The sequence below is a fragment of the Rhizobium sp. P2_G9 genome (assembly GCF_056403475.1).
The window spans coordinates 1-57,671 of sequence record NZ_JBFUFK010000046.1 but is presented as its reverse complement, the minus strand read 5'-3'; the positions used below and the strand labels follow the sequence as shown (position 1 = coordinate 57,671).

Here is a 57,671-nt window from a genome sequence, read left to right as displayed (position 1 = left end):
GCCCGCCATCACGGAGGCGACCAGCCTGTCGCCGGCATCGATTTCCACCGATTTCCAGTCATCCGGCCGAACGGACAGGATGACGATGTCCGACCGATCGACGAGTTCCTGATTGTCGGCGGTCCAGACACAATCGAAATCCGGCTTGCGGCTGCGATAGGAGCATGTCAGGTCCGGGCGAGCAACGCTGCCGGAACTGACAAGCGCCTTGGCGATCGCCGAACCCAGCCAGCCCGCACCTCCGACAATTCCAACCCTTCCCAGCTTTGCCATGCCATCGCCCTCATTTGATCTGGAATCCATGCGCCAGCGGATCGCGGTCGTCGACGAAGATCGTGTTGTGGCCGATGATCCGCGCCCAACCGCCCACGCTCGGCTTGATGCCCGCGAACGGACCGATCGCAGTCTCGGCCTCGATCCGTCCTTCGAACACCGTTCCGATCAGGCTTTCCTGCCGGAAGGTGTCGCCGACCTTCAGCCGCCCCTTGCCATGCAGCTGCGCCATGCGCGCCGAAGTTCCCGTGCCGCCTGGCGAACGGTCGATCGCCTTGTTGCCGTAAAACACTGCGCCACGGCCATCGGCATTGCCGCTCGTGGGCTTGTCACACCAGAGCGCGTGATGAACGCCCGAGATTCTGCCATCTTCCGGCTGGACAGGATCGCAGATCGAAGCCAACGCGTCACGCAGCCTGCGGCTGAGATCGACCACGTTGCTCGCCGACATGCCGTCCAGACCTGACCAATTCTTCTGCGGCTCGACGACCGCATAGTAATTGCCGCCATAGGAGATGTCGACCACAAGCTCTCCCAGCCCGGGCACATGCACAGCGACATCGGCTGCATGCAGGTAGCTCGAAACGTTGAACATACGGACGGATTCGACGAACTCGCCCGGCCTGTCATATTGGATGTCGACGCGCCCCGCAGGCGTCTCGATCGAAAGCCTGCCCGGCACGCGCGGTGTCACCAGTCCCTCTTCGATCGCGGCTGTGACGAGGCCGATCGTTCCGGCCCCGCACATCGGCAGGCAACCGCTCACCTCGATGAAGATCACCGCGAAGTCGCAATCCTCCCGATAAGCGGGATAGAGGATCGCACCGGACATGACGTCGTGGCCGCGCGGCTCGAACATCAGCGCCTGCCGGATCCAATCGTGGTCGCGAACGAAGATCTCGCGGCGCTCGGCGATCGGCAGATGGGGCAGCAAGGGCCCGCCGCCTGCGACAAGCCGTACCGGATTGCCGCAGGTATGGGAGTCGATGCAGAAGAAGCTACGACGCATGGGATAGTCCTTCCGCTACGTGGTCTTCACCGGCAAGGACCGACGGCCCTGCAGCGCACCCTTGGACAGTCTATCCAGCAGGATGGCGACGGCGACGATCGCCAGCCCGGCTCGCAGCCCGAGGCCCATTTCCATGCGGGTCAGACCGCGCGTCACTTCGGCACCAAGCCCGCCGGCGCCGACGAGCCCAGCAAGCACCACCATGGCAAGCGAGAGCAGAATGCACTGATTGAGGCCGACCAGAAGCGTCGGTGTCGCAGAAGGGATTTCGATCTTGAACAGGATCGCGCGCGGCGAGGCTCCGGTCGCCTGGCCAAGTTCGAGCAGGTCCTTCGGCACTTGGTTGAAGGCAAGCGTCGTCAGTCGCAGCATCGGCGGCACGCCATAGACGATGGTGGCGATGATGGCCGGGACGCGGCCGAGGCTGAAGATCATCACCGCCGGAATGAGATAGACCCATGGCGGCACGGTCTGCATGATGTCGAGGATCGGGCGAATGATGTTTTCGACCCGCTTGCGCCGGGCGGCAAGGATGCCGAGCGGAAACGCGGTCGACACGGAAATGGTCACGGCCACCGTGACGAGCGCAAGCGTCTGCATCGAGGCTTGCCAGAAGCCGGCGAGGAAGCAGAATGCCAGCGCGACCGCTGTGACGACCGCAACACGGATGTTGATGAAGAAGCCGGCGAGAAGCACGGCGATGACGATCACTGCATAGGGCGGCAGATAGAGTAATACCGCCTCGATCGCACCGAGAACGGCTTCGACAACCTTCGTCACCCCTTCGAAGAAAGGATGGAAGTTGGTGTTGAGCCAGTCGACTGCAGGAGCCAGGAATGCGCCCGGCGAGAAGCTGAGGGATCCGAGGGTCATTTTGCACGTCCTTCCGTGCGCCGCGCCGCACTTTGGGTCAGGCGGTCGAGCACCATTGTGAGGATGACGATGGCGATCGCCGCATTGATGGAGGTGGCGATGTCGAGCGTGCGGATAGCGCCATAGATGGTTTCGCCGAGGCCACCTGAACCGACGATGCCGGCGATCACGACCATGCCGAAAGCCATCATCAGGCTCTGGTTGATGCCGGCCATGACGCTCGGGATCGCAAAGGGCAGCCTGATCTTGGTGAACATCTGCCAGGATGTCAGGCCACTCGCCTGCCCCAGTTCGATGAACGGATGCGGCGTCATGCGAATGCCGAGCGCCGTCAGCCGGATCGCCGGGGGCATGGCGACGATGAAGGTGGCGACGAGCGCGGTCGCCGGGCCGGTACCAAGCAGCGCGATCGCCGGAAGAAGATAGATATAGGGCGGCAGGGTCTGGATGAGATCGAGGATCGGCTGCAGGAACCTGTCGAACCATGTTACGAAACCGGCAACGATGCCGATCGGAATGCCGACGACGAGCGCCAGGATCGTCGCGGTGACCACCAAGGCGAGCGTGCTCATGGTCTGGTCCCAGAGCCCCATGATCGAGCAGAACACCAGAGCCAGCGCCGCAAGCAAACCTGCCCAGACATTGATCAATCGCCAACCGAGCAGCGCGAAGATGACGGCGACGACATAGAAAGGCGGCTGCTGGAGCAGCCAGAGAACGCCGTTATAGGTTCCATCGAGCGCCGCCCTCAGGGGATCGAAGATCCAGTCGTAGTTGTCGGTGATCCAGCCGAGCGCATCGTCCGTCCAGCCGTCGAATGTATTCGCAATGACCGAGATATCCATATCCGCCTCCCGCTATGCCGCGACGAGCTCTGCGGCCGGCGCGCCAGCGACGCCGCGGAGCAAGCCCCGGGTTGTAACAACGCCGACGATCACGCCGTCTTCCACGACTGCGACAGCATCACGGTCCGACTTCATCGTCAGATCGATCAATGCGCCGATGTCGGCTTCGGGCGACGTCTTGAGCAATGTGTCGACATCGCATGTCGGTTGGGAGGATTTGAACTCGGCGACCGGCCGCATCACCGAATGCGCCTTGACCAAGTGGATACGGGAGATACCCGCCACGAAATCGGAGACATATTCATCCGCCGGCTTGGTGACGATCTCCTCAGCCGTGCCGACCTGGACGATCACACCGTCCTTCATGATGGCGATGCGGTCGCCGATGCGGATAGCTTCCTCCAGGTCATGGGTAATGAACACGGCGGACTTGCCGAGCGATTTCGTCAGCTGCCGGAACTCGTCCTGGAGCTGGCGGCGGATCAGTGGATCGAGCGCGCTGAACGGCTCGTCCATGAGAATGATTTCCGGATCGGCGGCGAGTGCGCGGGCGAGGCCGACACGCTGCTGCATGCCACCCGAGAGTTCGGAAGGATAGCGCGCCGTCCAGTCGGCGAGGCCGACCTTTTCGAGTGCCGCCCGCGCGGTCTTGTTGCGTTCCTCTTTCGCGACGCCGCGGACTTCGAGCCCGAAGCCGGCATTTTCCAACACGGTCCGGTGCGGCAGGAGGGCGACGCTCTGGAACACCATGCCGATATTGCGGGCGCGCATGTCGCGCAGTTGCGCCGCATTGAGCTTGGCGATCTCCCTGCCCTTCACCGTGATCTTGCCGAGGCTCGGCTCGATCAGGCGGTTGAGCAGCCGGATCAGCGTCGACTTGCCGCTGCCGGAAAGGCCCATGATGCAGAAGATTTCGCCGCGGTGCACCTGAATGCTCGCGTCGGAGACACCCACGACGCAGTTGAATTCCTGGAGCACCTGCTTCTTGGAAAGGCCCCGCTCGGCGACCGCCTTGATGGCTGCCGGCGCGCGCGAGCCGAAAATCTTCCAGACATTCTGACAATCGACCAACACTTCGTTGGCATTATTCATTGCGGTGTTCATGGCGTTCCCCACTGGCCTGTCTTAAGCAGGCCTGTTGCCGTCAAGATAGATGCGGGCCGCCATGGGTGGCGGCCCGCGGCTAGAGAATTCCAGCAAAAGTGCATAAAAACAAAGAGGTAGAGCATCTCAGGCGATTCCGTTCGGCCGGAGATGCTTTCGCTTCATTCGCCCTTGATGTTTTCCCAGCGCTTGATCAGATCGGCGTGGGCACCGATCCAATCTGCGACGGCCTGATCCATGGACTTGCCATCGCTGACGGCACCGTTGATGGCCGTGATGTCGGCGAGCGGCACATAGACGCTGGCGATGACTTCGCGGGCATGCGGATGTTTCTCCGAGAAACCCTTCTTGCCGATCCAGTAATAGCTCTGCGGCGGCGGGAAGATGCCCTTCGGATCTTTGAGGAACTTGACAGGATATTTCTGCATCATCCACGACGGTTCCCAGATCGTGACGGCAATCCATTCCTTGCGGTCGATGGCCGACTTGAGTGCAGCGGTCATCGCCGCGGTGCTGCCTTCCAGAAGCTGGAGCTTCAGACCATATGCCTTGACGGCATTGGCAGCGTCGCGCATCAGGCCCGAACCCGGCTCGATGCCGACGATCTTGCCGCCGAACTTGTCGGCATTGTCGTTGAGCTGGTCTGTCGAGTCGATGGTGACGTAGTTCGGCACGGCAATCGCCTGGTACAGACCATGCGAAACGGGCGAGATCTTTTCAAGCCGCTTCTTGCTCTTGTCCCAATAGTCCTGGGCGACATAGTCGGTCTGCGACGCCAGGATCTGGATGTCGCCCTTGCCGAGGGCGGCATATGCGATGCCCCATTCGGAGAACGGCACAACCTTAACCGTGTAGCCGGCATCTTCGAGCACCTTCTTGGTGATGCCGGTGATCGGGGTCAGATCTTCCCAGGACATCGTGCCTACGGTGATCGTCTTGTCTTCCGCACGGGCGGGAGAGACCATGGTCATCCCCACCATTGCGGCCGCGCAGAGCGCTTTCCACAAAGTCTTCATTGAATTCACTCCTAGTTTTTTTCCCATTATTATTGAAGACCTTGCGATCGCTTGATCTCCACATTGCGTGGCCAGGGTCTATCCCTCTCGGCCTGCACGCAATTCCTGCAAACGGATCACCGAATTGATGCCGAGCCAGGCGAAAGGCTCCGGCGGCAGCCTGGACGGTTCCGAGTGATCCATGAATTCTTCGAGTTGCCGGGATGTGGTCCCGGTCGAGAGTTCGGCGGCCATGACGCCCGCATAAGTGCTCTTGACTGTTCCAAGCCCGTTCTCGCAGCAGGCCGAGTACAGGCCATCCTCGATCTCGCCAAWGGCCGGCACATGGTTGCGGCTGAGGCAAAGTCGGCCCGTCCAGCTATATTCGAGCGGCACGTCCTTCAGGCCCGGAAACCGCACGTCGAGGGATCGGCGATGCTCGTCAGCCATCTTCTTGACGCGCTGCTCGCTGACGGTCACGGAGGTTTCGTAGGTGTACCGCGTGCGGATCGCGATGCGCGATTGGCCGCCGGAGGTGATCTTCCTCACCGTCGCGCCCATGGCGTCGGCGGGAAGCAGCGCCCATCTGTCTTTGCCGGAAACCTTGCGGCCGAAGTCCTCCGCGGGAAAGGCTGCGGTCATCGAGGCATAGGCCATGATGTGCATCAGCCGGCCTGTGTAGTAACCGAAATCCTCGATGTGGCCGTTGACACCGACGATCACCTTGGGCGCAACGACGGTGCCCTGCGGCGTGACCGCGGTCCAGGTTCCGCCCTCACGTTTTAGCGACGTGACGGGCGAGCGCTCGAACAGGGCCACCTTCCCCGACAGTCCGCCCGCGAAGTCGCGGATATAGTCAGCCGGCTGGATCAGGACCGCGCCAGGCGTATAGAGCCCGCCGAGGTAATAATCCGACCCGCTCAACTCCCGCATCTGCGCCTGGTCGAGGAAGGTGTGGGCTTCGCCATTGGCCGCCAGCGATGCACCGAAGCTTTGGTTCAGCTTCAGCCCGCGCGCCGAGGCCGCGGCATTGATCTTGCCGGAGCGGTCGAACGTCTCTTTCGACATTCCATACTCGGCCGCCGCTTCCGCCGCGAAACCGATAGCGAAGCGGTTCTGCGCCATTTCCAGTTTCGTGGCGTCCGCACCCCCGCTCGCATATTCGCTTGACGAGAGGTTGTGCGGCACGTCGATCATGAAGCCGGAATTCCGCCCGGCCGTGCTCACGGCCACGTCCCGTGCCTCCAGGATGACGATCTTGTCGTCCGGGCGGAGCTGCAGGAGGCGGCGGGCCGCCGAAAGGCCGGCAAAGCCCGCACCGATGATCAGCCAATCCGCGGTCACGTTGCCTTCCAGGCTGCGGACAGGGAACGACCGGTTGCTGATCGCCTCCCAGCCCGATCGCCCATTTTCAGCCGGCAGACGCTTGACCGACACCGCTTTCATCTGACAGTCTCGTCCACGGAGCGCTCGGAGACGTCGATCCAGATCGTCTTCAGTTCGCAATAATTGTCATGGGCGAAGACCGACTTGTCGCGACCGCCGAAACCAGACTCCTTGTAGCCGCCGAACGGCGTCGATGCGTCGCCCTCGCCGAAGCAGTTGACGGTGACCAGGCCCGCACGGATATCGCGCGAGATGCGGACCGCATTCCTCAAGCTGCCTGTATAGACGGAAGCCGTCAGGCCGTAATTCGTGTCATTGGCAAGTGTGACCGCCTCGGCGAGGCTCTCGAACGTCGTCACCGACAGGATCGGCCCGAAAATCTCTTCCTTGAACAGGCGGCTCGACGGCGTGACGCCCTCGACGACCGTCGGCTCGATGAAGATGCCGTCACGCGTTTCGCCGCCATGGGCGATCGTCAGGTTCTCGGTTTTGACATCGTCGAGGAAGGACCTGACCTTCTCGTAGTGGCTCTTGCTGACCAGCGCGCCGATGCGGTTTTCCGGATCAAGCGGATCGCCCGTCTTCCATTCGCGCATATAGGCGCCGATACGCTTGAGCAGTTCATCCTTGATGCTGGCGTGGACAATCAGGCGCGACGACGCGCTGCAATTCTCGCCCATGTTCCAGAACGCGCCATTGACCACCTGCTCGGCAACCAGATCGAGGTCTTCGGCATCCTGGAGAACCACGGCCGGGTTCTTGCCGCCGCATTCCAGCACGACCTTCTTGAGGTTGGAATCGGCAGAGTAATGCAGGAAGCGGCGGCCTGTCGGCGTCGATCCGGTGAAGGCCACCATGTCGACATCCATATGCAGGCCCAGCGGTTCGCCGACGTCGCGTCCGCTGCCGGTGACGACATTGAACACGCCTGCGGGAATGCCGGCCTCGACTGCCAGTTCGGCAACACGCAGTGTCGTCAACGTGGTTTCCTGGGCAGGCTTGACGATGACCGAGCATCCTGCGGCAAGCGCCGGCGCGATCTTCCACGCCAGCATCAGCAGCGGGAAGTTCCACGGCAGGACGCAAGCGACCACGCCGATCGGCTCGCGGACAACCATCGCCAGCGCATTGGGGCCGACTGAATTGGTGTTGTCATAGAGCTTGTCGATCAGTTCGGCATGCCAGCGGATTGTGTGGATCGTGTCGGGAACGTCGACCGTCTGGCATTCGCGGACCGGCTTGCCGCTGTCGAGGCTTTCCATGACCGCGAGTTCGTGGCGGTTTTCTTCAAGCAGCTTGGCGAACTTGAGCAGCGCTGTTTTGCGCTCGCCCGGTGTCAGCTGCCGCCAGCGGCCATCTTCGAAGGCGTCGCGAGCCTTTTCGACGGCATAATCGACATCCTGTGCGTCGCAAGCCGCGATCTCGGCGAGAAGTTCACCGGTCGCCGGATTGGTCGTCTTAAAGGTCTTGCCAGACTTGGCCGGACGGAAAGCGCCATCGATAAAGGCATTGGCGGGCAGTTGGAGGTCTTTGGCGATTGCCTTGTATTCGGCTGATGTCAAAGGTTCATGCATGGTTGGCTCCCGACGTGATCTGGGCGACCGTGCGCTTCAAAGTGGCGACGACAGTCTCGAGGGTTCTTTTTTCTTCGGAGGTCATTCCGCGCAGCGGCGCGCGCACCGGGCCAGCCTTGAGGCCGATGATCTCGCAGCCGTGCTTGATCGACTGCACGAACTTCCCGCATTCGAGGAAATCCATCAGCGGCAGCATCGCCATCATGATGGCGCGGCCCTTGTCGAAATTCTTTTCCAGCACACAGGCTTCGTAGAGAGCGACATGCTCGCGCGGCAGGAAGTTGGAGCCGGCGCAAACCCAGCTCTTGGCGCCCCAGGCGAAGAATTCCAGCGCCTGGTCATCCCAGCCGCAGGACAGCGCGATATGCGGGAATTTCCGCGCCAGCAGATGGACATTGGCCATCTCGCCGGAGCTTTCCTTGATCGCACGGACATTCCTGGATTTGCCGACGCGGGAGAAATATTCGTCGCCCATCATCACGCCCATGCGGGCCGGATAGTTGTAGAGCATGATCGGCAAGTTGGCCGCGCGGTCGATCGTGAGCGCGTGGATGGCGTTTTCCTTCTCCGTCGGCAGCGCATAGGGCGGCGAGGTGACGAGGATCGCGTCCGCGCCGATCTCCTTTGCCGACTGGGCATAGGCCACAGAATCTTCGGTCCGGATTGCACCGGTGCCGATGATCAGCGGCATGCGGTTGCCGATCACCTGCTTGGCATAGGCAGAAAGATCCATCCGCTCCTGCATCGACTGGGCGTAATATTCGCCCGTCGAGCCGCCGACGATGATGCCATGCACCTTGGCTTCAATGAGGGATTCAAGCACGGCGGCATAGGCCGTCTTGTCTATTTGACCGTCCGGTCCGTGCGGCGTGATCGCCGGCGTGTAGATGCCTTCGAAGTTCAAGACGATTTCTCCATTGATGCGGCGGGGATGTCCACAAGGGCGTCCGCCTTCATTCCCTCTGGCGCGATGAACACTTCCATGTTCTCGCGCGACAATTCCCAATGCTCGAAAACCAGATCGACGACCGTGTTTTCGTCATGCGCGGCAATCGCTGCGATGAAGCTGTCGTGATGTTCGACAGCAAGCTGGAGGCGGCGCCGCATATCGTCGTTCCTCGGGCGGAAGAACGTGTGGCCGATGCGAGCATGATCGATCAGCAGGCGGCCGAGGCTCGGCTGCAGATAGGCGTTCGCCGACATCTCGCCGATGATCTCGTGGAAACGGTTGTTTTCGAGCACCATCGCTTCGGCATCACCCGACACGCTCGCGGAACGGAACCGCTCCTGGGTATTCTTGAGATCGACGAGCTGCTTGGACTTGAAGTTCTGGGCGGCGAGACGACCGATCGCGGAATAGACCAATGGCGCCACCAGAAAGAAATGCCGCATGGTCTGGTGGTTCATAGGCACGACCCGTGCGCCGCGGTTCGCCCGGATCTCGACATAGCCTTCACCTTCGAGACGGCGAAAGATCTCCCGTACCGGCGTGCGTGAAAGGCCGTACCGCTCGCTGAGGCCAGCCTCGTCCAAGTCCTCGTCCGGATCGAGTTCCATCGTCAGAATCTGACGCTTGAGATCGTCGTAGAGAGCGTTCTTGCCACCCTTCATCGCCTCCTCCCGCGCTCGCTTCTGATGTGATGACCGGAACTTTGCACGACGCCGAGCGGGAGTCAAGAAGATTGTATAATATATGTACACATTTATTATACTGACATTGTACAGAAAATTGAAGGCGTGCGAAATCCTGGTCAAATCGACTGGAATCATCGAGGCATGGCTGGACAGCTTCGTTGAGCGTTTGGAGGGTGGATCTGGCGAATTGCACGGCTGCAGGCGCCGGCAGTGCAGGCGGCGGCGAATTCGCTGTCCGCACCAAATGTTGATTTCGCTGGTTTTACGAAATCCGAGGCCTCAAGGCCCGCTTACTTTATGAAGATCGGCAATGCCGCCTCGGACGGATTTGTCAATCGCAACGCTGGGCAAGCAGTGCTCTTGTTCAGGTCGCGAGCAAAGGCCGTCCCTCCACAAGGGCGTCTGCCTTCATGCCCTGTGGTGCAATGAACATTTCCATGTTCTCGCGCGACAAATCCCAATGCTCGAAGACGAGATGCACGACGGCCTCTTCATCATGTCGGGCAATCGCTGCGATGAACGCGTCGTGATGCTCGACGGCGAGTTGAAGCCGTTGACGCATGTCGTCATTCGTCGGGTGGAAAAAGGTATGGCCGATCCGCGCATGGTCGATCAACAGGCGGCCAAGGCTTGGCTGAAGATAGGCGTTGCCCGACATCTCGCCGAAAATCTCGTGAAAGCGATTGTTTTCAAGTACCATGGAGAGGGTATCGCCGGACACCGTCGCTTTGCGAAATCGGTCCTGCGTACTCTTGAGATCGTCGAATTGCTTGGGCTTGAAGCTCTGCACGGCGAGCCGCCCGACGGCCGCATAGATCATCGGCGCGACCAGGAAGAAGTGGCGAAGCGTCTGATGGTTCATCGGAACCACCCGCGCGCCGCGGTTCGCACGGATGTCGATATACCCCTCTCCTTCGAGCCGCCGGAAGATTTCGCGCACCGGCGTGCGTGACAGCGCGTATTGTTCGCTCAGGCTGACCTCATCCAGGTCCTGATCGGGCTCGAACTCCATCGTCAGGATCTGCCGCTTGAGGTCCTCGTACAAATCGGTTTTGCCACCCTTCAAGGGAAATCTCCTGGTCGCGGTCGTCACACTCCTATGCGTCGTTGCACGCGGTTCCGGCTCAAGTCAATCTTGCCTGCCTGGCAAATGATTGGCTTTGCGCGCAAAACCTCTCCCGACAGATGCCTGTCGGGAGCGCTTCAGGACCAACAATTGGATCTTCGATCAGCCGGCTCGGCAAATCGCTCGAGCGGTAAAACCCACCCGCTCGGCAGCGGTTACTTTGCCGCAGGTGCCGTCAGACCTGCTGCCTTGAGCAATTCCTGCTGCCGCAGAGTGCTTTCCGCCAGCAAGGCTCTGTAGCGCTCGATGATGCGGGCGCGATGCGCGTGGTCGGAAACCGCATCCAAGGCGCCGACGATCGAGCAGATCGTTTCGCCGACTTTCCTCAACTCATCCAGAAGCGAACGGTCATCGGCAAGCCGCACAAGTTCCGCCTTGGTGACCTGACCCACGCCGAGCGGCGTCCTGGCGCCCTTGGAGCGATAGCCTTCCGGGAGATTTCCCTTGCCGTTGGTCACCATGCGGTTGCGGATCGCGTCGACGATTTGATCGACAGCCTGCTTGGCGCCCGCCACGCGGGTCGGGTGGTCCGTGTCCGCCGCAGCGTGAGGTAGGAGCTCCAGCTTTTCCGCATGCTTGGGAAGCAGCGAGAGATAGGGTTTCATCGGTCCGGTGACACCGTCAGCAGTCTTGAAGACGTCGGCATCGATCGCCGCGTGACGGACCTTTCCGGATGCCAGGGCCTCGTCAAGAGCCGCCACGTCGACCAATTCCCCACGGTCATAGTTCAGCAGCACCGACCGGTCGTTCAACGCCGAAAACACCTCGCGGTTTACAAGCCCGGCATTCGAGAATGCGCCGGTTTCCGGATTTTGCTTTCCGAGGCCCAGATGGACGGAGAGGACGTCGGCGCCCTTGGCGGCACTCGCCGGGCTATCCGCATAGTCATAGCCTTCGGCGAGGATATTGCCCCGATGGTTGGGCCTGGCGTAGATCACCACATCCATATGGAAGGCCTTTGCGATCCGTGCCAGGGCACGGCCGATATTGCCGTAACCGAGAATAGCGATTTTCTTGCCTTCGAGCTTCTCCGTTGGATATTCCGCCAGGTTCTTGCCGGTATCGAAGTCGTTGTTGACGACGCGATCGTGCAGTTCTCCGACCGGGAGATCGGGCATGACCTTGAGCAGCGCCTTGAACGCCATCTGCGCCGTGGCGCGGCTGTTGATGCCCGGCGTATTCATAAGCGGCGCTTCGCCGCCTTCGCCGTTGGGGCCGCCCCAGGAGGCGGAACCCATATTGCCGGTTCCCGTGCCGATGCGAACACCGCCGAGGCGGAACTTTGCTTCTTTGGGAATGAAGGTCGCTGCAGCGATCACCGCGTCATATTGGCCTTGGTCGGTCTCCGCGAGGATTTCCGCGGCAGTGCTCAGATGCGGCTGATAGAAAAAATGAATCTTGCCGTCTTCCGCTGCATTCGCGGTCTTGGCGCAGCCCTCGTGGAAGGCGCCGCCCTTCTCACCGATATAGGCGGCGAGTTCGCTGTGATCGAGACGCCCCGATTTGTCGAAGTTGAGACCGATGGCGTCTGCGATCAGCACCTTGAACGTGCCCTCGCGCACCGCATCGGAAGCACCGCTTTTGCCTGCGTCTTCGATCGCCACGCCGCGCCTGGCGAGTTCCTCTTCGATGACGACGATCTTGGCGCGGAGATAGGCGTAATTCAGGTTTTCGAGCAGCGTCGGGATGTCCTGAGGATCGCGGATTCCGCCGATCCAGGCGCGATAGTCTCCGGGTGTTCCCGGAAACGCATTCACATAGCGCGCGGCGTCCAGTCCGGTCTCGTGCTCGCCGTTGGGATGCGTGATCCCCTCATAGCCCAGGATTTGCTTCGAGCGGGCAATGATCCGCGGATGCAGTTCCGAAGACGAGATCGCGCCGTCATTGACCCTGAGAAGCGTGACGGCCGCGCCGCGGCGCTCCGGCTCTTCGACGACGAGGCCGAAGAGGGGATGACTTGCCACCCATTCATCGACGATCTTGCGGTTGGCCGCCGAGCGTTTGTTGAGCTCGATCACCGAGCCGACGCGGCGCCCGGTCTGCAGCAGCCCGAACGTCGTCTCGGCGAAGGCGAGCGCACTATAGGTGTTGATCACGCCGCCCAGCATCTTGTCCTGCTCGGCATCGTAGAACGGGCCGGCATCGACGGAGCGCTTGCTGCTCAGCGGCTGCTTGGGATCCAGCGGCGGTGCGATCTTCAGCTGACGCGGAATAGCCCAGGATGGATTGCTCTGGTTCCGTTCGATCAGCGCCAGTGCCGCGGGCGTGAAGGAGGCGACGAAATAGCCGGACACACCGCCGATCGCCTTCTGGAACGGCATAAAGAGGCAGCATTTGGCCATCACGGCGCGCACGACCTCGGGTTCCCAAGGCATCGCACCGAGCATCGAGGTGGCGTCGAACACAGCGTGTCGGTTTTCGGGATCGCCATCCAGCCATTTCAGGAGCTCATTGATCTCCTCGTTGGTATAGGAGTTGGCGCCTGTCGTTTCATGGCCGACGCCGACGAAGATGGAAATGCCAAGCTCGGCCAGCGTCTTCGCCGAAGGGATCGCGCCCTCCTTTTCGGCGAAGTGGATGCGGTTCTCGTCGCCCTTTTCCGCGAAGCGGTGCATTTCGATGAGCTGTGTCGCCCAGGACTGGCGGAAGAAGCCGGAGGCCCCGGCACCGCTGCTTTCGGGGCGCGGCGTATCGACATAGACCTTCTGATCGGCTTCGTTGGCGTTCAACAGGTGCTGGACGCAGACGGTATAGCCGCTGTGGCCGCCGCCCAGGCCGACGGCGATGCGGTTGGATTTGGGAAATTCGAAGTAACGGTGGATCGCCCGCATCATGTCGAGCAGGATCTTGTCGGCGGGATAGCCGCGATGCATGCTGCGCGACAGTTCCGCCGTCGTGAACGCGCCGATGTCCTTGCCGGCATCATCCAGCTTCCGGTAGGTCGCTTCGATCCAGCGATCGAATTCATAGCGGCGAAGGCGACTGTGGACTTCGTCGGTCGTCGCATCGGTGATCGGACCAACCCCGAAGAACGGATTGGAAGGGATGGACGGCGCGCCATCCTTCGTCTGCTCGATCGCCTCGGCCCTCGCTGCCTGTAATTCAGCGTCCGCTATCATGCATGCCCTCCCCAGGATTCAAATTGCGGCAGTCGCCACGCTTCCTGGTCATCGACCTTAATAGCACTGTCTCGCGATCATCGCGATTTTCCCGCCGATGCTGGGTATAATTGCGACATGGCGGCGTCGGAGAACAATAAATACCGAGCCGTTTTCCGCCTGCGATGCGACGCGGTGATTTGTCCCCGCTGGGTGGATCAAACGTCGGGATTCACCAGTGCGCTGCCGTTTCAAAACCACCGAAGCTCGGAAGCGTAAGTTCCAGCTATCTCTCCTTCGTAGTAGCCAACTTCAAGCCGGCCACAACCACGGCATTTCAAGCGTCAGGCGCCTCGCCAAACTGAGCGCGTAACTCGCCTTCAGGAAAGCTGCAGGCCTCTGCTCCCTATCTGCAGACGAGAATATGTCCAATACCTGGCCGAGTGTTTGGAAGCCGGCATTGCTCATTCTTGATGCATTATGGCCGGCAACTGTTACCCCGCCTCCATGATGGTCAACGCCGATCTCGGCGGCATCGATCAGGCTCTGCCATGCGTCGTTGATCAGTTCGACAGTCGCAGAAGGCGGCGACGTTGAAAACGACAGCGGCCTTCGCCCAAGGAAGGCGGCGACGTCACGCACCAGATGCGTCGCGGTCCGGGCAAGGCTGGGCTTGGTGAACGCTGCGATATCGTCGAGACCGAGATTGCAGATCGCTTCGCCGTCGCCGAACGCGATCGGGCGCAGCCGGAAGACTTGTCCATCGATCGACGCCAATGCCACCACCGTACCGGACCACCCGGCAACAGCCATTTTCTCGACCGCTTCGAAGAGCGCATTGCGATCGCGTCCATGCGCCAGCGACAGGGATATCCATCGCCCCTGACCATCCTCCACCGGCCAGGAGAGAACCTGCGCGAGATCGTCGAAAAGGGGGCGCGCCAACCTGCGTGGCCTGATGAACACCGGTTCGAACGCCCGGCCTTCCGGCGCCACTGTCAAGCGGTCCAACAAGCGTTGCCGCAGCAGCGCCCAGTCATCGAATGTGCATGGCCAACCGAGCACATCAGGAAAGATGGTTCTTCCAACGATCGACACGCGGCTCACCTGGCCGCCCGACAGGCGCCCATCACCGGACACGGAAGCACCCGCAAGCAGGATTTTCGATCCGCACAGGCTGGAAAGCGTGCCGCCACCCCAAAGGCTTTCGGCCTGATACGCATGCGCGGGATCAAACGTGCTGTCTTGGCCGGCTGCACGCGCAAACGTCATGGTTAGCCAGCGATCGGAATCCTTCTGGTAGAAAAAGCCCGTAACCCCACGCGCGCCCGACACTGTTGTCCACACATCCGCACCACAGCCCGCAAGACTGAGATCGCCCGCCGAAGCATAATCCTGACGCACGACGCCATAGAGGTGCGCCGCCTCGCCCGGCGCGCTCTTGCGCAGGCCGTTGACGAGAGCGAATGCCGAGGCACAGAGATCGAGACATTCATCGGCATCGAAGGCGAGGTTGCGATTGCGGCGATTCCTGATCTGGCGAGAGAGTGCCCGGAGCATCGCCGACAGCCGCGGCAACGCCTCGACCTTCGACGAGACGGCCAATCTGAATAGATGCTCCTCAAGGGAAAGCGGCGCCAGATTGAAGGCGACCCGTGTGCATTCCACCAAAGCCGCCGAGACCTCCGCCAGGAAGGACGGATCGACCGGATCGGCCGACGCGACGGGGCCGGAAGGCACGCTTGCCTCCTCCGTCTCGACCAAACCCGCCGACCTGCGCGCGGCAAGCATGGCAGCCACATGATAAGTCTTGCGCAAAGACACGCCAACTTTGGAGACGATACCGTCCAGCCCCTGGCCCGCCAAGATGCGCACTTCGACGCCATTGTCTGGAAAAAAGACCTCCACCACCCCCGGCTGCCGGACCGCATTGCCGGTTTCAACAAGTTCGAGCGCGGCCTGCCAGGCGGCTTTTCCGGCCCATTTTCGCAACATCTCGGTGGAGAAGCCGGCGATTTCGTCATCGAAGGAGCCGGTGTCCGCAGCCGTCTCCGCATCGCCAGATGACGCCTGGGCGAACAGCACCGCGGCCAGCCGATGCCGGCAGATCCCTGGCGCAGAACAGGTGCAGGCGGCGAATTTGGGACCTCGGGCATCGATGCGAACCACGTCTCCATCGGCATTTACAAGCAGGCCGTCCGGCTCGACTGCGGTGATCGCGATCTTGCCCACTTCCACGTCGCGCTGCGCGCGCCGGTAAAGACCCTTATTGGCCAAAAGGACCAAGGCAGCCTCGTCATAGACCGAAAGTGCGGTCGCCAGCCGGAGCGGGATCATGCGATCACCTCGCCGAGCCAATCGGCAAAACGATCTGGCGTCAATGCCGCGACGTGCATGCCGGCCGAAGCCAGCCGCTCGGCGGCAGAGCGATCGTAGACCGGTGCCGCGTCATCGGAGAGCGCGGCGAGGCCGATCATCGTCACACGGGCGGCATGCAGCCGGCGAATGGCCGCCACCAACGGCGACAGCGGGCCACCCTCGCAGAAGTCGCTGAGCAGAACCAGGACCGTGCGGCTCGGCTGCTCGACCAGTTGTTCACAATAGGTCACGGCGCGGCAGATATCCGTTCCGCCACCCAGCTGCACGGACATCAGCACCGAAACCGGGTCCGACGCCTCCGCCGACAGGTCCACAACACTCGTGTCGAAAACGACCAGTTTGACGTCGAGCGACGGGAGACCGGCAAGGATGGATGCCATGACAGCGGCGTAGAGCGTCGAGTCGAGCATCGACCCCGACTGGTCGACGCAAAGGATGATCCGCCAGGACAGGAGCCTGCGGCTTCGCCCGAAAAAGCGCAGCCGGTCCGCGATGATGCGCTTGCGCCCTGGATCATAGTTCTTCAGATTATCGCGAAGCGTGGCGCGCCAATCGAAATTCTGCATCGACTTGTGCTGGCTGCGGCGAAACCGGTTCGGTCTGCCGGACAGCGCCCGGTCGATCTTGGGCTTCAGCCGCGCCATGATCTCGTCGACGACGCGGCGGGCGATCTCGCGAATCTTTTCCTGCATTGCAGGACTGGCACGGCCTTTGAACGACAACAGCGCTTTGAGAAGGTCGCGATTGGGCTCGAGACTGCCCAGCAGCGCGGGGTCGGCCAACAGTTCGGTCAGGCCCAATCGATCGATGGCGTGTGACTGGATTGTCTCAAGCACGGATTGGGGGAACAGCGCGCGAACCTCTCCAAGCCACCGCAGAGCCGTCAATTGGCTCGGATCCAGGCTGCCCGGACCCACAGCCTTGTCGCGCCGCATCCCCCGCTGCTCCAGTTCCCGCTGATAGAGATAGTCGAGCGCGCGATCGGCCCGCCGGTCTACGGCGTCGAGAGTGACATCGGTCATCGCCGACTGAGCATAACGCCCCAACACCATACGCCACCGGCGAAGGATTTCCGGCGCATCCGTCATGCCAATCCAACCTCGGCCAGAAGTCCGGCGATGCGACGGTCGACCCCCATATTGACGGCAAACACAGCCTCGGGCACGCTGAAGCCCTGGGTCAATTGCGCCGGCTCGCCGTTTCGTTGGGCCGCCACGAAATGCGCCAGCCTGTCGATATCGCGCGGATCGAGCCGATAGAATGCAAGCCGCAAATGCGGCAGCAGCGTGATGAAGCCTTCGCCGTCGAGTGATGCAAGCGCCCTGTCGACCGCAGCAATGAGTGCCGGCGCCGCCCAAAGCAGTTCGCGCGACACGGCAATGACACCCTGCAGATATGCCACGCAGGATTTCGGCTCGGCATAGGCGCCGCCCAATTCTCCGGAGACGCGCGCACCCAGTTCCTCGGCCGTCATTTGCCGGCTCAGGCATGACAGAGCCGCGATCGCACCGGCAATGGCAGGACTGAGTTCGGCGCGCCGCAGCCTCGCCACCGCCTCGTCAAACAGCGCAATGTCCATGCCCTCCACAGCATCTTTCGCCAGGGCTGTGACCTCGCGCAGGATCACCAGTGCGTCGAGCGCTCGCGCTATATGCTCCTCGCCGCAGGTCTCCAGGTCCGGCAGCAAGAACAGAGCACGCCGCCAGGCGGCGAGCACCAGCATTCCGACTGGGCTCCGGTCATCCAGCCCGATGGCCTCATTGTTGCGCCACAAGGCGAGCAGATCGCGCAGGGCCTCGGAGACCGAAGCAATATCCGGATCGACGGCGATCTCGTCGGCGATGAAAGGTAGGATAGAAGCCACCCTATCGGCTATACCCGCCTGACAGGCGGTCACCAGCAGCCCGATCGCCTCGACAGCATCCCTGCCGCGCCCCTCGGCTCTCAGCGCCGCCAGCCGCCGCATGGCTTGCGCCGCGACGGCGGCCTCAAGCGTGTCGCCGTCAACCGAGCACTCGATCAACCGTGCTTCCACCATCGGCGACCACATCACCGACCATTGCTCGAACAGGCGGTCGAGATCGACTCCAAGCCGAAAATCAGGGCCGGCCAGCCGCTCGGCAAAGCGCGTCTCGATAAAAGCCATACCGTGCAGGAAACGGCTGGCGGCGCGATGACGATCCTTGCGGTAGATATCGAGGTCGCGCGTACGCCGCTCGCCATCGTCAAGATTGAAACCCAGCGACCGGGCGCGCGCTCGAATCGCTTCTATGAGCGGTGGCGAGCCGGCAGATGGCGGTATGTCGCCGAGCGCGCTACCGGTCATCCAGGCAAGAAGTTCGGCCATGACCGGCGCAGCATCGCCGCTTTCCTCGCCTTTGAGCATGGTCGACCGGCATGCGTCGACAATGTCGTCACGCATCGGCCCTGGCCGACCGCGAAGTTCCGCCAGTCGATGGGCATTCTCAAGCGACGCGGCCAGAACCGGAAAGGGTGGCGCAAAGTCCGGCAGATGCGCTCGAATATGCCCCGCAAAGCCAGTGATGATATCGGTGGCATAGGCCGAATAAGGCTGGGCTTCGTTCCGCCGCTGCCACAGGCCTTCATAATAAGCGGGCAGAGGCAGGCCGGCGCCATAGCCGCTAAGCGCATTGAGTTGCCGATGGCCATAGCGCACCAGATAAGATTTGCTTTTGGCCGACGCGATTTCGGCCGTTTCTCGGGTCTCCGATGGCGCCAGGAGTGCACTGGCATGAAAACCGCCGACGACGGCGACAACCGGTCCTTTGGCGCCCCGGCAAACCTCTGCGATCAGTGCGCGCATCTGTTTTTCGCGCGCCAACGTACCGTCCCGCTCCATTGAGCCAGGATCGGTGGATGCGCGGATATGCTCGCAATAGATCGAAACATCGCCGAAGAACCTACGCCAATCATGCTGATGAAGCCGCGTTTCGAACAGATGGTCCCAGACTTCGTTGCCGTCCCGGCAGCCCAGCGTCACACATAACGCGCGAACGTAATCACCGCTGTCGAAGCGCAGCTCGTCATTCAGCAGCACCCGTGCCTCGCTGTCGTCCTGGAGGGCAAGCATCTCCATCGGCAGATCGATGAAAGCCGCTTGGGCGCCGGAGATACGGGCTGCAAGCAACGCGACATATTCGGGACTATGCGCACAAAGCGGGAAGTAGCTGACCGAGCGCCGGGATGGCTCTTTCTGTTCCTGCATCGAAACCACCGCGACAGGCGGCCGCGTTGCGGGATCGGTTATCAACGGGATCATCGGGTCGAAGTCGCACGGCCCCTCGATCAGGATATGGGCCGGGCGGACCTGCTGCAGAAGTGCTTCAAGATGCGTGGCGCAGGCAGGGCTGTGGTGGCGGACCGGCACCACATAGAGATCGCGCTTGCTGTCGTGGAGGCTATCGGAAAATCCGGCCATCATCTGTCAGACCAGCTTGAGGGCGCGCGCTGCCTGATAGAAATCGCGCCAGGCAGTCGATTTTCCGGCACGGTCTTTGACGATATGGTCGATATAGGCTTTGAACCGTTTGCCGTCCTCGGGCGAGTCCTTCAGGATGACACCCTGGATCTGGCGTGCCACATGGCTGCCCTTGACCAGTCCGTCATCGAGATAGGCGGCATCAAGCGTCGCCGCGTGCAGCACATTGACCGCCTCGGCCGTCGACATCACCGCATCGGGCCGATTGAGGCTGGTTCCCTCGCGCGTACGGCCGGTGCGCAGGTCCTGGAACGTCTGGACCAGCAGGTCTGCGACCTCCGTTTCGCCCCTGACGCTGACCCCCGACGGACCGAGACGCTCGGCAAGCTGTTTGAGGATCAATTCGCGTTCGAATGCAGGATCGTCGATCGGATGCACGGTTTCGAAATTGAATCGCCGCTTCAAGGCGCTCGACATTTCGTGGACGCCGCGGTCGCGCAGGTTGGCCGTACCGATAACGTTGAAACCCGGCTGCGCCGCCACGGTCCAGTCGGCGCCAAGTTCAGGAATAGCGACGCTTTTCTCCGATAGGATCGAGATCAGCGCATCCTGGACTTCAGGCGGGCAGCGGGTGATTTCCTCGAACCGGATGATCCGGCCTTCGCGCATTGCGGTCAGCACGGGTGAGGCCACCAGCGCCTTTTCGCTTGGCCCCTCCGACAGCAGCAGCGCATAGTTCCAGGAATAGCGGATATGGTCCTCGGTGGTCCCGGCCGAGCCTTGAACGACCAGCAGCGACTGGCCACTGATCGCGGCTGCAAGAAGTTCCGACAGCATCGATTTGGCCGTGCCGGGTTCGCCAACCAGCATCAGCCCCTGATTGCTCATCAGGCTGACGATGGCACGATCCACCAGAGGGTCGTCGCCGTAAAATTTGCGCGAGATGCCCAGCGCGGCATCGCCGAGAATGAACCGGCGTACGGCGCGGGCGCTGAGATGCCAGCCCGGCGGACGCGGCGCGCTGTCGCCGTTTGCCAGCTTCGTCAGTTCTTCGGCATAGCGCTGCTCGGCCGGCAGCCTCAATGCGGTGGCGACAGCGTTCACCATGGCGACTTCTTTTCCCACTCCGGATCGAACCCCGTTCCCTTGCCCGCGATGTCGTGCAAATCCTGCCAGGTCTCGGCGAGAAGCACTGGCGGGACCTCGCCAAGAGCCACCGGATTGCCATAGGCATGGCCGTTGCGCCGCACTTTCGCGAAGGTGAGGTCATGCAAGGCCGTCGGCCGATTTTCCTCCGGCAACGGACTACCGCCGAAATTGACCAGGGCGACAAGGCCAGCTGCCTGGTATCGCCGTTCATAGGTCATGAACCAGCCGCCATCTTCCGTGGCACCGCGGACATAGCCGAGTTTCGTCGCCGCGCCCCTCAGCTTGAACGTCTCGATCATCCACCCCTTTCGGTCGCCAATCTCCTTGTCGCCCTTGCGTAAGGGATCGAGTAGCGGAAGTTTGCGGCCGAACTGGTCGAAAAGCGGCGCGACCTCATAGTCGGCAAGGTGCGTCTTCCAGGCCTCGGAGACTTCGTCGGGCAGGAGGCGGCTGTGGGCGAGTTGAATACCGGAAAAGCGCCCGATATCGACTGGGCTGTCATCCGTGTCGGTGAGACTGTTGTCATCGAGCGGTCGGAATGTCGCCAATACGGCACCGCCCTCGTCGAGGCCCATCCAGACGAGTCGCCGTGCCAGGCGGGCGATCAGGGGATGGCCGAGAAGATAGAGGCTCCAGTCCTCGACCGCCCATGTGCGCTCGAGACACATGGCCTCGCGCAGCCGGGCTGTCTGATCGGGCATAATCTGCTTTATTTCCTTGCGGGCCGTCGCCAGCGTTTTCTTCGCCTCGTCGAGCAGCGGTTTTTCTTCTTCGTTTCTCGGCTTTGGCAGGTCCTTGACGGGATCGCCCGAAGCGTTGAGAAGCACCAGCGCGTCCGTCGCATCGAGCATGAGGCGATAGGTGCGGTCCGTTCCGCAATCGAGTTCGGCCGCCCCGGTCTCATCGAGACCGGCGGTCGGAATGGTCCGGTCCGCCAGTTCCTCCGTCGTCCAGCCGCGCCGGTTGGCAATGTCCTCGATCAGGGCCGCGGCGTGGGCCTGCACGGTACGGGCCTTGAAGCGATTGGCGGTGGCGAGCACGATCTGGATGGCGGCACCGGACGGATTGGCCGCGAGCGCTTCCAGAATAGCCTTGCTTTGCGAGACGCGCGATCCGTGGTTCTTGAGATAGCCGCGCGCCATCTTGGCCATGTCGATGCCGTTCATGCGCGTCGTCAAAGCCAACAACCCCTTATTGTCGGTCGCGCTGCCGAGGAAAGTGCCAAGTTTCTCGTTACGGATCTGCGCAAACACGAGGTCGCGGTCCGTGATCCATGCCGAGGCATTCTGTGGGTAGCGCTTTGCCCAGTTCAGATGGGTCTGCAACCGGGCATCGACTTCTGCTTCCGCCTGGGCATTGGCATCGTCGAGCGAGGTCATGCGGGTATCCTGAACGATCCACGCGGCAAGAACGCTCTGGCCGAGGCGATGGGCGTCGCGCGGCACCAGTCGGTCGAGGCAGAGGTCCATCATCGCATTGCCGCCCGGCTGCTTGAGCTTGTTGGCAAGCACCACCCACCAGGCGACCAGCGCCTTGTCGACGCCTGTTCCATCACGCCAGTTCAGCGCAGGCAGGGCGTCCATAGGAAACCATTCCAATCCTTTCGATTGGGTCTTTGCCAGGCCGCGCTCGGCCTCCTGCTTCAGTCTGACGGGATCGAAGAAGTCGGAGACGTCCTCACCGAGTTTCTCGAGCGCTGAAATCATAGCAGCGCGACAGACATCAGTCTTTTCCCCCTTGAGCGCGGTTCGAATCGCGGCGATCGAACCCTTGGCATCGCGCTGGCCCAGCCATTCCGCCGCCCCGGCCCGCACCTCCTGCTTGCCGTCACCCATCAGTCCGGCAATCGCCGGCTCGATATCGGGAGCACCGGCCAGCAACTTACGCGCCTCGGCACGCGGGCCTTTCCGTGTTCCCGTGGCAACCGTCATCAGCGGCAGCAGAAATCGTTGCGGGACCGCCGGCAGCATCGCCAGAAGCTCGAGCCCCCGGCTGAGATTGAGCGGCTTGCTGCCCGATTGCGGCCGGAAACCGAGCGCTTCCTCGATCTGGTCGAAGCGTTCTGCGATCAGCGTCCAGAAATGTTCCAGTCCCATTGCTTCAGACGAGCTGGCCCAATCGGTTTCCAGATATCGGGTGATCGCATCCTCGCCTCCGTTTTCCGCCCAAAGCGCCTGAATGCTCCTGAGGTCCGTACCTTCGGCTATCCGCCGGCGGATAGCAACCGAGATCGCGAAGTTTTCGTTTCCCAGCAAATACAGCAGGCCGGTACCCCAAGTCGACGATGCGATCTTGACCAGATGACGAATGCTGAGTGTGGGCGAGGACAAAAAAGCGTCGATCCCCGATCGGTGGTTCTTGTGCTCAAACCGGATMCATTGAAACAGACTGCGGTACGGATCACGAGAACCGACGAGTTCGGCCACCTGCTTCATCCGGGCGAGGACGCCCTCTTCGACCGGCTTCCATTGACTGCTCCAATGCCATCGCTCCTTGGTCGCAGCCGCTTCTCGATGCCCCATCTCAACCGTCTGGTTATAACTGCGCAGTGCTGGAAGCAGAAGCTTCATCGTTTCTTCCGGAATCGCCGAAGGTTCCGGCAGAGGCGGCATCGGCGGTACCTCGACGAGAGAGCCGTCGAGCGCCACATAAGTTGTCTTGTCGCGGTCTCCCGAACCGGCATCGGCTCGAGTCAGGGAAGCGTTGGCCAGCGTCTGGTCGATCGCCGCGAGCACCTTGGCGCTCTTCTCATCGTTACGCCAACGCAACAGCAGCGGGGTCGCCTCGGCGCCCAATCCCCGGGCGGCAAGTGCAATCAGATCCGCACGCGCGCCAGGAGTGCACGAGGGGAAAACGCTCTCCAGCCGCACCTGGAACTGGGAGGCATCAGCGCCCGTCAATACTTTCTGGGCAGCCTCGCGGACTGTCTTCGACGAAGCAATGCCGCTATCGACCAGGAGGTCGAGGAAGATGTCGATCTGTCGATAGCGACCAATCGCCGCAATCAACTGTGCACGTGGTCCCACAGCGAGCTTCGGCGCCAAGGCTGCAACCTCCGATGCGTGGCTGGAGAGCCAGGAATCGACGGCGTCGAAATGATCGGTGCTGTGATCGCATGAATAATTTACCGGATCGCGATTGAAGACGATGTCGAAGGCCACCTCGATCCCGAGGCCCCGCGCCGCAAGCAAGGCGCTGAATGCCTCGAGCGTGCAGATTCTACGTCCCCTGATGGCCAGGGCATGCAGCATATATCGCAGCCAGTCGGGGGCGTTCGACGTGCCCATGAACCCCCATGACCACCCTGCTCCCAAGGGATGAAGTGCCGCCTCCACATCGCCGAGGCGCACACGCTGCATCATGGTCCATTCCACACCCGGCTCGAACAACTTGTCGCTCGGTTGAGCAAATGAATGCATATATCCCCCGGCCAGCCAGAAATTCCGGACTTTCGCGGCGGACAGACTTGCCAAGACGCTGCTTCCAACGTCGCTTGCGATATAATCGACAACCTGAGCGGTCAGACCCGGCTGGCAATCGTCAAGTGCTTTAAAACGTTGTGAAATGCGATTTGGGAGGCCATCTTTTGCGCCCCCGAACAATTTCGACAATAGACTCATATCGACCACTCAAAAGAATGCAAAGACATACGATCGCAGATACCGCAAAGCCGGCGGCGCACCAAAATCTTGTAGAATGGAAATCAAAAGAAAGTCAAAGAGGACATGTCGAAGCGCTCCGCGTGCGATCCTCCAGCCGCCCGCGCCTGATTGCCGTCAAACTATTCGAAACGCATCCGATTTTTCGCCCAAAGCGGAATTTTCGTCTTTGCCTGATGCCTACAACTCAAATGTACTGCGTCGAATGAAGTCTTCCGTCGGCAACTCCCCCGGATACCCTCTCGGATTGCTGAACACCCGCGTCGCGCCGACCACATAGTCGACGGGATCATGGATGTGGCCATGGACCCACAGCGCGGGGCCATGCTCCAACATCAGACCGTCGAGGTTTGAGGCATAGGCCGGGCTGAAGCGGTCCTGCCGGAGCCGTTCAGGGAGTGACAGACGGCTTGGCGCGTGGTGCGTTATGACCACTTTGGGGCCAACGGCCGCCGCGAGTGCCCGCTCCAGAAATGCCAGGCTGTCAAGGTGGAACCGAACGGTCTGGTGCGGAGTGAACCGCATATACGGTTTCTTGGAGAACTTGATCCGCTTGTAGTCATTCATGCCCGACTTGGCTTCGAACATGGAAAATGCCTGTGTCCCGTCGAGCGCGAAATCGGTCCATAGAGTGCATCCGAGAAAGGTGACGCCACCGAGGACGATCGTGTCGTTTTCGAGGAAATGCACCCGGTCGAGAGAGGCCGCCAACCGCCTGCCATCCTCCAGAGCGTCCAGATAGGACGTTCGATAATAGTCGTGGTTGCCTGCGACGAACAGGACGGGCATGGCCGGCGCGACATGCTGATGCAGCCACTCGAGCGCAAGCTCGACGCCGCCAACACCGAAGTCGCCCGCAACCACGCATTTGTCTGCATCCGGCAACGGTCTTGGGACCGCGAACGGCGCGAATTCGGTGTGAAGATCAGAGAGAATCCAGAGTTTCATATCCATTCCATGCCAACGTCGTAGGTCCTCGATCAAGCCCCGAATGATCCGGACCTAAAGCCTGGGGTCAATCGGTTCACTTTCGAGCGCAAGAACGGCGAACACGCATTCGTGGATGTCGCGCAAGGGTGCCCGGGCCTGGAACCGTAGCAGACCTTCATGGCCGAGGCTGAATTCCCTGAGCGCCAGCGACCGCTTGCCGCCCAGGCTGCGCTTGCGCAGCCGCGAGAGATTGTCCGGCATGTCGTATTCCGGGCCGTAGATGATGCGCAGATAATCCTGGCCGCGGACTTTCAGCGCCGGCTGGATCAGGCCCTTTTCGCCGCGGGCAAGGAAGGCGAGCGGCTTGACGACCATGCCCTCGCCACCCCGCGCGGTCAGCGCCTCCCACCAGCGAACCGCCTCGTCGCAGGCATCGGCGTCGGCCAATACGATGTGGCGGCGCTCACTGGCCACCAGCACGGGGCCGCCCGCCGCCGCGAGCCGGTCGGCAATCGCCATATGCCAGACATGGTCCTTGTCGAAATGCACCGCCCCTTCGCTGGCAAGCAAGTGGAAGGGAGCGACGCGCAGATCGCCTGCATCGGCAACCGGCCAAGTGTAGGGCTGCCAGGCGCCGCCATAGCGATCGGCTTTCTCGGCCCGTGCGGCCAGCCGGTCGCGGAAACTGCCCATATCCACGCCACGCGCCACGGCACGATTGGCTGCCTCCAGGGCCGCGCCAAGCCCGGCCTGGGCGGAAATGCCGACGGGCGCATATTGCTGCTCGATCAGGCTGGACGCCTTGGCCGACCAGGGCATGACCTCGGCGTCGAGCAGCAGCCAGTCGGTGCCGAGTTCGTCCCAGAGACCTGCCACGTCGGCCGCCGCGCGGATATGCGCCAGCACCGCTTCGATCATTGCCCGTTCGGAGAAGAAGGCGCGGCCGGTGCGGGTCCAGATCGAACCCGCCTCGTCGGAGACCGTGCCGAAGCGTTGGCGCGCCACGGCATCGTCGCGGCAGACCGCAATCACCGCCCGCGATCCCATATGCTTCTCTTCCAGCATCAGTTCCGTCTGGCCACGCGCGCGGAAGAACTCGAACGCCTCTTCCGGCCGCTCCAGCCAGCCCTCGCTCTTGCTGGTCTCGACCGGCGACATGGTGGGCGGCAGGTAGATCAGCCATTGCGGCGCGATGGCAAAGCGCGCCATCACCTCGAGCGCCGCCGCTGCATTTTCCTCGGCAATGGCGATCCGATTCATCAGCGACGTATCGATATAGCGGCGCCCGGAGACATTGGCATAGTCGAGCAGATTGTCCGCCTCCGCCTGGCCTGACCGTTCGGCGACAACGGCGAGCGGCCGGATCGGCTCGGCATAGATCTGAGCCGCCGGGACACTGACCAATTGCTTTTCCGGCCAGCGTAGGGCCGTGAGCTTGCCGCCGAAGACGCAGCCGGTATCGATGCAGATCGTGTTGTTGATCCATTCGGCCTCCGGCGTCGGCGTATGACCGTGGACGACGGCCGTCTTGCCGCGATAGGCCGCCGCCCAGTCGCCGCGCACCGGCAAGCCGAATGCATCGATCTCGCCGGTGGTCTCGCCGTAAAGCGCAAAATCACGCACCGCTGGCGAACCGCGGCCGATCATCTCCTCCTTAAGGCCGGCATGGACGACAACCAGCCTTCCGCCATCCAGCCAGTAATGACTGCGGAGATCGCCAAGGAAGCGCTTGACCCGCTCCCGGAATTCAGGCGTCTCGGCTTCGAGCTGGTCGATGCTTTCCTGCAGGCCATGGGCGATCTTGACGTTGCGGCCGGCCATCCAGCGGTCGAGCTTCTGGTCGTGATTACCCTGGACGCAGAGCGCCTGGCCGGCATCGACGGCATCCATGACGATGCGCAATACGTCCGGAGTCTGCGGTCCACGGTCGACAAGATCACCGACGAAGACGAGCTTGCGATCGCCGGGCGGCGTCAGGACAGTGCGCTCCCCCTCCAGAGAAAGCCCGTAGCCGAGCTCGGTCAACAGCGCCTTCAGCTCGTCGGCGCAGCCATGCACGTCACCGATAATATCGAACGGGCCGGTCTCCGTCCGCTTGTCGGTCCAGAGCGGCCGACGCTCGATGGTCACGGCATCGACAGCCTCGACCGAGGAAAGTCGCCAGACCTGGCGAAAGCCTTCGCGCTGCAGCCCACCAAAACCCTTGCGGATTTCCTGGATCATCCTTTGCGGCACATGGACGGAGAAATTGCGGTTGGGCCGCGCCTTGTTGCGGGCCACGCAGACATCCAGGCCGGGATCGATGACGATCGCCACCGGCAGCGCATGCCAGCGCCGGGCGACCTCGATCCACATCTTGCGATCGGCAGCCCGCACATTGGTGGCGTCGATGACCGCCAGCCTGCGGTTTTTCAGCCGCTTTTCGGCAATCGCGCGGACGAGATCGAAAGCATCAGACGACACCGACTGGTCGTTCTCATCGTCCGAGACAAGCCCACGGCAGTGGTCTGAAGAGATCACTTCCGTCGGCTGGAACCAGCGCGAGGCGAAGGTCGACTTGCCGGAGCCGGTCGCGCCGATCAGCACGACCAGGCTGAAATCCGGAATATCGATGAGACTGGGGTCTGCGCTCTTCATTTTGTAAACACTGCCATCTGCGTCACCGGACCGAGTTCAGGATGGACATCGCCAATGCCCTCGTGCCGCACCTGATACCCATGGCTATCAGCCACCGCCTCGGTCCAGGCCTGGAATTGCTGCCGCGTCCATTCGAAGCGATGGTCGGGATGCCGCATGGCGCCGGGCGCCATGCCCTCGAAAAGCGCGTTATATTCGGCATTCGGCGTCGTCATGACGATCGCGCGCAAGCCCGCGCCGAAAACCACGTCCGCGAGATGCGGCAGCCGGTCGGGATCGAGGTGCTCGATCACCTCGATCAGTGCAGCCGCCTCCGCTTCATGCCAGCGGCTGTCGCGATAGGTCAGCGCCCCATGCAGCAGCGTCACCCGCTCGGGCGAGGCGCCACCCGGTTCGCCGAGCTTCAGCCGCTCGGCCGCGCGCTCCAGCGAGCGCGTCGAGGCATCGAGCCCAATCAGCTTTTTCAGCGAGCGCTCCTTGAGCAGCCGCCGCAACAGCTTGCCCTCGCCGCAGCCGAGATCGGCCACCACCGAGGCGCCGGATTCGACCAACACGCGCGCAACAGTGTCCTGTCGCAAGTCGTGCAGCCTCATCGGTGCTTCGAGGATTTCCTCGCGCCGATGGAGCTCCGGTGCAGCCTCCTCGGTCTCCTCCTCTTCCGGGGCGAGACGTGCCAGTGCCTGCCGCACCAGCCGCTTCTGCTTCTTGAGATAGCGGCGGACGATCAGGTCGCGCTCGGGATGGTCGGCAAGCCAGGTCCCACCCTTGTCGAGCAGTTTCTTGATCTCGTCCTCACCCACCCAATAGTGCTTGTCATCATCGAGCACCGGGATCAGCACATAGAGATGGGTGAGCGCGGTCGAAAGCTTCATCGTGCCTGTGAGCCGGAGATCGACATAGCGCGACGGCACACCAAAACCGTCGATCGTCACCACCTCGGCCTGCCACCCAAGCGGCTCGAACAGTCCCTTCACCAAACTCTCCGCGCCGCGTGCCGGCAGCGGCTTGACGTTGATCTCAAGCGGGATCGCCGCCTCCGCCAGCGCCTGCCGCTCGCGCGATGTACCGCTCATCGCCGTACGAAAAATACGGTTCAGCGCGACGGCCAGGAAGGATGAGGCCGAGTAAGGCCGATCGTTGACATAGTGATCGAGCAGCCCCTCACCCGCGCCAGCGCCGCGCACCAGCCCGATCGGATCGATGTCGAGCACCAGCGCTGCCTCACAGCGACTGTCATTGGCCTCAGGATAGAAGACGATGCCGCGACCGAAGGAGAGCTCCACTTCATGCAGACGATCAGGGTGTTTCATCAGCAGGAAACCAAGATCGCTGGCGGGCTTATGGGTTGTAGCAATGGAGAGGAACATGAAATCACGCGTTGGAATGGGTCAACGGAAGGCAGAAGCCGACGGGCTATAGCACCCTCGGCAGGAGAAGGCGATGTCAATACAGTGATTTAAGAATATCAACCTCTTACGGGAGATATTTTCCAAAGGGTCCAGTCTCATGACCAAGCGCCGGCGGACAACCCGCCAGCCCAATTGTCACCATCGCAGCAGCCGACGCCCGACAAAAAAGCCAACAATTGTCACGATCGAGATCGCCAGCGTGTACCAGGTGGCGACGAAGAAGGGGCTGTCGTCGGGGCAGTGCCAGGCATAGATGGCGGCGGCGACGCCGCCAGCGGCCAGTCCCGCGACGGCGCCGGCAAGGCCAGGGCTTTCAGGGGCGCCGTCCCTCAGGACCAGCATGAAGCCTATGAGCGGCGCGATCGACAGCATCGGAATGAAGAATATGCAGAAGCGTGAATGATTGCCGACCATGCGCGACATCCAGGAATCGGATGGCGTCATCATCCCTTCCATCATGATAGCTCCGATGACCAGAACCAAGGGCAGGATCAGCAACAGGCTGCGCGCCTTGAGCGGCACGCCGGGCCGGCCAATGCGGAAGACAAGACCGCAGGCTGCGATGGCAAGCGTGAGCGTCGCGCCGATCTTGAACATCACCCGAGCGCTCTGCATCGCCTCTGCCATGTTCGGCCGCATGCCGATCGTCGCCAGCAGCAGGGCGATCGAGATGACCGTGCCGAGGAGCAGCGCCAGCGTCATGGCGCGGCCGATGCGCATTGGCACCGGTGCATCCTCGGCCAGCATATGGATCAGATCATCCGTCTTCACGCACATCACTCCGATATAGGGCGGCGAGCGCCTTGAGCGCGCGATGCAGCGCCACGCGCACGGCGCCCTCTGTCATCTTCAATCTCGCGGCCGTCTCGCGCACCCCCTGCCCTTCGAGCGAGATCGAGCGCACGATATCGCGCTGCGGGTCCTTCAACTGCGTCAGCAGTTGTTCGGCATCCAGCCGGTCGGTGGCATCAGTCGAATCCGCTGCTTCCAGCGTCTCGATGAAATCCTCGATCGGCACGCTCACCTGCCGGCCACGGCGGCGCAGCGCATCGATCATCTTGTTGCGCACGATCGTCGCCAGCCACGGTCCGATCGGCCGCGATATGTCCCAGGTGCCGCGCTTGAGATGCACTGCCAGCAGCACTTCCTGCAGCACATCCTCCGCCTCGCTCGCCGGCGCGCCGAACTGGTCGCAGCGCCGCCGCGCAAGCGCACGGAGATAGGGCGTGACCGCCGTCAGGAAGCGATGATAGGCCTGCTTGTCGCCATCGATGGCGGCCCGCATCCAGATGGCCCACTGCTCTTCCTGCGTCGAACCGTTCACCCGGCAAATTCCCCTACGAAGCCGCGCACGTTTTTGTTACTCCACGTCATCGACAAAATGCATCCCGAACGCAAGTCCCTGGTTTGCAAATGCTTTCCGATCACATCCTTGCGCTCGGCATTGCCCGGCGTGACACCGCCGAACGAAACTTCATTCGCCCGGATGTCTGACTGGCACAGAGATATGCGCATTGCTTGCTCATCATTGCCGCCAACGGACCTGACGGCCACCGATGGACGACTTGGCAAGCCGATCCCTCAGTCGGTGGGCAGTGACGCAATATCGATCAAAAAGCAAGTCTGCCGCAGCAGCTACCGGCGCCGCCTCGTCTTGAGCGCTGGCCGGCGTCGTCCGCCCTCGCTGCCAGATGGAGACGACTTGCCGGATGTCGGTTCAGCGGGCGTCGGCTTTTCGCTGGTGTCGGCTGGCGCGGCATTTTCCTCGACTGCCTCCGGCAAAGGCTGTTCGCTCTGTACAGTCTCCGCGGCCTCAACCTCTTCGCTGGTCGCTGGTTCGTCCGAAAGGGACGCCGCTGTGTCTGCAGCGACTTCGTCCGCTGGAGTGGATGCGACATCGTCCGCTGGCTTGGGAGCGGTGTCATCGGCTGCGCGTGACGTATCTGAAGCCGTGTCCTCTCCAGCCGACGTCTCACCGGCCAATTCAGCCAGGGCCTTGGCGAGTGCGTCATTGGCGGGATCGGCACGGGTCGGCGCCGTGTTATCGCCGCTGGTTTGCCCGTCCTGGCGATTCAGCGCGGCTGGATCTGCAGCCTCGACCGCGGTAGACTCGACGTCTTTCGCAGACTCCATTTGAGCGGGCTTAGCCGTTTTGTCGGTAGACTTGTCCGATGCGGCCTTGTCCTTCGCGGAATTGGCTGCGGCCTGCTTCTCCACGGCTGCCGCCGTTGGGTTCGGCTTGGCGTCGACGGTCGCGGCCGATGCCTTTCGCCTTCCATCGGATCGCGCCGCCTTGTCCGTGGTCGATCGGGTTACCGCTTCGCCGACCTGAACCGTCGCGGGCTTGTATATCGTCGTATCCGCCGGCGGCCGCGCGTAGTTGTTGTTCGTGCCGGACGTCATCGTATAGTCCCCCGCGAAAGTCGGGTTGGACGGAGACGGACTGATATCGGCCGAGGATGATGGCTTGACGTCGGCGGACTTAGGCCGGCCGGCGTCGGCCTTCGAGGGCTCGATGATCTCGACGGACTTGGGCTGGTCGACACCATCAGAGACAGGCTTGTCAGCCTCGGCCCGTGACGGCTGATCAACAACCGCTGCCGGCGCTTCGACAATGTCCACCGGCGCGCTTCGGACGACAGCATCTGGCTCAGGCTGTCTGGAATTTTTCGAGGTAGGTTCGTCGACTTCGACCGCCATGCGCCGCGTGGTGGCCGTCGGCTTCGGCTGATTCAAGTCCAGCGGCAAAGGCTGATCGATCTCTTCCGATACATCCTCGTCGACGACGGCAACAGCGGCACGCTTGCGCCGCCGCATTCGTTCCTCGATCCATTGGACCACGACGAACAGCGATGGCACGAAGACCACCGTCAGGCAGGTCGAGCCGATCATGCCGGTGAACACCGCGATACCGATGGATTTCTGCGCGCTGGCGCCGGCGCCGGTGTGCAGCACCAGCGGCAGGACGCCGAGGGTGAAGGCGATCGAGGTCATCAGGATCGGCCGGAAGCGTGTTCGCGCCGCTTCCACCGCTGCTTCGCCGAGCGACAGGCCTTCGGCGCGCAGATGCCGGGCGAATTCGACGATCAGGATGGCATTCTTCGCCGACAGCGCGATCAGCAGGACGAGGCCGATCTGCGTATAGAGATTGACCGGCACTTTCAGCACAAGCAGCGTCGCCGCCGTGCCGAGCAGTGCCAAGGGCACGCTGGCGATCACCGAGACTGGCGCCAGCCAGCTCTCATATTGGCCGGCAAGCACAAAGTAGACCAGCAACAGGCTCAGTGCATAGACGATATAGATCTGGTTGCCGAGTTGCCTTTCTTGATAGGACACGGCCGTCCATTCGGAGACGAAATCGCGCGGCGACAACGTCCCGGCGATCTTGTCGAGCTCGTCGAGCGCCTGGCCGGTGCTGAAACCCTGCGCCGGCGCGCCGATGATCTGTGCGGCCGGATGCAGATTGTAGAGGCTGACCAGTGATGGTCCGGAGACGCGTCGCACATCGGCAATGGCGCCGAGCGGCACCATTTCGCCGGTGGCATTGCGCAGCTTCAGCTGTTCAAGATCCTCGACATCGATGCGCTTGTCCGGCTGCGACTGGATATAGACCTGGAACACACGTCCGAAGAGATTGATCTGCCCGGCATAGGCCGAACCGATATATTGGCTCACCGTGTCGTAGGTGCTGCCGAGATCGACGCCCATCACCTCCGCCTTGGTGCGGTCGACGGATACGGCAAATTGCGGCGCGTCGGCGCGGAAGGGGCTGAAGGCCTGGCGGAAGGTCGGGTCCTTGCTCGCCTGTTCGGCCACACGAGCGGCTGCCTTCTGTAGCGCCAGATAGTCGAACTTGCCGTTGATCGCCTCGATCTGCAGCGCAAAGCCCGCGGCATTGCCAATGCCCTGGATCGGCGGCGGCGGCAGCACCTGCGCCTTGCCGTCGGGCAGATTGGCGGTCAACTGATTGAGCTTGTTGTAGAGCGACAGGAGGTCCTCGCCCGGCTTGCGGACACTCCAGTCCTTGAGGATGATGTAGAGCACACCGGAATTGGCCTGGCTGGCATTGTTGTTGATCGCCGAAAGCCCGCTGATGGCGATGACATTCTCGACCACGCCGAGGTCTGCCACGCGCTTGCGCACGGTTTCGAGCGTCGCGCGCGTCCGCTCCAGCGAAGCGCCCTCGGACAATTGCACCGAGACCAGGAAATAGCCCTGGTCCTCGATCGGCAGGAAGGCCGTCGGAACGCGCGACAGCAGATAGACCGAGCCGCCGACCAGCGCGAGAGCGACGATCACCACAACGACGCTGATCCGCACCATGCCGCGGATCATCCCGGCATAGATACGTTCGAAGAAGTCATAGACGGCGTTGAAGCCGCGGGCGAAAATGTTGGGACGACGGTTGGGGTCATGCGCCTTGAGCCAAAGCGCTGCCTGCGTCGGCTTCAGCGTCATGGCGTTGACGGCGCTGATCAGGGCGGTCGCGGCAATCACCAGCGAGAACTGCCGGTACATCTGGCCGCTCAGACCAGGTAGGAAGGCCGCCGGCAGGAACACGGCGAGCAGGACCAGCGTGATACCGATGATCGGCCCGAACAGCTCGTTCATGGCGGCGATCGCCGCATCATGCGGCGTTCGGCCCAGGCGGATATGCCGCGCCGCCGCCTCGACGACCACGATCGCGTCATCGACCACGATGCCGATCGCCAGGATGATGGCGAACAGCGTCAGCAGATTGATCGAGAAGCCGCACACCGCCATGGCGGCGAAGGCGCCGACAATCGTCACCGGCACCGTCGTCGCAGGCACCAGCGTCGCGCGCCAATCCTGCAGGAAGACCAGGATGACGACCAGCACCAGGAGCGCCGCTTCGAACAGCGTGTGATAGACGTCGTTCACCGCCGCCGAGACGAAGCGCGTCGTGTCGAACGGAATGCTGTATTTCATTCCCTGGGGGAAGGATTTCGCCAGCACCGTCATCTGGGTGTCGACACGATGCATGACGTCGAGTGCATTGGCTTCCGGCAGGGTGAACAGCGCCAGCCCTGCAGCCGGCCGGCCGTCGATGGCGAAATCCTGGTTATATTGCTGCGCTCCGAGCTCGACGCGGGCCACATCGCGCAACCGGGTCACCTGGCCGCCATTGGTGGCGCTGGCCTTGATGATGATGTCCTCGAAGGATGGCACGTCGTTGAGCTTGGAATCGAGCTTCAGCGTGTACTGGAACTGCTGCCCCTTCGGCACCGGCGGCAGGCCGAGCTGGCCGGCGGAGGTCGACCGGCTTTGCAGATTGATGGCATTGATCACGTCGGCCGGGATCAGGCCGCGCGCCGCCATCAATTCCGGATCCATCCAGATGCGGACCGCATATTGRCCGGCGCCGAAGACGTTGACATTGCCGATGCCGGGAATGCGGCTGATCTGGTCGATCAGGTTGATCGTCGCGTAATTGGCCATGAACAGGCTGTTATGCTCCGGCCGGTCGGACGAGAGTGCTATGATCGCCAGGATCGAGGTCGAGCGCTTCGCCGTCTGCACGCCTTGCGACTGCACCGCGTCCGGCAGCGATTGCAGCGCCGACTGGACGCGGTTCTGCACCAGGATCTGCGCCTGGTCGGGATTGGTGCCGATGGCAAAGGTCACCGTCAGCGTATAGGAGCCGTCGCTGGTCGCAGTCGACTGCATGTAGAGCATGCCTTCGACGCCGTTGACCTTCTGCTCGATCGGCAGCGCCACGTCACGGATGATGGTCTCGGCATTGGCGCCCGGATAGCGCGCCGTGACCTGGATAGAAGGCGGCACGATGTCGGGATATTGCGAGACCGGCAGCTCGAACAGCGCCACCGCACCGAGGATGACAGTGAGGATAGCGATGACATTGGCAAGGACCGGACGGTCGATGAAGAATTTGGCGATCATGGTGCGGCCCGCCCCCGGTCACTGCAACTTGGCGACGACGTTGACGGCGTCGCCGGGCTGCACATTGTCGGCGCCTTGGACGATCACCCGGTCGGTCGCGGCGAGGCCCTTGACGATCTCACGCAGGCCATTGCCGGCGGCCTCGCCAAGCGTGACCACCTTCGCCTCGACGCGATTGTCCTTGCCGACAGTCATCACGGTCGGCCCTTCCTGGTCGTTGCCGATGGCGCTTTCCGGGATCACCAGCGCATCGGCATTGGTGACCACGGGAATGCGCACGCGAACGAACATGCCCGGCGAAAACAGCCGCTGCGTGTTCGGCATCATAGCCCGCACCGAGACCGTGCCCGAGGATGAGTCGAGTTCCGGCGCGATATAGTCGATCGTTCCGCTATAGGGATAGTTCGGATCGGTCGGCAGCCCAATCTCGACCTTGATCGGCCCCATATCGCCGAGCTTCTTGTGGCGCTCTGCCAGCGCCTCGCGGATCTGGATCACCTGCTTTTCGTTGACCGTGAAATTGACCCGCAGCGGATCTGGCTGGATGACCGAGGCCAGCTTCGGTGTGCTCGCCGCATTGATATAGGCGCCGACATCGATCAGGTGTTCGGAGAGAATGCCGTCGAACGGCGCCTTGATTTCCGTGTAGCTGAGATTGAGCTGGGCATTCTGCAACTGGGCCTGGCTGGCCGCGACCAGCGCCTTGGCCGTCTCGGCCTGCGCGACTGCCGCTTCGACGGTGGCCGTCGCGGTCAGATTTTTCTTCTGCATGTCCTGCTGGCGCGTCAGGTTGGAATTGGCCTGTGTCAGGTTGGCGTTCTGCTGGTCAAGCGAGGCCTGCGCCGAGGCGACGCTGATCTGATAGGGCTCCTGCTCTATGACGAAGAGGACTTCGTCTTTCTTGACGGCGGCACCATCCTCACGATTGACCTTTTGCAGCGTGCCGGACACGCGGGCCACGAGATCGACGCTGTTGATCGCGGCGATCGTACCCTGCGAGAAAAGATAGCGGGTGACCGATTGCTTGGCAGGCGGCTGGGCGACGACCTTCTGCGCATCCTCAGCCATGGCCGGGACTGTAAGGATGAGCGAAATCACGACTGCAAGGTTGCGGCAGTTCCACGGCATCGAAATCCCTCCTGACGGCTCGTCGGGCGGTCGCATGTCTCCCCAAACATAGACCGCCTCCATGACAGCACTATCCCATGTTCATGGCGCTCCGCCATGCCCGATTTGAAGAATTCACCACCCCTTTTCGCCAACACCCCTATGGTTGCACCTGGGAAATGTTGACTTTGCCTTGCACTATGGCAGGCTCCGCATAGGAAGTCGAATATCTTCGCAGTCTCAGGCGTTTACAAAGCAAAAATCAGGAGTGGTCCATGCGCGGTGCGATTTTGGGTTTGTTGTTCTTGAGTGTCGCTTTTCCCGCTGCAGCCGAAGAGGTGGCGGAATGCTATTCGATTGGCGCGCACCATCCCTTCGGCAATGATATTTCCGCCGCCCGCTATGTCCGCTTCAACGGTACCAGCATGGTGCTGACCGGCCAGAGCGGCCGGCGCGACCTGCCCGTCTGGCGGCTGGGCTGTGCGCCGACCGACAAGGGCCTGTTCTGCACCGGTCATCGGCGTGGCATGCGTGTCAATGTCATCGTCAATGGCTGGCAAATGAAGGAAATGGTCTGGGGCCGTGCGGGTTACTATGACGAGCGTTTCCACGCCGTCTACAATTGCGACCGCGCCATCGGCCAGCCGTGAAAACGCGTCCCAAGGCTGCACGTAGAGCTATAGCTATATTGCTGGCAAGCTGATCAGCCGTTGCACCGATCTGCAAACGGCATTAGAGGCAGCATCAGTTATTCACATCACAAACAAATTGATATGCCAGAAAAAAATACTGCGGGATGGAATCCCTCCAGAAGAAACAAAAAAATCGGAACCTCCGACCAGGGCTTTAAAGCCAGGAATGATTTCGGCATTCCCTCTTCACGCCAGGACGATAGGCTGTTCTGGCAGAAACTAAGAAACCCGGTGGTTTTACCCTACACTATCGGCGACCACGAATTTGCCATCCTCATCGAGCCAACCCATAGGGATTATAGATATTATGTCTCCGTCTCCGATCTGATTGAGGTCATCAAACATATTCCTGAAGAGCATCGGCGCGACATAAAGGTTTTTGCGTTCAGGCAACCAAAAAGAAAAGAAGCCATATTCAGCCATGTGTGGGGCAGATTGGGATATCTTGTTTACTTTGGCAAATATTTTGGCCCCACTGTTTTCATCGAGGCTCAGCGTATCGGTCTCAGCTATAAGCTCGAAAATAACATCGATGCCGATTTCATGCAGGAAGTTGAGAAATTGAAGCAGGAAGGACATCAGATTGAATTGACAAAACGTCATTTCGAAATCCGTTGTTCTCCTGAAGCTATCCGGAACACGCAACTCTACAGCACGCTTATCCATGAAATAGGTCATCAGGTACACTATTTCGAGAAGGTAACTCGGCCTGATGAAGCTGAAGACGCGGATGACGCGGATGACGATTTACAAGAGCTCTATTTTTCTCTGCCGAGCAAACAAAAAGAACACTTCGCCGAAAGATACGCCAAAGGAATTGCTTCACAGCTAAGAAGCAAAAGCATCATTCCCTTTGATCCATTGCCAATTTCAACCGAGCATCATTCCAAAATCAATCCGGAATGGTTCCATTTCGCTTAGCTGGTTCTGTTTCGACTGAATCAGGGTGGAAATGGTGGGCAACGAGTGGCAAGATGCCGGGCAGTGCTCCCATCGCTTCCCTCGCAGACATATCGATTCCGATGGCAACCACCCAGTGGCTTCTCCAAAGCAATCACCCCAATCTTTCCTCCATCCGGGAGATTGAGGCGATTCTGCGTGATCAGGGGAATGATGTGCATATGGCAACTCTCAAAGGGCATAGTACGGAGATTCCCGAAATAGGCGCCATGGACGTCACCCGTCCCGTCATCTGTTACGGGCCTTCATTCGTTCCGCGTGCCTTGGGATATCCGGAGCTTTCGCCAGGCATCTTCTTCGATCCAGCCACATTCCGCTGGTCAGCCTTCCACGCAGGCTGGAGTGATTTGATGATCTGCGCCAATGCTCAGGTCATGCGCCTCTCGGAAGCCATGTCGCGACTCGCTCTCGAAGGCATGTTCGTTCGCCCGGACGAAGACAGCAACGCATTCGACGGCGGTCTCTTCAATGAGAGTTCATTGAAGGCTGTCTTCGATCCAGCCATCAGGAAGGCGTACATCGACGAGGATACACTGGTTGTCATCGCCGAGCCGGTACAGATCGACGCGGAATGGCGCACGTTCATCGTCGATGGACAGGTCGTTGCTGCCTCTTCGTATCGCAAGGACGGTGCCGGAAATATCGACCTCTATGTGCCTCACCGCGTGATCGACCTAGCCTTCGGAGCGGCCGAACTTTGGAGTCCTGCCCCGGTGTTCTGTCTCGATATCGCCCTGACCGGACAGCGCTATGGGATAGTGGAAGCCAACTGCTTCAATGCATCAAGGTTCTACGGCGCGGACGCAAGCGCAATCCTGGAGTCTGTCTCTTCGTTGGTAAATGAAACATACGCGCAGGCCAGCGTGAACGAGCCCAATCGGACTTTGACCTGACCGACGCGATCGTCCGCGGGTATGTGGGCGGACATTTGCAAGATAGCGGCCCCTGCAGGAATCGAACCTGCGACAACCTGCTTAGAAGGTAGGTGCTCTTACCCCTGGACGATTTTCGCCAAATAGCCTCAACTGCGCCGACAGAATCGAACAACTGGGATGGCAGGCAATGGATAGTTGGGCTTCGGTTCCCCAGGGACGCAGCGCAGACCTCGGCAATTGGCGCACCGCACCCCACAACAAATGGGGCTTTCACAACGTCAACCGGATATTGACCACCGACATCATCGACCGGCGCACTGACGCCTTCGCAGCGCTGGGATCGGCGCGTCGCGCGCTCGGCGACATCCGGTTCACTGCACCCGGCGGCAATGAGATGACGGTGTCGGAATGCCTGAAGCAATCGGACACCGACGGCTTCCTGGTGCTGAAGAACAATCAGATCCTGCACGAGCAATATGAAGCCGGCATGGAGCCTTCCTCGCGGCACGTGATGTTTTCGGTCAGCAAATCGATCCTCGGCGCGCTGTTCGGCATTCTCAAGCATAAAGGCCTGGTCGATACGGCGGCGCTTGCGACAGACTATGTGCCGGAACTCAAGGGCTCCGCCTATGATGGCGCCACCGTCCAGCACATCCTCGACATGCAGGTGGCCGTCGAATTCACCGAGGACTACAATGCCAAGAATGGCGATGTCGATCGCTATCGCCGCGCCACCGGCTGGGACCCCGCGATGCCGGACGAGGGCGCAACGCGAAAAATGCTGACCGAATTCAGGAGCGATGGCAGCCGCCACGGCGAGAAATTCCATTATGTCTCGCCCAATACCGACGCGGCCGGCTGGATCGCCGAGCGCGCCACCGGCCTGCGCTATGCCGAAGTCCTGTCGAAATATCTCTGGCAACCGATGGGCGCCGAATTCCCCGCCTATATCACCGTCGACAAATTCGGCGCCGTACGCGCCGCGGGCGGCATCTGCGCCTGCCTACGCGACATTGCCCGCTTCGGCACCCTGATGACACGCCGGCCGCTGACGGAAGGCGTGCTGCCGCAGGCTTTCGTCGACGATGTCTTCGACAATGGCGATGCTGGCGCTTGGGCGCGCGGCGCTTCCGCCGCTTTCATTTCCGGCGGCCGTTATCGCAACAAGTGGTACATCAAGCCGGGCGGCCGCAGAGTGGCGCTGGCGATCGGCATCCATGGCCAATGGATCCATGTCGACCATGACAGGAATATCGTCATCGCAAAGCAGTCGTCGCAACCCCTCGCCGACCAGCCGGCGACCGAGGCGATGCTGATGGCGTGTTTCGATGCGATTGCCGAGGCGATCGGATGAGCGTAATAGAAGCTCCTGCCGGCGACGAGTAATCGCCAAAGCGTCCCAGACCCTTTCGATCCGTGAGCCGGAGACACCCGCCGCCTGACTTAACGCGACGTCTGCCTGCGGAAAGCTTGACGGCGTATCGTACTTTCGACTCCGCGGAGACGCTCAAAAGGCCTCGATACCCGCCACTTCTTTTGGTTCTATCGACACGCGGCTCGCGCAAGGGGAATTGCAATGGGCTTGAGGTTCATTCTGGGTGTTTCCTGGGCGCTTCCGCTGGCACTGCTCGGGTGGATTTTCGTACACGAATATGGCCTGCCAACCGCGCCGGTGATTGAGACCAATACGAAAATGCGGGTCAAGATGTGCCACGAGCATGTTGCCACCGCGAAGGCCGACCCTAACGATGCGGTCGCGCGGCAGGCGATCGAGGAATGCGTGATGGCCGGCTATATTACCCACGCGGACGCCAGGATCACGCTCGATTGAGGCGCATCGGATGGCTCCGATAGAGACCATCAATTTATTTTGACTGTCCCCTACCACTGGTTAAGCCTAGATCACATCTAGCCCGAAGAGACCGGAAGGATGGACATCATGTTGTTTCGCCGCACCGTCGCGATCATTTTTGCGCTCATGACCGCTGTCGCCATACCGGCAACAGCGGCGGAGCGCGCATCCGCCAGCACGAACGAGAGCCAGGGCATCCTCGGCCTGCTGCCGGCCGATTCCGCGACGCAACATGTCCTGAAGACGCCGGCCGGCGACCTGCCCTACACTGCCACGGCCGGCACGCTCAGCCTTTATGGCCAGGACGGCAAAATCAGCGCCAAGATCTTTTACACCGCCTATGTCGCTAAGGACGGCGGCGCAAAACGACCGTTGACATTTGCCTTCAACGGCGGGCCGGGCGCCGCCTCGGCCTATCTCAATCTCGGCCTGGTCGGCCCGCGCATTCTTGAATTTGGGCCTGATAACAACGACGGCTCGGCGCCGATATTAAAGGACAATCCCGAAAGCTGGCTGGGCTTCACCGATCTCGTACTCATCGATCCCGTCGGCACCGGCTGGAGCCGCGCCGCCGGCAATGACGGCAATGGCTTCTGGAACGTCAGGGCGGACGCCGAGGCGATGGCCAAGGTGATCACGCTCTATGTCCAGCACAACAAGCGGCTCGGCTCGGCGAAATTCCTGCTCGGCGAAAGCTATGGCGGCTTCCGCGCCGCCAAGGTCGCCACGGCGCTGAAGGAAAACCAGGGCGTCGTCGTCTCCGGCATCATCATGCTGTCGCCGCTGATCGACAGCCAGTTCATCTTCGGCGGCAGCGATTCCCCGCTGGTGGCGGCCATGCAGCTGCCGTCGCTTGCCGCTGCCGAGCTCGAACGCAAAAAGGCCTTTTCATCCGATGCCGTCGCCAAGGCGGAGACATTCGCCATGACTGACTATCTCGTGACGATGGCCGGCCCTCAGCCTGCCGGCGCGACCGCGGTTGCCTTCTATAGCCGGCTCTCGACGATGACGGGAATTCCCAAGGACGAAGTCACGCGCACACGCGGATTCCTGAGCAACATCTACAAGAAGAATGTCCAGCCCGGCCGGATCGCCAGCCCTTATGACGCGAGCTATACCGTGCCCGATCCCTATCCTGAACTCAGCTATGACGGCAGCGATGATCCTATCCTCGACGGCTTCACCCGCGCCTATGGCGCTGCCTTCTCCGCCTATGCGCGCAACGAACTCGGTTACGCCTGCGACGTTACCTATAATCTGCTTGAAGAAGATGTTGCCAAGCACTGGGACTGGAACGGCAATCGCGCCACCGCTGATGCCACCGACGATGTCAGAGAATTGCTCTCGACCATGCCCAGCTTCCGGCTGATGATCGCGCATGGCTATAGCGATGCGCTGACGCCTTTCGGCGCCAGCCGCTACATCCTCAACCACCTGCCGCCTGCTCTGGCCGAACACCGCACGGCGCTGAAACTCTATCGCGGCGGCCACATGTTCTACACGCATCCGGATTCGCGACGTGCCATGGCGGCGGATGCGCGGAAATTTTACGCCGGCGAGATGGGAACCGAGTGACGCGGACCGAAATCTGTTGATCGTTGCCGAGGCCGCTACGAAACGCAGCGGCCTTTTTCATCGGCCCCGGAGCCGGCCTAAGCTTTGCTTTTGTCAATTTATTTCGCGCCGCGTCATTGATTCACAAGCCTGCCTCAATTAACATTCACGGATGTCTGTAAATGCGGAGCCACTTATGTGGTCGCGCGTTGCGTGGGGTTCGGGGCAGTCAATTCATGAAAACCAGTCGTTTCGCATCGCTTCTCGTCATATCCATTGCCGTCCTCTTGGCTGGCTGCGATGAAAAGAAGTCCCAGAACCCGGGGGCCTTCACCTTCCCGCCCTCCGCCGTCTCGGTGGTCACCGCCAAGGCCGAACCGCTGCCGATTACCAATGAATTGCCCGGACGCATCGCACCGACCCGCATTTCCGAGGTCCGGCCGCGCGTCTCCGGCATCGTCGTCAAGCGCGTTTTCGAGCAGGGCTCAGTGGTGAAGCAGGGTGACTTGCTCTACCAGATCGATCCGGAGCCGTTCAAAGTCCAGGTGCAGAGCGCCGAGGCGACGCTTGCCCGCGCCAAGGCCTCGCAATTGCAAGCCCGCCAGAACGCCGACCGTCAGCAGGAGCTGAAGAAGTCCAACGTCACCTCGACCCAGCAGGTCGAAGATGCGATCGCCGCACTCACGATCGCCGATGCCGACGTTGCCTCTGCCGAGGCAGGCCTCTCCAGTGCCAAGCTGAACCTGCGATATGCTAGCGTCACCGCCCCGATCAGCGGCCGCATCGGCCGCGCGCTGATCACCGAAGGCGCGCTGGTGGCAAACGGCAACGACAATCTCGCCACCATCCAGCAGCTCGATCCTGTTTATGCCGACTTCACCCAGCCCGCCGCCGATCTGATCCGCCTGCGCAAGGCACTGGAAAAGGGCGGCACCCTGTCGCCGTCGGGCGACGCGCCGGTACAACTCGTCCTCGACGACGGCAGTGTCTATGAGCATGGCGGCAAGCTGTTGTTCTCCGAGACGACGGTCGATCCAACCACCGGCCAGGTAACCTTGCGCGGTGAATTTCCCAATCCCAGGGGCGACCTGCTGCCCGGAATGTATGTCCGCGTCCGCATCGAGCAGGGCATCGAGAAGAACGCCATCGCTGTTCCGCAGCAGGCTGTACAGCGCGATTCGGCTGGCGGCTCCTTGGTCTATGTCGTCGACGCGAAGAACACGGCGCAGATGCGCAAGGTGGTCACCGGCCGGGTCATCGACAATCGCTGGGTCATCTCCGAAGGTCTCAAGCCGGGCGACAAGGTGATCGTCGAGGGATTTCAGAAGATCCGGCCGGGAGCGCCGGTCAATCCGACCGAATGGAAGGCGGACGCAGCCAAGCCCGCCGCCGAACAGACCGCAGCCACCAAGTGATCGAGGCCTGACCGATGCCGAGTTTCTTCATCGATCGCCCGATCTTCGCCTGGGTCGTGGCCATTTTCATCATCCTGGCCGGCATCATCTCGCTGCCGCTCTTGCCGGTATCGCAATATCCGCAGGTCGCCCCGCCGCAAATCTCGATCAACGCCTCTTATCCCGGCGCCTCGCCAGAGGAGATCTACAACAGTGTCACCCATGTGATCGAGGATGAGCTCAACGGCATTACGGGGCTCATGTATTTCGAATCCACCTCGGATTCGAGCGGTTATATCACCATCAGTGCAACCTTCGAGCCGGGCACCAGCCCGGCCCAGGCGGCCGTTGACGTGCAGAACCGTGTCCGCCGCGTCGAGCCGCGCCTGCCGCAGATCGTCACCCAGACAGGCGTCCAGGTGGAAGAGGCCGGCCAGGGCTTCCTGCTGGTCGTCGCACTCACGTCCACCGATGGCTCGCTCGATGCGACCGGCCTCGGCGATTACATGACGCGGAATATCAACAGTGAGATCAGCCGCGTTCCCGGCGTCGGCCGCACCCAGATGTTTACCACCCAGCGTGCCATGCGCATCTGGCTCGATCCGGGCAAGATGGTCGGCCTGAGCCTGACGTCGAGCGATGTCGTGAATGCCATCCAGTCCCAGAATGCCCAGATCGCCGCCGGCACCATCGGCTCGACGCCCAATCCGCTGACGCAGCAGATTCACGCAACCGTGCTGGTCAAAGGCCAGTTGAAGACGCCGGAGGAATTCGGCTCGATCATCCTGCGCGCCAATGCCGACGGTTCCACCGTCCGGCTGCGCGATGTCGCCCGCGTCGAACTTGGCGCAGAGAATTATGACTTCTCCGCCCGTATCAACGGCCAGGCCTCCGCCGCCCTTGCCGTGCAGCTTGCCCCCACTGCCAATGCCATGGCGACATCCGAGGCCGTGAGGGCGAAGTTGGAGGAGCTGGCACGCTACTTTCCAGCAGGCGTCAAGTACAGTATCCCCTATGACAGCAGCCCGTTCGTCAGGATCTCGATCGAGAAGGTCGTCCACACGCTGATCGAAGCCATGGCGCTGGTCTTCGTCGTGATGTTCATCTTCCTGCAGTCGATCCGCTACACGCTGATTCCGACCGTTGTCGTGCCCATTGCGCTGCTCGGCACCTGCGCGGTCATGCTGGCTCTCGGCTATTCGATCAATGTGCTGACCATGTTCGGCATGGTGCTGGCGATCGGCATTCTGGTCGACGATGCGATCATCGTCGTCGAGAATGTCGAACGCATCATGTCCGAGGAGGGGCTGACGCCGAAGGAAGCCACCCGCAAGGCCATGCGGCAGATCACCTCTGCGGTCATCGGCATCACCCTGGTCCTGTCCTCGGTCTTCGTTCCCATGGCCTTCTTCCCCGGCGTGGTCGGCGTCATCTATCGCCAGTTTGCTGTGACCATGGTCGTGTCGATCCTGTTCTCCGCCTTCCTGGCGCTGTCGCTGACACCGTCGCTCTGCGGCACCATCCTCAAGCAGGTGGCGAAAGGCCATCACCACACCAAGCGCGGCCCATTCGGCTGGTTCAACCGCGGCTTCGATGCAAGCTCACGCAGCTATAGCCGCTTCGTCGGCGTATTGATCCGCCGCGCCGGCCGCTTCATGATCATCTATGTCGCGTTGCTCGGCGGGCTCGGCTACCTTTTCATGCAGCTCCCCTCTTCTTTCCTGCCTGATGAGGACCAGGGCTACATCATCGCCATGGTCCAGGCACCGACGGAGGCGACAGTGAACCGCACGAACGGCATCCTCAGTCAGGTCGAAGGCATTTTCAGCAAGGAAAAGGCCGTCGACCGCATCGTTGCCGTGCAGGGCTTCAGCTTCTTCGGCATCGGTCAGAATGCCGGCCTAGCCTTCATCACGCTGAAGGACTGGTCTGAGCGTGATCCGAACAGTTCCGCTGCAGCGATCGCCGGCCGCGCCAACATGATGTTGTTCGGCCTCAAGGATGCAATCAGCTTCGCGCTGTCACCACCCTCGATCCAGGGCCTCGGCACAACCAACGGCTTCGCCTTCCGCCTGCAAGACCGCAACGGCCTCGGCCATGAAGCGCTGGCTGCGGCACGCGATCGTCTGCTCGGCCTCGCCCAGACCAGCCCGGTGCTCGCCAGCCTGCGCGAGGAAGGCATGCCCGATGTAGCCCAGGTCGATCTGATCATCGACCGCGAGAAGGCCAACACATTCGGCGTTTCCTTCGCCGACATCAACGCCACCATCGCCACCAATCTCGGCTCCAACTATGTCAACGACTTCCCCAATGCCGGCCGCCTGCAGCGCGTGACCGTGCAGGCGGATGCAGCCAAGCGCATGCAGACGGCCGATCTGCTCAATCTCTATGTCCGCAATGCCAATGGCGGCATGGTGCCGATCTCGGCGTTCGCCACGGTGAAGTGGTCGATGGGACCGACGCAGGTCGTGGGCTATGACGGCTATCCCTCGGTGCGCCTCTCCGGCGAAACCAAGCCCGGCTATTCCTCCGGCGATGCGATCAAGGAAATGGAGCGGCTGGCGACGCAGCTGCCGACCGGTTTCGGCTTCGAATGGACCGGCCAGTCGCGCGAGGAAATCCTCTCGGGTACGCAGGCGCCGCTGTTGATGGCGCTGTCCTGCCTGATGGTCTTCCTCTGCCTTGCCGCGCTCTATGAAAGCTGGGCGATCCCGGTCTCGGTGATGATGGTCGTGCCGCTCGGCGTCATCGGCGCCGTGGCCGCCGTCACCCTGCGCGGCATGCCGAACGACGTCTATTTCAAGGTCGGCCTGATCGCCATTATCGGCCTGTCGGCCAAGAACGCCATCCTGATCATCGAATTTGCCAAGGACCTGCACAATGAGGGCATGTCGCTGATCGACGCGACCATGCAGGCAGCGCATTTGCGCTTCCGGCCGATCCTGATGACATCCTTCGCCTTTGCATTGGGCGTCCTGCCGCTTGCCATCGCCACCGGCGCATCGGCCGGCAGCCAGCAGGCGATCGGCACCGGCGTGCTCGGTGGCATGATCTCGGCAACGGTGCTCGCCATCTTCTTCGTGCCGATCTTCTTCGTCTTCATCGCCCGGATGTTCGTGCGTAAGAACGATGCCGACCGAGGCGGAACGCCGCCGGCGGAACCGATAGACGATCAGCCGAAGGATGATGGGCCTAAGGACAGCGGACCAACGGATGGCGCGCCCAAGACTGACGAACCGAAGACTGACGAACCGAAGGCGGACAAACCGAAGGCCGAAGGTCCAAAAGACGACAAGCCATCGACGTCGATAACGCCCGCTCTCGATGCTGAGCCCAAACCGGCGACGTGAGGCGTCATTGGCCGGCTTGAACGACCGCATGCTGGTTGGGAGAGGCGATGCGTAGGACCAAAGCGGAAGCGGAAGAAACCCGGCAGCGCATCATCGCCGCTGCAGAGCAGGTCTTTTACGACAAAGGCGTGTTTGAAACCACGCTGGAAGACGTGGCGCGTGCCGCCGGTGTCACCCGTGGCGCGATCTACTGGCATTTCGCCAACAAGACGGAACTGCTGCTGGCGCTGCACGACGCCGTGCCCCTGCCCCAGGAGGATATGGTGGCCGAGCAGCTGCAGGCCGATCCCCCAGATCCTCTGACGCTGATGCTCCAGGCAAGCGTGGATTGGCTCTCCGCGATTTCCCGCGACGAGCGGCGGCAGCGAATCTATACGATCCTCTTCCGTTGCGACTACAGCCAGGACATGGCGGGCCTGCTCGAAAAACAGCGCGAAATGGACGTCGAAAGCTGTCTCTCCGTCTGCTCCGCTTTCGAAAAGGCGAGAGACAAGGGACAGTTGTCAGCCGGCTGGACGCCGGATGCGGCGTCACGCTGTTTCATCTGGATGATGAAGGGGCTTTACATCGATTGGCTGCGCTTCGGGATGCAGTTCGATCTCGCATCCGAGGGGGAAAAGTGCCTGTCGCAACTCTTCGAAAGCTTCAGAAGAAAGGCGCAGTGACGCGCCTCATGCGGCCACGTTATTCGCAGTGTCCGATTACGGTACAGGCGTCGGCCGACCGGGTGCTGAGTTCGAATGCCGAGGCGCCGAAGGTCATCGCGACCATAACGAACAGCAAACAAAAAATGGCCTTCACGGTAGTCTTCCTTACTTACAAGATATTAACGGCGAACACGCCGAAGCAGTTGATGTTGTTGCGGTAATCGTCGACAAGCATGTCGAGAATGTGACGATGGACAGCAGCGCTACGGCAAACAATCTGGTCATGGTTAAGCATTGGTTTCCGTCATTCGATAACGGTGCTCTTACCAAGGCCAAGCACTCTTCGCTGTTCCCAGTGTTACATAGGAAAGCGGAGCCTTCCCCTGCAACGCGGCCCATGCAGGGCTGCTATTCCAAAAGCGCTTGGCATGGCCTCGAAGCCATCCAACCGGCCAACGAATCTGAAAGAGAGTTTGCTTCGCGCGGCCATAGCCGCGTGTGCACAGCAATAGCACCGACATATTTCGCGAAGCTTAATTACATGTGAAAAGCTGATTTATCGCGGCGGCAGGCGTTTGCGAAGAAAGGTCTGGCCGACCGCATCGCCAATGCCCTCCAACTGCCCGAAGACCGTGTAGCCGAGCTTCGCGTAAAAACCCGGCGCCTGAAAATCGAACGTGTTGACCCAGAGGCCAACCATGCCGCGCTCGCGGGCGATTGCCTCGGCTTCGATCATCAACTTCTCACCCAGCCTCAATCCGCGCAATTGCGGCGGCACGTAGAGATAGGTGATGAATGCCCAGCCGAAATCATCCATGGCCCAAAGGCCGCCGATGACCTCGCGCGTTGCCGGACCGCGCAGGAACACCGCGAAATCGGAATGCTCCTGCCGGCCCGTCTTGCGGGAATTGTCGGCATCCAGCAGCGCGAGGATCAGGTCGCGGGCTTCGGGGTCCGGATTGTCCGCGACCGGTTCGACGATGACATCCAATGGCTCACACCCAGTCCATCACCACTTTGCCGGAATTGCCAGAACGCATGGCCTCGAAACCATCGCGGAATTCGTCGATCGGAATGCGATGGGTGATGATCGTGCTGACATCAAGCCCACCCTGCACGAAGGCGATCATCTTGTACCAGGTCTCGAACATTTCCCGCCCATAGATGCCCTTCAAAGTGAGCATCTTGAAGATCACCTTGTTCCAGTCGATGCCGAACCCTTCCGGAGCGATACCGAGGATGGCGATCTTGCCGCCATTGTTCATCGTCTCGATCATCGAGCGGAACGCGGGCGGCGCGCCGGACATTTCGAGACCGACGTCAAACCCTTCCTTCATACCGATCGTCTTCATCACGTCGGCCAGGTTTTCCTTCGAGGCGTCGACGACATGGTCGATGCCGCATGTCTTGGCGAGTTCGAGACGGATCGGGTTGATGTCGGTGATCACCACTTTGCGCGCGCCGGCACGCCTGGCGACCATCGCTCCCATGATACCGATCGGGCCGGCACCCGTGACCAGCACATCCTCGCCGACAAGATCGAAGGACAGCGCCGTGTGAACAGCATTGCCGAACGGATCGAAAATCGCAGCGACTTCGTCCGGCACGTCGTCGGGAATGGAGACGACATTATGCTCGGGAATGCAGACGAATTCGCCGAACGAACCCGGCCGGTTGACGCCGACGCCGAGCGTGTTGTGGCAGAGATGGCCGCGACCGGCGCGGCAATTGCGGCATTTGCCGCAGACGATATGCCCCTCGCCCGACACACGCTCGCCGACATGGTATTTGGTGACGGCGGAACCGATCTCGGCGATCTCGCCGACGAATTCATGGCCGGTGACCATCGGCACGGGAATGGTCTTCTGCGCCCACTGGTCCCAGTTCCAGATATGCACATCGGTGCCGCAGATCGCCGATTTCTTCACCTTGATCAGCACATCGTTCGGCCCCGGCTCCGGCACCGGCACATGTTCCATCCACAGCCCCATCTCGGGCTTCGCCTTCACCAGCGCACGCATCATGTTGGACATTGAAGATTTTCCTGTGTGAATTCTCTAACTTGCTTCTCGGGAGCACAGTGCGTGGCCACCCCCCTCTGTCGTGCCGGACATCTCCCCCTCAAGGGGGGAGATTAGCCAGAGGCACACGTCTGCCTCAAATCATAATCGAGTGTTGGGCAACTGATGCGATTTTGGGGGCAATGTCGGCGCCCCATCCAATCTCCCCCCTTGAGGGGGAGATGCCCGGCAGGGCAGAGGGGGGTAGCTCAGCATGCGACCCTCAAATCACCCCCAACTCCCTGCCCACCTCGGCAAACACCGCAATCGCCTTCTCCACATCACTCCGCTGATGCGCCGCCGACATCTGCGTCCTGATCCGCGCCTGCCCCTTCGGCACCACCGGGAAGGAGAAGCCGATCACATAGACACCCTTTTCCAGCATCCGCGCCGCCATTTCCTGCGCCAGCGCCGCATCGCCGAGCATCACCGGGATGATCGCATGCCCCTCGCCGGCCAGCGTGAAGCCGAGTCTGGTCATCTCGCTGCGGAAAAGCGCCGCATTGTCATATAGGCGCCAGCGCAGGTCATCGCCATGTTCGATCAGGTCGAACACTTTCAGCGATGCCGCCGCGATCACCGGCGCCAGCGTGTTGGAGAACAAATATGGCCGCGACCGCTGTCGCAGCCAGTCCACCACCTCGCGCTTGGCCGATGTATAGCCACCCGACGCCCCGCCCAGCGCCTTGCCGAGCGTGCCAGTGATGATGTCGATCCGGCCCTCCACCCCGCAATGCTCGGCCGAACCGCGCCCATGCCGGCCGACGAAGCCGACCGCATGGCTGTCGTCGACCATGACCATCGCGCCATATCTTTCCGCCAGATCGCAGACGCCGGCGAGGTTGGCGATGATGCCATCCATCGAGAACACGCCATCGGTAGCAATCAGCTTGAAGCGGCTGCCCTCGGCCTTCTTCAACTCCTCCTCCAGCGCCTTCATGTCATTGTTGGCATAGCGGAAACGCTTGGCCTTGGAGAGCCTGACGCCATCRATGATCGAGGCATGGTTCAGCGCATCGGAAATGATCGCATCTTCTTCGCCCAGCAGCGTCTCGAACAGACCGCCATTGGCGTCGAAGCAGGAGGAATAGAGGATCGTGTCTTCCATGCCGAGGAAGGATGAAATCCTGGCCTCCAGCGCCTTGTGTTCCTCCTGTGTGCCGCAGATGAAACGCACCGAGGCCATGCCATAGCCATACCGGTCAAGCGCCTTCTTCGCCGTCTCGGCCAGTTCCTCGTTGTCGGCGAGGCCGAGATAATTGTTGGCGCAGAAATTCAGCACATGGGCGCCGGATGTGACTGTGATTTCACCCGCCTGTTTCGAGGTGATGACCCGCTCGGATTTGTAGAGCCCAGCCGATTTCAGGCCATCGAGTTCGGTGCGCAGATGCTGGAGAAAGACGTCGGTCATCGTGGTGTCTCGCGGCAATTTGAATTGCCTGCGGTATAGCAGAACCAATGTCTTCGCGCAGCAAAAGCGACGCCGGAATATTGACGTTGACAGGATAGCAGATTGCCTGATCGCGCGGAGTTAATAACGTTCCGGCCGGAACGGCGTCATGTCGATGCCGGGCGCCTCGCCGTCCATCATCCGGGCAAGCATCTCGGCCGACGCCGGCCCGAGCGTAAACCCCTGATGGCCATGGCCGAAATTCAACCACAGGCCCTTTTCGCGCTGCGACGGGCCGATCACCGGCAACATGTCGGGCGTGCACGGCCGCGTGCCCTGCCACGGCGTGCTTTCGACGCGCGGGCCGAGATCGTAGAGATCCTGGGCCAGCCGCTCGGCGCGCTCGAGCTGGCGATAGTTCGGCGGCACGCCCTGTCGGGCAAGATGCGCCCCGGTGGTGACCCGCGTACCCGCGACCATGGGGATGATGAGGTAGCCGTTTTCGACATCCATGACCGGTGCCTGCAAAGGCCGCGGCGAACGATGATGAATATGATAGCCGCGCTTCAGCACCATCGAAAACCGATAGCCGAATTGCCGGAGCGCCGGCGACGACCAGGGCCCGAGGCAGAAAACGACAGCCTCGGCTTCGACCGCGCCGTTTTCGGTCTGGACCGACCAGCCCGCTCCCTTGCGCGCCAGCGTATCGGCATCGCCATGGACGAACCGGCCACCCAGCCGTTCGAACAAATCAGCATAGGCGGCAACGAGGCCTCCCGGACTGCTGACGGTCCACGGTTCGAGCCAATGCAGGCCGCCGACGCCGCAATTGCGCAAAGCCGGTTCGGCCGTCGCCATCTCGGCAGCCGACAGTGCCCGGAAGCCGACGCCATACGTCTTCGATTTGCGCTCAGCCTCGCTCAGAGCCTTGTCGCGCCCGGCCGTAGTTCGGAAAAGAATACGAAAACCGTTGCGGCGGACGAGATCGCCGGCACCGGAACGCTCGATCAGCGGCCCATGTGTCGCGGTCGATTGAGCGATCAGGCTTGCCCAGGCCTGCGACAGGGCCTGGTGCCGTCCGGTTTGCGAATGCCACCAGTAGCGCAGAAGCGGCCCGACATGAAACGGCAACTCACGGAAGGAGTAGACAACGTCATTGCTGCGGCCGGTGGCGATGTTGAAGAGATCGCCGATGCCGCGAGGCAGCGCATAGGGCTCGACAGCTTCCCGCTGGATGATGCCCGAATTGCCGTAACTCGTCTCCTGTCCCGGCGCCTTCCGGTCGACGAGCACGACATCCCAGCCGCGGTCCTTGAGCGTGATGGCGGTCGACACGCCGACCATGCCCGCACCCAGAACAATGACATTACGCATTCCAAAACCTGCCGCTCAACAAGACCTTCGCACGATCAATGGATGCGGACGCCCTGCCGTTCAAGCTCTTTCTGCACAGCGGCGATGTCGACATGGTCGAAATCGCCATTGTCCCTGACGCAAAGCGCCGCGGCCACGCCGGCGCCCTGCCCTGCGACGGCACAGCAGGCCATGTTGCGGGTGGCCGCATGCGCAATCTTGTCGCCGCCGATCGCCCGGCCGGCGACAAGCAGGTTCTTGACGCGCTTCGGCAACATCGAACGATAGGGAATCTGCATATAGCGGCCGGTGGTCGGCAGGATCAGCACGCCATAGCCATCGATGAATTCAGGATAGATGCCGATCGTGTCGTCGAACCGGCCCTGGTAGCGGACGTCGCCCTCCGTCATATTGTAGACCGCATCGAGCTTGCGCGTATCGCGGATACCGATCGACATTCCGAAATTCCTCAGCCGCGCGCCCTCGCATCCCGGCGTGTAGCGACGCAATGCCTCGATCGCCAGCATGGCCTGCCTGCGGCCTTCGATCTCGAACCTCGTCATGCTGTCCGGATCGGTGCCGTCGCAGCCGGCAAGGTGGACGAGGTTCATATAAGTGAGTTCGCCGGAATCATGCATCGCACCCCAGGTGCCGGCAATCGTGTTGAGGTGTTTCGGGATGACCCCGTCCTTGATCGCCTGGGCGAAAGGCTTTGCCAGGAAGGGCGAGAACAGTTCGTCCTCCTTGCCGGAAGTTTCGATCTTCCACTCTCCGGTCGACCAGTCGCCATAGGTCTGCGGATCGCGTTTGATACCGTCCATGAAGGCGCGCTTGTCGACGCCGGCGAGGTGGAACATCACCGAGGCCGCCTGCATCTCCTCGACTGGCGTCTTCATGACCGGCGCGCCGGCACGCGTTGCGACATCGGCGTCGCCTGTGGCATCGATGACCCGTTTTGCCAGGATCGCTTCGCGTCCAGCCTTGGATTCAACAATGATGCCGATGATCGCATCGCCTTCCATGAGCGGCGCCACGAACTGCCGGTGCAGCATCGGATGGATGCCGGCCTCTTCGACCAGACGGTCAGCCACCAGTTTGAAACCTTCCGAATCGAGTTCATAGGACAGCGACTGGCTCTCCGGAACGGCCGCACCCATCGCCTTGGCGCGCTCTTCGAATTCGCGTCCTATGCCATTGGCTTCCACTGTCTTTTCATGGCGATACCAGGCCAAACCCTCGACGCCGACAACCGTGATATTGCCACCGAAACAGCCAAATCGCTCGACCAGCGTCACCTCGACACCGCAACGCGCCGCCGCCAGCGCCGCAGCAAGACCGCCCGGTCCGGAGCCGACCACCAGCACATCGGTCTGTCGGATGACTTCGATCTGGCGGGCGGGTTCTGTAATGAAGTTCACGGCATCGGGCACGATCGTCTGCTCCAGGAATCGTTTTCAAAATGCTATCCCCGGGCACGTCGGCCCGGCATGTCAGGCGCGACAACCGGCGACGAATTCCAGTTCTGCGACACCGTAATGGCTTGGCACGGCGGATGCCAGAAACATCACTACCGCAATGAAGTTGGCCGAAAAGGCAAACTGCTGGTTGACAAATCAGCGACCCATGACTATTTGCAGGTCATCGATATTTGCTTGATTAGCTTTTGTGACCGCGCGCGAGCAACGCGCATCAACGAACCTTCCCTTCAAAAATCGCTACCGCACTCCGCTGTGCTCCTGCACGGCGGTATCTTCAACATGCTATGAAAGGGTTCGTTATGATCACCGGCACAGTTAAATGGTTCAACTCCACCAAGGGCTTCGGCTTTATTCAGCCTGACAACGGCGATGCGGACGTTTTCGTCCACATTTCCGCTGTCGAGCGCGCAGGAATGCGCACGATCGTCGAAGGCCAGAAGCTCAGCTTCGAGCTGGAGCGCGACCGGAAGTCGGGCAAGATGTCCGCAGGTCAGCTTCAGGCTGCCTGACAAGGAATTTGGCTTGACGATGACCACGGATGTACTGGCATCGGCGCGCCGAGTTTGATAGAAAGCCAGGCAAGTGCCTGGCTTTTTTGCTATCCGTAGACTGCGGCGAACCTCAGGAGCCATATATGACCAATCCATTTGGCAGTTCCCGCAAACGGGCTGAGGCCGTGTTTGGCAAGACGAAATCTCTCGCACGCAGTCGCACCGCCTCCGAGAATGATGCGATCACGCAGGCCCGCGATGAGAAAACCAATCGGCTGCGGGCCTTGCGCAAGGCAAAGGAAGCCAGCGATCTGGCTGCCGCATTGCCGCTGGAAGATGTAGAACGCCCAGGCGGATAATCACTTGACGGCACCGATTTGTTTGCCGTTGAAGTCAGCAAAATTGCCGCCCGGAGCCTGATGGTGCGCGGCGGCCGAACCTCTAACCGGAACCAGAGATTTGAAAAATAAAAGAAATAACGACCTTTCCGATCGCCTCAACGAAAGATCGACTGCAAAACAGACGTTGCTTGAGAGCTTTCGCGCCGCCAAAGCGGCCGCAGAACCCTTGATGGCGGCCAAACAGGCTGAACGCGAAGCTGTGGCGGCCGCGAGGGAAGAAAGGCGCGCCGCGCGCGAGCAGATCAAGGCAGCCGAGTTGCAGCGCCTTCAGGCCGAGGAAGAGCACCGGATCGCGGCAGCCGAAGCGGAAGCCCGAAGAGAAGCCGAAGAACGGGGTGCCGCTGAAAAAGCCAGGATCGAGCGCGTCATCGCAGACGAAGCCGCGCGCAAGGCCGAACGCGACCGGCGCTACGCCAACCGCAAAGCCCGCAAGGCCTGACGATCGGAGCGAGGGCCAGACCATTTGCACCGGGCGCAGCCATGGCCGACCTCATCCCGGTCAATGCCCGCCCGCCGGCCCCTTTACCCGCCCCGACATCACGCCGAAGCCGTCGACCAGCGCTTCAAGTTTGTCCAGGCGGGTTGCCTCAACTTGAATGAGGTGCAATGTATTCAACAACCTTTGCACTTCTTCTTCCGAAAAGTTCATTTCGGTCGCCTCGGCAATTTCCTTTTCCAACTCTCGAATTTGCCTTTTGAGTTCACGCGATCTGACGTATAGCGCCAGCGCTTGCGTAAAGCCCTCGCGCGCATCCTCGATCGCCGCATGCTCTGTCGCGGTCCAGAGGCGTGCGAAGCGGATTTGCTTGTCCAGATTGGCAATCAGCGTCTCGAAACCCTGGACTTCAAGCGCAGTGATCAATTCCTCGCGAACGAGGCTCGGACCGCTTGCCGCTGTCACCGACATCACCGCCTGCCAGAAGCGCTGCATATCCCGATTGTCGAATTCGAGATGCGCGATAGTGTCATATTCCTCGAAGAACAGCGGCGGATGATTGACGAGCGTCAGCGCCAGCACGCCCTCGCGCAGCGGGGGCAGTGCACGGTAGCCGGATACGAGGCCCGATCGCGCCAGCCGATCGGAGATCGGCGCTGACACGGAAGGCGTATTGGCGGCGGGCGGCGCCCCGCGCCCTTGCGCGCGGCCCTGAAAATTCCGGCGGTCCTGCTGGGGCCTGGCCGTCTTACTCTGGAAAAAGGCGCGGAGCCGGTCACGCATGTCTTGTTGATAGTGATAGCGAACGCTCTCGTCAGCGATCACCTGTGTCACCTGCTTCAGCCTGCCTTCAAGCTCGGCGCGTCGTTCCGGCGTATCGAAGCTGGTGCCCGATGTTTCGCGCAGCCAAACCATCTCGGCAAGCGCCCGGGCCTCGCCGATCACCCGGTCGAAGGGCGCACGGCCCTCGACCTTCACCAGATCGTCCGGATCCTTGCCATCCGGCAGCAGCGCGATCCTCAGCGAAAAACCGGGCTTGAGAAACGGCAATGCGAGATCGACCGCTCGCGAGGCCGCACGCATGCCTGCGCCATCACCGTCGAAGCAGAGAACCGGCACCGCCGCCATCTTCCAGAGAAGCTGCAGCTGGTTCTCCGTCAGTGCCGTGCCAAGCGGCGCCACCGCATTTTCCACGCCCGCCTGGCTGAGCGCGATCACGTCCATATAACCTTCGACGGCGATGACCGTGCCGGCACCATCCGCTGCCTGCACCGACTTGCGGGCGCGGGCGAAGTTGAACAGCACCTGGCCTTTGGAGAACAGCTCCGTCTCGTTGGAATTCAGGTATTTGGCCGGCGCATCCGGCGATAGCGCCCGGCCGCCGAAGGCGATCACTTTCTCCCGCGACGAGAGAATCGGAAACATGATGCGGTCGCGGAAACGGTCATAGGAGACCGGGATGTCCGGCCCGTGCACGACCAGCCCGCAGGCCTCGATCTGCTCCCGGGTGACACCTTTACCCGCCAGGAATTCCTTGAGCGCATTGCGGCTGTCGGGCGAATAGCCCAGGCGAAAACTCTCGATCGTCCGGCCGGACAGGCCGCGGTCGCGCAGATAGGCGCGGGCCTTGGCCCCGCCTGCCGTCTGCAACTGATCCTGGAAGAACTGCGTGGCGAGTTCCATCACATCGAAGAGACTGTGCCGCTCGCGCTCGCGCCGCTCGGTCTCGGGGTCCGGCGCCGGCAGGGGCATGCCGGCAATATCGGCCACCTGCTGCACGGCATCGCCGAAGGCCATGCCGTCGAGCTCCATGAGGAAACGGAAATGATCGCCGGAGACGCCGCAACCAAAGCAATGGTAGCGCCCCTTGCGGTCCTCGCAGTGAAAGCTCGGCGTCTTTTCGCCATGGAAGGGGCAATTGCCCCAATAGTCGCCGCGCCCAGCATTGGTTTTCTTCCTGTCCCAGATGACGCGCTTGCCGATCACGTCCGAAATCGGCACGCGGTCGCGCAGCTCATCGAGAAAGGTGTTGGAAAATCGCATCTTCTGGGTCCTGTTGGGGACCGATATAAGCACATAAACGAAGGCGCGCCACCTGGACGCGCCAACTTATACCAAGTGTCGATGATATGAACCTATTGCGCCGGGCGCTTTTGGCTTCCGGCTAGGAGCAAACCGCAGTCGGACCC

Annotated in this window: 43 protein-coding genes and 2 pseudogenes (1 of these 45 running past the window's edge); 14 read left to right on the top strand and 31 right to left on the bottom strand. The window is 61.5% G+C overall.

Annotated elements, in window-relative coordinates; translation table 11 throughout:
- The 25 genes and pseudogenes from AC1DYF_RS31080 to AC1DYF_RS30960 form a co-directional block, all read right to left on the bottom strand.
- A protein-coding gene (locus AC1DYF_RS31080; RefSeq protein WP_477881517.1) for a pyrroline-5-carboxylate reductase family protein crosses the window boundary here: on the bottom strand, positions 1-273 show its 5' end (the start). The gene continues 510 nt to the left of window position 1, outside the view; only the first 273 of its 783 coding nucleotides appear in the window; it begins with the start codon at positions 271-273; its stop codon lies beyond the left edge, outside the window.
- 10 nt (positions 274-283) lie between these two features.
- On the bottom strand, positions 284-1,282 hold the full coding sequence (locus tag AC1DYF_RS31075; RefSeq protein ID WP_477881515.1) for a 4-hydroxyproline epimerase: 999 nt from the start codon (positions 1,280-1,282) through the stop codon (positions 284-286).
- A gap of 15 nt (positions 1,283-1,297) precedes the next feature.
- A complete protein-coding gene (locus tag AC1DYF_RS31070) occupies positions 1,298-2,155 on the bottom strand; it encodes an ABC transporter permease (RefSeq protein ID WP_477881513.1) in 858 nt (285 codons plus the stop codon).
- Complete coding sequence (locus AC1DYF_RS31065) at positions 2,152-3,000, bottom strand: ABC transporter permease (RefSeq protein WP_477881511.1); 849 nt, start codon at positions 2,998-3,000, stop codon at positions 2,152-2,154. The genes AC1DYF_RS31070 and AC1DYF_RS31065 overlap by 4 nt, the downstream gene beginning before the upstream one ends.
- Before the next feature lie 12 nt (positions 3,001-3,012).
- Entirely contained in the window at positions 3,013-4,104 is a 1,092-nt protein-coding gene (locus AC1DYF_RS31060; protein WP_477881510.1) for a quaternary amine ABC transporter ATP-binding protein, read from the bottom strand.
- A 161-nt stretch (positions 4,105-4,265) separates the two neighbouring features.
- Positions 4,266-5,120, bottom strand: a complete 855-nt coding sequence (locus tag AC1DYF_RS31055) for a glycine betaine ABC transporter substrate-binding protein (protein ID WP_477881509.1) — start codon at positions 5,118-5,120, stop codon at positions 4,266-4,268.
- Positions 5,121-5,198: 78 nt separating this feature from the next.
- Positions 5,199-6,545 carry an NAD(P)/FAD-dependent oxidoreductase gene (locus tag AC1DYF_RS31050; protein ID WP_477881507.1) on the bottom strand — a complete coding sequence of 449 codons (1,347 nt, stop codon included), beginning with the start codon at positions 6,543-6,545 and terminating at the stop codon, positions 5,199-5,201.
- The gene (locus tag AC1DYF_RS31045) at positions 6,542-8,059 is read right to left on the bottom strand and encodes an aldehyde dehydrogenase (protein ID WP_477881505.1); all 1,518 of its coding nucleotides are present in this window, start codon (positions 8,057-8,059) and stop codon (positions 6,542-6,544) included. The genes AC1DYF_RS31050 and AC1DYF_RS31045 overlap by 4 nt, the downstream gene beginning before the upstream one ends.
- Positions 8,052-8,963: a dihydrodipicolinate synthase family protein gene (locus AC1DYF_RS31040; RefSeq protein ID WP_477881503.1), complete on the bottom strand. Its 912-nt coding sequence runs from the start codon at positions 8,961-8,963 to the stop codon at positions 8,052-8,054. Before AC1DYF_RS31040 ends, AC1DYF_RS31045 begins: the two co-directional genes overlap by 8 nt.
- On the bottom strand, positions 8,960-9,670 hold the full coding sequence (locus tag AC1DYF_RS31035) for a GntR family transcriptional regulator (protein WP_477881502.1): 711 nt from the start codon (positions 9,668-9,670) through the stop codon (positions 8,960-8,962). Before AC1DYF_RS31035 ends, AC1DYF_RS31040 begins: the two co-directional genes overlap by 4 nt.
- Before the next feature lie 388 nt (positions 9,671-10,058).
- A complete protein-coding gene (locus tag AC1DYF_RS31030; RefSeq protein WP_477881500.1) occupies positions 10,059-10,760 on the bottom strand; it encodes a GntR family transcriptional regulator in 702 nt (233 codons plus the stop codon).
- Between the two features lie 215 nt (positions 10,761-10,975).
- Positions 10,976-13,939 (bottom strand): NAD(P)-dependent oxidoreductase, encoded by a 2,964-nt coding sequence (locus AC1DYF_RS31025; RefSeq protein WP_477881498.1) that lies wholly within the window; start codon positions 13,937-13,939, stop codon positions 10,976-10,978.
- Between the two features lie 291 nt (positions 13,940-14,230).
- A complete protein-coding gene (locus AC1DYF_RS31020; protein WP_477881497.1) occupies positions 14,231-16,255 on the bottom strand; it encodes a hypothetical protein in 2,025 nt (674 codons plus the stop codon).
- A complete protein-coding gene (locus AC1DYF_RS31015) occupies positions 16,252-17,385 on the bottom strand; it encodes a VWA domain-containing protein (protein ID WP_477881495.1) in 1,134 nt (377 codons plus the stop codon). The genes AC1DYF_RS31020 and AC1DYF_RS31015 overlap by 4 nt, the downstream gene beginning before the upstream one ends.
- Positions 17,382-19,739: a DUF5682 family protein gene (locus AC1DYF_RS31010; protein WP_477881494.1), complete on the bottom strand. Its 2,358-nt coding sequence runs from the start codon at positions 19,737-19,739 to the stop codon at positions 17,382-17,384. Before AC1DYF_RS31010 ends, AC1DYF_RS31015 begins: the two co-directional genes overlap by 4 nt.
- A gap of 3 nt (positions 19,740-19,742) precedes the next feature.
- Positions 19,743-20,843 (bottom strand): ATP-binding protein, encoded by a 1,101-nt coding sequence (locus tag AC1DYF_RS31005; protein ID WP_477881493.1) that lies wholly within the window; start codon positions 20,841-20,843, stop codon positions 19,743-19,745.
- On the bottom strand, positions 20,837-24,247 hold the full coding sequence (locus AC1DYF_RS31000) for a DUF4132 domain-containing protein (protein ID WP_477881492.1): 3,411 nt from the start codon (positions 24,245-24,247) through the stop codon (positions 20,837-20,839). The genes AC1DYF_RS31005 and AC1DYF_RS31000 overlap by 7 nt, the downstream gene beginning before the upstream one ends.
- Before the next feature lie 477 nt (positions 24,248-24,724).
- Positions 24,725-25,492: a metallophosphoesterase gene (locus AC1DYF_RS30995; RefSeq protein ID WP_477881490.1), complete on the bottom strand. Its 768-nt coding sequence runs from the start codon at positions 25,490-25,492 to the stop codon at positions 24,725-24,727.
- Between the two features lie 54 nt (positions 25,493-25,546).
- The gene (locus AC1DYF_RS30990; RefSeq protein ID WP_477881489.1) at positions 25,547-28,111 is read right to left on the bottom strand and encodes a polynucleotide kinase-phosphatase; all 2,565 of its coding nucleotides are present in this window, start codon (positions 28,109-28,111) and stop codon (positions 25,547-25,549) included.
- On the bottom strand, positions 28,108-29,478 hold the full coding sequence (locus AC1DYF_RS30985; protein ID WP_477881487.1) for a 3' terminal RNA ribose 2'-O-methyltransferase Hen1: 1,371 nt from the start codon (positions 29,476-29,478) through the stop codon (positions 28,108-28,110). The genes AC1DYF_RS30990 and AC1DYF_RS30985 overlap by 4 nt, the downstream gene beginning before the upstream one ends.
- A gap of 177 nt (positions 29,479-29,655) precedes the next feature.
- Positions 29,656-30,297, bottom strand: coding sequence for an NrsF family protein (locus tag AC1DYF_RS30980; protein ID WP_477881485.1), 642 nt, complete (start codon positions 30,295-30,297; stop codon positions 29,656-29,658).
- The gene (locus AC1DYF_RS30975) at positions 30,278-30,844 is read right to left on the bottom strand and encodes a sigma-70 family RNA polymerase sigma factor (RefSeq protein ID WP_477881483.1); all 567 of its coding nucleotides are present in this window, start codon (positions 30,842-30,844) and stop codon (positions 30,278-30,280) included. The genes AC1DYF_RS30980 and AC1DYF_RS30975 overlap by 20 nt, the downstream gene beginning before the upstream one ends.
- Positions 30,841-31,035, bottom strand: a complete 195-nt coding sequence (locus tag AC1DYF_RS30970) for a hypothetical protein (protein WP_477881481.1) — start codon at positions 31,033-31,035, stop codon at positions 30,841-30,843. Before AC1DYF_RS30970 ends, AC1DYF_RS30975 begins: the two co-directional genes overlap by 4 nt.
- 1,272 nt (positions 31,036-32,307) lie before the next feature.
- A pseudogene (locus AC1DYF_RS30965) lies at positions 32,308-35,442 on the bottom strand (efflux RND transporter permease subunit); the annotation flags it as partial.
- 18 nt (positions 35,443-35,460) lie between these two features.
- Entirely contained in the window at positions 35,461-36,570 is a 1,110-nt protein-coding gene (locus tag AC1DYF_RS30960; protein ID WP_477881479.1) for an efflux RND transporter periplasmic adaptor subunit, read from the bottom strand.
- Between the two features lie 254 nt (positions 36,571-36,824).
- Between AC1DYF_RS30960 and AC1DYF_RS30955 the strand changes: the two genes are divergently transcribed.
- The 10 genes and pseudogenes from AC1DYF_RS30955 to AC1DYF_RS30910 all read left to right on the top strand — a co-directional run bounded on the left by AC1DYF_RS30955 (position 36,825) and on the right by AC1DYF_RS30910 (position 48,420).
- Entirely contained in the window at positions 36,825-37,199 is a 375-nt protein-coding gene (locus AC1DYF_RS30955) for a hypothetical protein (RefSeq protein ID WP_477881477.1), read from the top strand.
- A 123-nt stretch (positions 37,200-37,322) separates the two neighbouring features.
- On the top strand, positions 37,323-38,162 hold the full coding sequence (locus AC1DYF_RS30950; RefSeq protein WP_477881476.1) for a hypothetical protein: 840 nt from the start codon (positions 37,323-37,325) through the stop codon (positions 38,160-38,162).
- Positions 38,163-38,215: 53 nt separating this feature from the next.
- Positions 38,216-39,094: an ATP-grasp domain-containing protein gene (locus AC1DYF_RS30945; RefSeq protein ID WP_477881474.1), complete on the top strand. Its 879-nt coding sequence runs from the start codon at positions 38,216-38,218 to the stop codon at positions 39,092-39,094.
- 169 nt (positions 39,095-39,263) lie between these two features.
- Complete coding sequence (locus tag AC1DYF_RS30940; RefSeq protein ID WP_477881473.1) at positions 39,264-40,430, top strand: serine hydrolase domain-containing protein; 1,167 nt, start codon at positions 39,264-39,266, stop codon at positions 40,428-40,430.
- Positions 40,431-40,652: 222 nt separating this feature from the next.
- A complete protein-coding gene (locus AC1DYF_RS30935) occupies positions 40,653-40,907 on the top strand; it encodes a hypothetical protein (RefSeq protein ID WP_477881471.1) in 255 nt (84 codons plus the stop codon).
- Between the two features lie 108 nt (positions 40,908-41,015).
- Complete coding sequence (locus tag AC1DYF_RS30930) at positions 41,016-42,503, top strand: S10 family peptidase (protein ID WP_477881469.1); 1,488 nt, start codon at positions 41,016-41,018, stop codon at positions 42,501-42,503.
- A 215-nt stretch (positions 42,504-42,718) separates the two neighbouring features.
- Positions 42,719-43,897 (top strand): efflux RND transporter periplasmic adaptor subunit, encoded by a 1,179-nt coding sequence (locus AC1DYF_RS30925; RefSeq protein ID WP_477881468.1) that lies wholly within the window; start codon positions 42,719-42,721, stop codon positions 43,895-43,897.
- A gap of 14 nt (positions 43,898-43,911) precedes the next feature.
- Positions 43,912-47,037, top strand: a pseudogene (locus AC1DYF_RS30920) (multidrug efflux RND transporter permease subunit); the annotation flags it as partial.
- A gap of 236 nt (positions 47,038-47,273) precedes the next feature.
- Positions 47,274-47,891 (top strand): TetR family transcriptional regulator, encoded by a 618-nt coding sequence (locus AC1DYF_RS30915; RefSeq protein ID WP_477881466.1) that lies wholly within the window; start codon positions 47,274-47,276, stop codon positions 47,889-47,891.
- Between the two features lie 28 nt (positions 47,892-47,919).
- Positions 47,920-48,420, top strand: a complete 501-nt coding sequence (locus AC1DYF_RS30910; protein WP_477881464.1) for a hypothetical protein — start codon at positions 47,920-47,922, stop codon at positions 48,418-48,420.
- A gap of 9 nt (positions 48,421-48,429) precedes the next feature.
- Here AC1DYF_RS30910 and AC1DYF_RS30905 read toward each other — a convergent pair whose 3' ends face one another.
- The 5 genes from AC1DYF_RS30905 to AC1DYF_RS30885 all read right to left on the bottom strand — a co-directional run bounded on the left by AC1DYF_RS30905 (position 48,430) and on the right by AC1DYF_RS30885 (position 54,106).
- Positions 48,430-48,864 (bottom strand): GNAT family N-acetyltransferase, encoded by a 435-nt coding sequence (locus AC1DYF_RS30905; protein ID WP_477881463.1) that lies wholly within the window; start codon positions 48,862-48,864, stop codon positions 48,430-48,432.
- Positions 48,865-48,868: 4 nt separating this feature from the next.
- The gene (gene tdh / locus AC1DYF_RS30900) at positions 48,869-49,906 is read right to left on the bottom strand and encodes an L-threonine 3-dehydrogenase (protein WP_477881461.1); all 1,038 of its coding nucleotides are present in this window, start codon (positions 49,904-49,906) and stop codon (positions 48,869-48,871) included.
- A 250-nt stretch (positions 49,907-50,156) separates the two neighbouring features.
- Positions 50,157-51,344, bottom strand: coding sequence for a glycine C-acetyltransferase (locus AC1DYF_RS30895; RefSeq protein ID WP_477881459.1), 1,188 nt, complete (start codon positions 51,342-51,344; stop codon positions 50,157-50,159).
- Between the two features lie 120 nt (positions 51,345-51,464).
- Positions 51,465-52,697 (bottom strand): NAD(P)/FAD-dependent oxidoreductase, encoded by a 1,233-nt coding sequence (locus AC1DYF_RS30890; RefSeq protein WP_477881457.1) that lies wholly within the window; start codon positions 52,695-52,697, stop codon positions 51,465-51,467.
- A gap of 35 nt (positions 52,698-52,732) precedes the next feature.
- Entirely contained in the window at positions 52,733-54,106 is a 1,374-nt protein-coding gene (locus tag AC1DYF_RS30885) for an FAD-dependent oxidoreductase (RefSeq protein WP_477881456.1), read from the bottom strand.
- Between the two features lie 57 nt (positions 54,107-54,163).
- On the opposite strand from AC1DYF_RS30885, the gene AC1DYF_RS30880 reads away from it, so the two are divergent.
- From AC1DYF_RS30880 to AC1DYF_RS30865, 4 genes are all read left to right on the top strand, one after another.
- Positions 54,164-54,442, top strand: a complete 279-nt coding sequence (locus tag AC1DYF_RS30880; RefSeq protein WP_477881454.1) for a hypothetical protein — start codon at positions 54,164-54,166, stop codon at positions 54,440-54,442.
- Positions 54,439-54,663, top strand: coding sequence for a cold-shock protein (locus tag AC1DYF_RS30875; protein WP_477881452.1), 225 nt, complete (start codon positions 54,439-54,441; stop codon positions 54,661-54,663). Before AC1DYF_RS30880 ends, AC1DYF_RS30875 begins: the two co-directional genes overlap by 4 nt.
- A 125-nt stretch (positions 54,664-54,788) precedes the next feature.
- Positions 54,789-55,004 carry a hypothetical protein gene (locus AC1DYF_RS30870; protein WP_477881451.1) on the top strand — a complete coding sequence of 72 codons (216 nt, stop codon included), beginning with the start codon at positions 54,789-54,791 and terminating at the stop codon, positions 55,002-55,004.
- 100 nt (positions 55,005-55,104) lie between these two features.
- A complete protein-coding gene (locus AC1DYF_RS30865; protein ID WP_477881450.1) occupies positions 55,105-55,485 on the top strand; it encodes a DUF6481 family protein in 381 nt (126 codons plus the stop codon).
- A 60-nt stretch (positions 55,486-55,545) separates the two neighbouring features.
- On the opposite strand, the gene dnaG is transcribed toward AC1DYF_RS30865, so the two are convergent.
- Positions 55,546-57,525, bottom strand: coding sequence for a DNA primase (gene dnaG, locus AC1DYF_RS30860; protein WP_477881449.1), 1,980 nt, complete (start codon positions 57,523-57,525; stop codon positions 55,546-55,548).
- Positions 57,526-57,671: the final 146 nt, after the last annotated feature.

What these genes read in the sequence shown, in the direction of transcription:
- AC1DYF_RS31075 (WP_477881515.1), bottom strand. Translation starts at nt 1,282, where the DNA reads ATGCGTCGTAGCTTCTTCTGCATCGACTCCCATACCTGCGGCAATCCG.
- AC1DYF_RS31070 (WP_477881513.1), bottom strand. Translation starts at nt 2,155, where the DNA reads ATGACCCTCGGATCCCTCAGCTTCTCGCCGGGCGCATTCCTGGCTCCT.
- AC1DYF_RS31065 (WP_477881511.1), bottom strand. Translation starts at nt 3,000, where the DNA reads ATGGATATCTCGGTCATTGCGAATACATTCGACGGCTGGACGGACGAT.
- AC1DYF_RS31060 (WP_477881510.1), bottom strand. Translation starts at nt 4,104, where the DNA reads ATGAACACCGCAATGAATAATGCCAACGAAGTGTTGGTCGATTGTCAG.
- AC1DYF_RS31055 (WP_477881509.1), bottom strand. Translation starts at nt 5,120, where the DNA reads ATGAAGACTTTGTGGAAAGCGCTCTGCGCGGCCGCAATGGTGGGGATG.
- AC1DYF_RS31045 (WP_477881505.1), bottom strand. Translation starts at nt 8,059, where the DNA reads ATGCATGAACCTTTGACATCAGCCGAATACAAGGCAATCGCCAAAGAC.
- AC1DYF_RS31035 (WP_477881502.1), bottom strand. Translation starts at nt 9,670, where the DNA reads ATGAAGGGTGGCAAGAACGCTCTCTACGACGATCTCAAGCGTCAGATT.
- AC1DYF_RS31025 (WP_477881498.1), bottom strand. Translation starts at nt 13,939, where the DNA reads ATGATAGCGGACGCTGAATTACAGGCAGCGAGGGCCGAGGCGATCGAG.
- AC1DYF_RS31020 (WP_477881497.1), bottom strand. Translation starts at nt 16,255, where the DNA reads ATGATCCCGCTCCGGCTGGCGACCGCACTTTCGGTCTATGACGAGGCT.
- AC1DYF_RS31015 (WP_477881495.1), bottom strand. Translation starts at nt 17,385, where the DNA reads ATGACGGATGCGCCGGAAATCCTTCGCCGGTGGCGTATGGTGTTGGGG.
- AC1DYF_RS31010 (WP_477881494.1), bottom strand. Translation starts at nt 19,739, where the DNA reads ATGATGGCCGGATTTTCCGATAGCCTCCACGACAGCAAGCGCGATCTC.
- AC1DYF_RS31005 (WP_477881493.1), bottom strand. Translation starts at nt 20,843, where the DNA reads ATGGTGAACGCTGTCGCCACCGCATTGAGGCTGCCGGCCGAGCAGCGC.
- AC1DYF_RS30995 (WP_477881490.1), bottom strand. Translation starts at nt 25,492, where the DNA reads ATGAAACTCTGGATTCTCTCTGATCTTCACACCGAATTCGCGCCGTTC.
- AC1DYF_RS30990 (WP_477881489.1), bottom strand. Translation starts at nt 28,111, where the DNA reads ATGAAGAGCGCAGACCCCAGTCTCATCGATATTCCGGATTTCAGCCTG.
- AC1DYF_RS30985 (WP_477881487.1), bottom strand. Translation starts at nt 29,478, where the DNA reads ATGTTCCTCTCCATTGCTACAACCCATAAGCCCGCCAGCGATCTTGGT.
- AC1DYF_RS30980 (WP_477881485.1), bottom strand. Translation starts at nt 30,297, where the DNA reads ATGTGCGTGAAGACGGATGATCTGATCCATATGCTGGCCGAGGATGCA.
- AC1DYF_RS30970 (WP_477881481.1), bottom strand. Translation starts at nt 31,035, where the DNA reads ATGCGCATATCTCTGTGCCAGTCAGACATCCGGGCGAATGAAGTTTCG.
- AC1DYF_RS30960 (WP_477881479.1), bottom strand. Translation starts at nt 36,570, where the DNA reads ATGCCGTGGAACTGCCGCAACCTTGCAGTCGTGATTTCGCTCATCCTT.
- AC1DYF_RS30955 (WP_477881477.1), top strand. Translation starts at nt 36,825, where the DNA reads ATGCGCGGTGCGATTTTGGGTTTGTTGTTCTTGAGTGTCGCTTTTCCC.
- AC1DYF_RS30950 (WP_477881476.1), top strand. Translation starts at nt 37,323, where the DNA reads ATGCCAGAAAAAAATACTGCGGGATGGAATCCCTCCAGAAGAAACAAA.
- AC1DYF_RS30945 (WP_477881474.1), top strand. Translation starts at nt 38,216, where the DNA reads ATGCCGGGCAGTGCTCCCATCGCTTCCCTCGCAGACATATCGATTCCG.
- AC1DYF_RS30940 (WP_477881473.1), top strand. Translation starts at nt 39,264, where the DNA reads ATGGATAGTTGGGCTTCGGTTCCCCAGGGACGCAGCGCAGACCTCGGC.
- AC1DYF_RS30935 (WP_477881471.1), top strand. Translation starts at nt 40,653, where the DNA reads ATGGGCTTGAGGTTCATTCTGGGTGTTTCCTGGGCGCTTCCGCTGGCA.
- AC1DYF_RS30930 (WP_477881469.1), top strand. Translation starts at nt 41,016, where the DNA reads ATGTTGTTTCGCCGCACCGTCGCGATCATTTTTGCGCTCATGACCGCT.
- AC1DYF_RS30925 (WP_477881468.1), top strand. Translation starts at nt 42,719, where the DNA reads ATGAAAACCAGTCGTTTCGCATCGCTTCTCGTCATATCCATTGCCGTC.
- AC1DYF_RS30915 (WP_477881466.1), top strand. Translation starts at nt 47,274, where the DNA reads ATGCGTAGGACCAAAGCGGAAGCGGAAGAAACCCGGCAGCGCATCATC.
- tdh (WP_477881461.1), bottom strand. Translation starts at nt 49,906, where the DNA reads ATGTCCAACATGATGCGTGCGCTGGTGAAGGCGAAGCCCGAGATGGGG.
- AC1DYF_RS30890 (WP_477881457.1), bottom strand. Translation starts at nt 52,697, where the DNA reads ATGCGTAATGTCATTGTTCTGGGTGCGGGCATGGTCGGCGTGTCGACC.
- AC1DYF_RS30880 (WP_477881454.1), top strand. Translation starts at nt 54,164, where the DNA reads ATGTCAGGCGCGACAACCGGCGACGAATTCCAGTTCTGCGACACCGTA.
- AC1DYF_RS30875 (WP_477881452.1), top strand. Translation starts at nt 54,439, where the DNA reads ATGAAAGGGTTCGTTATGATCACCGGCACAGTTAAATGGTTCAACTCC.
- AC1DYF_RS30870 (WP_477881451.1), top strand. Translation starts at nt 54,789, where the DNA reads ATGACCAATCCATTTGGCAGTTCCCGCAAACGGGCTGAGGCCGTGTTT.
- dnaG (WP_477881449.1), bottom strand. Translation starts at nt 57,525, where the DNA reads ATGCGATTTTCCAACACCTTTCTCGATGAGCTGCGCGACCGCGTGCCG.